This is a genomic window from Streptomyces uncialis, from assembly GCF_001905345.1.
GTDB classification, from domain to species: domain Bacteria; phylum Actinomycetota; class Actinomycetes; order Streptomycetales; family Streptomycetaceae; genus Streptomyces; species Streptomyces uncialis.
On the sequence record NZ_LFBV01000001.1, the window covers coordinates 1 to 57,671 of the forward strand.

Below are 57,671 nucleotides of genomic sequence, written 5' to 3' on the forward strand. Positions count from 1 at the left end.
CTGGCACAACCACAAAACCCGCCAGCCGGTCACACGATCACTGATCGCCTACGACCACTGATCGTTCGGAATGACTCGTCTAGCACTTGTCGCCAGAGTCCGACCATGGTGTGCGCCCCTCGTGCCCGGACCAGGCGCCGCGAACTCTGACTGTCAGGGGCGACGGTTAGCGTGCGGCCATGAGTGAAATCCAGCAGAACCCGATGACGGCTCAGTCTTCCCGGTCCGAGGCCACGCAGAACGCAGCCCGTCCTGTGCGGCCGGAAGTCGATGCGAAGCCGAAGGGCATCGCGCTGTACCACGACATGCGAGTCGAAGAGGACTTCGCCAAGTGTGCCACCCGCCTCTTCTCGATCCTCAAGAAGGCCGCAGCGACAAGCCCTGGCGCTCCACGTTACGTTTACCTCGACATCCAGGGGCACCGCAACGCCGCCGGCGGCTATGACGCCGATGCCTTGGAGATCATCCGCGAGTTCTTGCTGGGGTTCCTCTGTCCGTATCTCACAGAGATCAGCACACCGCTCTATCATGTGAGGAACCCTGAGTCGCAACGCGAAGACATCCCTGATGTCCTCAACGTACGAGACCCCTACGGTGAACACTCTTACGACCACCGTGAGTTGCGTGTACGTAACCGGGACAGCAGTCCTGACCAGCGGCGGTCCAGACCGCCGGTCCGTGCTATCGCCGACTATCTTGGCCTCGATGAGCCGATCTGCCTGATCTGCTGGCAGGCGCCGGTGGAGAGGGCCCACGTAGTCCCCGAGTCGCTCGGCGGCTCCAACGATGTGCGGAACTTTGCCCTCCTCTGCCCGCGCCATCACCGTGAGGCTCCCGATGTCGCGGACGCCGAGGCGTTCTGGTCCTGGGTCGACTACGCCTGTGAACGCGACGGCCATATGAAGTGGGAAGGCGTGGACCCGGAGATACTGGCGAAGGCGGAACGCGTTGGCCTTCAGATTGAAACACGCGGATCGGTACGGAAGAGCCTGCGTCATTTCGACCGGGTCCGTGACGAACTCATGCGTCACTACGGCTGGTGCCCGGAGGACTTCGCCGGCGGCTACCACTGGGGAGCGCTGATGGAAGAGTTCCACACGGTGATGGACTCGGCAACCAGCACTCACTTCAACGTTCCTAAGAAGGCATCCACCGAAGCGTGGGCCTTCGAAGTGGCCCGCAGACGCCTGAGAGACGGAGTAGCGGAGCGCGAGGCTGACAATCACGAGTCGGCGGCGTCAGGCCGTCTGTCGATTGAGTTGGCGGAGTGGACGATGCGCAAGTCGCCCGAGAGCCACGGTGCACAGAACCTGGTCGATGCCGCCCGGCGGGCCGACATCGCGATCGAGGCGGCGGCACTCGTGCGCGACATCATCTCTTCAGCGGGGGTTTCCAGCGCCGAGGAGGTGCTGCGGGGCATCATGGAGGAGGTGACCGACCGCACCGCACAATTTGATCGGCTGAATGATGAGTTGATGGGACAAGCGTCCTGCCGATACTGCGGTCACGCTATCGCCCGGATTGGGGACACTCCCTGGCGCCACAGCGCTGCGGCACCCATGTCTCGTGGCTGCCGGGCCGCGAGTTTTGATCGGGACGGCAATTGGGATGATTCTCTCGATCGAGCGTGGGTGGCAAGTCCGCCGAAGAGCTATCGGTGAGCTGTTCACAGTTGCCGGCCGAGTCACGGTGCGGTGCGTCATCGGAATCGCTGGGAGTTGCCGCCACTAGATGAGCGTTCCCCCGGTCAGAGCGACTTGGAGCTGGTGCGCGGGCGAAGAGATCCAGCCCCCTCGGGCATAAGGTGAAACCCCAGGTCACCTGGGGTTCTTTTGCTGTGTCCGGCGGCCTCGGACCCGGACCGCGCCGCTGGGCGCGGATCGCTCCCTGGCCTGACTCGGGTCCGCTACCCCGGGTAGCGCTGGACGATGCGGCCCCACCGTACGCACGCCACCGTCGGCAGGCACGTCGCCAGGATCAGCCACCGGTGCGGCAGGGCCCGGTGGCGCAAGGCGGCGTAGTTGAGCGACTCGGTGAGTGCGGCGGTCAGGAGCAGTAGGGAACAGGCCGTCTCGATGCCCGTCAGGGTGTTCTCGTCCCAGGCTCCGCCGGGCGTGGTGGTGACCACGGCGTAGGCGAGGTAGAGGTTCACGGCTTTGGCCGGGACGAGCAGGGCCGGCCATGGCGTGGCGGAGGGACGGCGGGGCATGGGAGGCAGGTCTCGGGAGGTCCGGATCGCCAGCCGTGGCCGGATCGCGGGTCGGGTGCCCGAATCCGTTTCCGGCCCGGTGCCGCGCAGCCAACCGTACCTGGACTCGGGGGAGTTCACGGCACGATGACCTCAGCCCACCGTCGCCGACTCCCGGGGTGTGGGGTCCCGGAGGGGGCGGGTTCGGTGCAAGGTGTGGATGTCGCGGCCGAAGGACCAGGTCAGGGTGGTCAGGGCGAGGAGGATCACGGGCAGGGTCAGCGGCCGGGGGAGGTAGGTGGCGGCCGCGAGGAGGGCCACGCCCTGGAGCGCGGCGACCGACTTGCGGGCCGTGCTCGGCGTCAACGGGGCGTTCAGCCAGGGCAGTACCCGCGCGGCGGCCACGAACCCGTACCGCATCAGTCCGATCAGCAGGACCCACACCCCCAGCCGGGCGGAGACGTACACACTGAGCACCAGGATCAGGAACGCGTCCACCTCCATGTCGAACCGGGCGCCCAACTCCGACACCGTCCCCGTGCGACGGGCCACCAGGCCGTCCACGGCGTCCAGGATCAGGGCCACCCCCGCCAGCGCCGCCAGCGCCGCCACCCGGGGCGGGCCGTCGAGCGAGTCCGCCACCAGGGCCGTCACCCCGCCGACCAGGGTCGCCCGCGCCAGCGTCACCCGGTTCGCCGGACCGAACGGGCCGGGCCGCGCCCGGCGCAGGGCGCGGATCAGGAGCACCCAGGTCCCCACCGCGAAGACGAGCCCCGTCAGCCGTCCCGCCGGGCCCAGCCCGACGGTCCCGGCCAGCAGCGCGAGCAGTAGCACCTGCGCCACCGCGCCCGCCGCGATGTCATGCCGCGCCAGCCGCGTTCCGTCCTCGCCAGATGCCTGGTTCAGGGCCATCGCGCACCTTCCGCCCTGGTGACAGGGCTGATTCCCGCCGCGTACCGTACTCGCGGTCTCTGCTCTCAGTACGTGGGGCCGACCGGGACCGTTCACCACCAGTGCTGTCCCGGCCCGCCCGCCCCATCCGCGCCACGCCCGCGACAGGAGCTGTTCCTTGGTCCTCAGCGCACCTCACCCCGCAGGTACCGGACAGGGTTCCGGTACCGGTCCGGCGGGCGCTCGTACCGCCCGTGCCTACTGGCTGCGCGCACCCGGGCAGGGGGAGATCCGCGAAGTGCCCCTGCCCGAACCGGGGGACGGTGATGTCGTCGTGCGGAGCCTGTACTCCGGGGTCAGCCGGGGCACCGAGACCCTGGTGCTGCGCGGAGGGGTACCCCGCAGCCAGCACACTGCCATGCGCGCGCCCTTCCAGGAGGGAGACTTCCCGGCGCCCGTGAAGTACGGATATCTCAACGTCGGTGTGGTGGAGGGCGGCTGCGCCGCGCTCCTCGGCCGGACCGTGTTCTGTCTGTACCCCCACCAGACCCGCTACGTCGTCCCCGCCACCGCCGTCACCCCGGTCCCCGGCACCGTTCCCGCCGCCCGCGCGATCCTCGCCGGGACGATGGAGACCGCCGTCAACGCCCTCTGGGACGCGGCGCCCCTGGTCGGTGACCGGATCGCGGTCGTCGGGGCCGGAATGGTCGGCGCCTGTGTGGCGGCCCTCCTCGTCCGCTTCCCCGGCGTACGGGTGCAACTCGTGGACGCCGACCCCGCCAAGGCCGCCGTCGCCGACGCGCTCGGGGTGCGGTTCGCGGCGCCCGACGACGCGCTCGGCGGCTGCGACCTCGTCGTCCACGCCAGCGCCACCGAGGCCGGGCTGGCGCGGTCCCTGGAACTGCTCGCGCCGGAGGGCACCGTGCTGGAACTGAGCTGGTACGGCGACCGCAAGGTGTCGCTGCCGCTGGGGGAGGCGTTCCACTCGGGGCGGCTGGTGGTGCGCGCCAGTCAGGTCGGGGCAGTGTCACCGGCCCGCCGTTCCCGGCGGGACTTCCGCGACCGGCTCGCCCTCGCGCTCGACCTGCTCGCCGACCCCGCCCTCGACGCGCTGATCACCGGCGAGTCCGCCTTCGACGACCTGCCTCGCGACATGGCGCGTATCGCGGCGGGGGAACTGCCCGGACTCTGCCACCGTGTCGTCTACGGGAGCGAGGGGCGGTGGGCCCCGTGACCGGAGCGGCGCCCGGAGAGGCTGTCCGGGCCGCGATCCTGGCCGTGCCCCTGGCTGTGACCGCGCCGGGGCCAGGTCGGTGACCCGGGCCCACTCCGGCCGCCGCGGCCGGGCCGTGACCCGGGCCGTGACCCCCAGCCCTGCTGACCGGCGCACCCGCGTAGCCCACCCGTACGACATCCGTACGACATCCGTACGACATCCGTACGACATCCGTACGACATCCGTGGTTCCGGGAGGTGACTTCGCTGAACGAGACACCGGCGGCAGCCGTATAGGACAGGAGCCCCGGCAGCGCACCGACATGCCGTACTGGAGGGTCAACCGTTGTTCAGCATCACCGTCCGTGACCATCTGATGGTCGCCCACAGCTTCCGCGGCGAGGTCTTCGGGCCCGCGCAACGTCTGCACGGGGCCACGTTCCTCGTGGACGCCACCTTCCGTCGCGCCGAACTCGACGCGGACAACATCGTGGTGGACATCGGGCTGGCCACCCGCGAACTCGGTACGGTCGTCGCCGCGCTGACGTACCGCAACCTGGACGACGAGCCCGACTTCACCGGCGTCAACACCTCCACCGAGTTCCTCGCCAAGGTGATCGCCGACCGGCTCGCGGACCGGGCCGCCTCCGGCGCGCTCGGGGAGGGCGCTCGCGGACTCGCCGGGATCACCGTCACCCTCCACGAGTCGCACATCGCCTGGGCGAGTTACGAGCGTGCCCTGTGACCCGCACGGACACACCCGCCGCCGTCACATCCCAGGCAGCCACGTCCCAGGCCGTCCCGCCCGTGGGTCCCGCCCGCCCCGGCGCCGGTGCGACTGCCGGTACCTCGGCCGGTACGCCCGCGCACACGGGTACGGGTACGGGTAGGTCCGCCAGTGCGTCCGCCGGTACGGGTACCAGTACGGCCGCCGGTACCTCCGTCTCCTCGTCCTCCCGCATCGTCCCGACCGACGCCCGGCCGATGCACTTCGTGATGCCCGGCGGTGTCGACGACCCGGCCGCGCCCAGTGGCGGCAACACCTATGACCGGCGGGTGAGTCTGGACCTGTCCGGCTTCGGCTGGGACGTCCGGGCGCACACCGTGGACGGCGACTGGCCCCGCCCCGACGCCGTCGCCACGGCCCGCCTCGCCCACACCCTCGCCGCACTGCCGGACGGCGCGGTCGTGCTCCTCGACGGCATCGTGGCCTGTCCGGCGCCCGAGACCGTCGTCGCCGAGGCCGAACGCCTGCGACTGGCGGTCCTGGTGCACCTCCCGCTCGCCGACGAGAGCGGGCTCGACGAGGCGACCGCCGCGGAGCTCGACGCCCTGGAACGCACCACGCTGCGCGCCGCGGCCGCGGTCGTCGCGACCAGCGACTGGGCCGCTCAACGGCTCGTCAGCCACCACGGGCTGGCCAGCCGCCGGGTCCATGTCGCCGCCCCCGGCACCGACATCGCGCCCCTGGCGACCGGCACCGACGGGATCTCCCGGCTGCTGTGCGTGGGCTCGCTCACCCCGCGCAAGGGACAGCACCGGCTGGTCCGCGCGCTGGCCACGGTCGCGGACCTGCCCTGGAGCTGCGTCCTGGTCGGCGGTCTCGACCAGGACCCCGGCTATGTGTCCCGGCTGCGCGCCCTCGTCGACGAACTGGGGCTCACCGGCCGGGTACGGATCGCCGGGCCCCAGGTGGGCGCCGAGCTGAACGCCAGCTATGCCCGCGCCGATCTGATGGTCCTGGCCTCCGACAGCGAGACCTACGGCATGGCCGTGACGGAGGCCCTCGCCCGGGGCATCCCCGTCCTGGTCACCGAGATCGGCGGGCTGCCCGAAGCGGTGGGGCGCGCACCCGACGGCAGCGTTCCCGGCGTCCTGCTGCCGGACACCGACCCGGCCGCCCTCGGCACGGCCGTCCGCCGCTGGTTCGACGAGCACGACGAACGCCAGCGGCTCAAGGCGGCCGCCCGGTCACGCCGCACCTCCCTCGACGGCTGGGCCACCACCGCCCGCAGTCTGTCCGGGGTCCTCGAACAGCTCCGCCGCGACACCTGGAGCGCGGTGTGACGGCGACCGCCGACCCCACGAGGTTCACCCCCGACTGGCTGGCCCTGCGCGAACCCGCCGACGCGGCGGCCCGCTCCGCCGCGCTCCTCGGACCGCTGCGGCCCGGACTGGTCGCCCACGCGCGGTCCGGAACTCCATTGGTCGTCCACGACCTGGGGTGCGGCGCCGGGTCCATGGCCCGCTGGCTGGTGCCCCGGCTCCCCATGGCACAGCACTGGGTGCTGCACGACCACGACCCGGACCTGGCCCGGCTTGCCGCCGAGCGGACACCCCGCTCCGCCGCCGACGGTTCACCGGTGACCGTGGCCACCCGCGGCGGGGACGTGTCCCGGCTGACGGCGTCCGCCCTCGCCGGTGCCTCACTGATGACGATGTCTGCTTTTCTTGACATCGTCACTTCGGACACCGTCGACAGGCTGGCGGCGGCCTGCGCGGGTGCCGGCTGCCCGGCGCTGCTCACCCTCTCCGTCGTCGGCCGGGTGGAACTCACCCCCGCGGACCCGTTCGACGCGGATGTCGCCCGTGCCTTCAACGCCCACCAGCGCCGCTCCGGGCTGCTCGGACCCGGCGCCGTCGAGGCGGCGACCACCGCCTTCACCCGGCACGGGATGACGGTCCGGGTGCACGAGAGCCCCTGGCGCCTGGGGCCCGCCCATGCGGCCCTCACCGCCGAATGGCTGCGCGGCTGGACCGGCGCCGCCCGGGATCAACGCCCCGACCTCGCCGCCCGGCTGGACGCCTACCGCGCCCGCCGGCTGGCCGCCTGCGCGACGGGCGACCTGCGGGTGACCGTCCACCACGCCGACGTCCTCGCCCTCCCCCGAGGAAGCCGCACCCCCCATGCCCCCACCCCCTGACCCCCGCACCACCCCGGCATCACCCCCACCCGCACCCGCACTTTCCGCCCGTCCGGCGAGCACCTGTACGGGTACGGACACGGGTACGGGTACGGGTACGGACGACGCCGGTACGGATACGGCACGGTCCCCGCACGGCGGCAGCACCCCGCCCGTGGACACCCCGCCCGGTCATGGCTCCGACGGCGACGCCAAGTCCGGACAAGGCTCCGACGGCAACGCCCCACCCGGTCACGCCCCGCCCAACCCCGCCCTGCACGGCCACACCCCGAAACGCGATCCGCCGGGCAGGCTCCGGACCTGGCTGCCGCCGCTCGCCGGGGCGGCGATCCTGGCCCTGCTGCTGTCCCGGCTCGGCACCTCCGCCGTCACCGAAGGGCTGACCCGCGTCACCCCGGACGCGGTGTTCGCCGCCCTGGCTCTCGGCGCCTTCACCACGGTGCTCAGCGCCTGGCGCTGGCACCTGGTGGCCCGCGCGCTGGGCCTCGGCCTCCCGCTGGGCAGGGCCGTCGCCGACTACTACGGGGCCCTCTTCCTGAACTCGGTCCTCCCCGGCGGGATCGTCGGGGACGTGGACCGCGCGGTACGGCACGGCCGGGGCAGCGGGGAACTGGGGCGGGGCGTGCGGGCCGTGGTCCTGGAACGCACGGCCGGACAGCTCGTCCTCCTGGCGGTGGCCGCCGTGGTCCTGACCACGTTCCCGTCCCCGGCCGCCGACCACGCCCGGCGGGCGCTCACCGGCCCGTGGACCGCGGCCGTCCTGGCGGTCGGCTGCGGGGCGACGGCACTCGTCGTCGCGCTACGCGCCCGTGCCGCCGCAGGGGCCGATGCCCGCCCCGCCGCTCCCGCCGCTCCCGCCGCTCCCGCCGGTACCCACGGTGCCGTCCGAGCCACCTCGGCCGCCCCCGCTACCCCCGCCACCCGCGCCCGGGCGGACCGCCGTGCCCTGTACGGACGCCGTACCGCCCCCGCCGTCCTCGGCGTCTCCGCCGCCGTGCTCGCCGGGCACCTCGTCCTGTTCTGGCTCGCCGCCCGGGTCTCCGGGGTCACCGCCCCGTTCGCCGTGCTGCTGCCGCTGATGGTCCTCGCGCTGCTCGCGATGTCCGTGCCGCTGAACATCGGCGGCTGGGGTCCCCGGGAGGGCGTCACCGCCTGGGCGTTCGGCGCCGCCGGGCTCGGCGCCGCCCAGGGCCTCACGGTCTCGGTGCTGTACGGGGTGCTCGCCGTCGTCGCGGCCCTGCCCGGTGCCCTGGTCCTACCGGCACGCTGGTGCGCACGGCCGGGCCGCTCCCCGCGCCGCCCGCTACGCGTCCGTGAGGTCCAGCTCGAAGAGGGTGTCCTCCCCGAGGCGGGCGCGCCGCAGCGGGGGACGCCGTGCCTCGCGCATCACGTCCGGCCCGTCGAACCGCAGCCCGGGCACCCCGTCCCCGAGCAGCACCGGCGCGACCGTGACGTACAGCCGCCGCAGGGCGCCGCCGTGCAGGAAGCGGGAGACGGTGACCCCGCCTCCCTCGACGAGAACCCGGCCGAGCCCCCGGTGCGCCAGCGTGGCGACCAGCCGGCGGGGCGTGAACGCGTCGTCGTCCGGCAGCCGCAGCACGGTCACCCCGTCGGCGACGGGCCGCCCGGGGCCGCTGCCGGGGCCCACCAGCCACAGGGTGGGCGCTGATCCGTCGGTGAACACCCGGCGGTCTGCCGGGACGCGCCCCCGGGGGTCCAGGACCACCCGGACGGGATGGGCGCCCGCGCAGGCCCGGACGGTGAGCTGCGGATCGTCCGCGACGGCCGTACCCGCGCCGACCAGGACCGCGTCGGCGAGCGCCCGCAGCCGGTGCAGATGACGGCGGTCCTCCTCACCGGTGACGTAGTCGGCGTCCCCGGTGCGGGTCGCGATGAATCCGTCGAGGCTCTGCCCCAGCTGGGCGAACGTGACACGGGGCCCCGCGAGGCACAGCGGGAGGTAGCGGTCGGCGAGGTCGGCCGCCTCGGTGCTCGCGGGCCCGGCCCAGCGCCAGCCGCCGTCCGGTCCGGCGACGAGCCCGGCGGCACGGGCGTCCGCCGGGGCGCGCACGTCGAGCAGCCGCCGCCATGCCTCGTCCCCGGACAACTCCGCTGCGGGTGGAAGGGATTCCGGGGTATGTGACCGTGTGTCGGGTGCCTCGGCGGAGGGGGAATGCGCACGGCCGTCGGCGAGGGGCCCTGCGTCGTTTCCGGGAGTGTCCGCGGGGTCGTTCCCCGGGGTGGGGGAGAGAGGGTGGTTCATGAGTCGTCCCCGTCCTGGGCGCCGGGTCCGCGGAGCAGTGCGTGGTACGCGCCGAAGGATTCCGTGAGTGAGTCCAGCAGGGCCGCGCCCTTCTCCGCGGTTGCCCGGGAGGGTCTGCCCAGCACACCGGTCGTGGTGTATTCCCGCATTCCGAGGGTCAGCAGATGTCTGCGGTCCCCGGCGGACCGGTCGGTGGATTCATGGCCGGGGCGCAGGAGTTCGGGGTGGGTGTGCAGCAGGATCGAGGTCTCGATCTCCCCGGCGTGCATGTCGTCGTGCGCGGAGGTCGATATCCCGGCGGTCTCCCGCGCCGCCTTCCAGTCGGCGGATTCCGGGAAAAGCGCCATGCGGATTCCCCATCCGGCGGATTCCTGGACGACATTGCGCAGGACGTAGTTCCCGCCGTGTCCGTTGACCAGTACCAGGGAACGTATTCCGGACCTCCGCAGGGAATCCGCGATGTCCCGGACCATGTGGTACAGGGTAGCGGCGGAAATGCTCACCGTACCGGCCCAGTCGGCGTGTTCATGGGAACACGAGACGGTGATCGGGGGAAGTGACAGCACACGATGCGCCGCCGCTATCCGGCGGGACAGCGCACAGGCGACGACGGTGTCCGTCACCAGGGGAAGACAGGGTCCGTGCTGCTCGAAACTGCCGATGGGGAGAACGGCGACATCCGCGTCCCGTGCGGACACCTCGGTGGTCGTCTCCGTCGGCAGGAGCAGGGCGGCGGTGCGGTCGGGCGCCGGTTCTTTCATCTCTCTCCTGTCCCTCGGGTCCCGTCCGTCGCACAGCACGGCCGTGTGGCGGACGGACGGTCGCGGTGCGCGGTGACATGGCGTACGGCGTTTGCCGGCGACTCGGCGGGCGCCACGGCAGGGGCAGCGTACGCGCCGCGCCCAACTCCCGGGGCAGGAGCCGGAAATGGGTGGTTGATGATGTTTTTTACGACGTTTTCCGCCCCCAGGAGGGGGGTGCTGACGGCTATGGTCTGCCCATGACAGCAGCCATCACGGAAAACGGCGGCGTCGGCGGTGCCGTCGCCGGAGAACTCACGGGGGACGTGGCGGACGCGGGGAGCGGCCGGTCCGTCGTGCCGGTCAACGGTGTCGAGCGTGTCGTGCGGGTCCGTCTGTCCACCGGTCACGGCGAGTTCCTGGCCGTCGGCTACCGGGACCACGCCCTCGGCCAGGAACAGATGCTCCTCGTCCACGGGGACATCGAAGGGGAACGTGTCCTCACCCGGCTGCATTCGGAATGCCTGACCGGTGACGCCTTCGGCTCCCGGCACTGCGAATGCGGCGGACAACTCGACGCGGCTCTCTGCGCGATCACCTCCGAGGGCTCCGGTGTCCTCGTCTATCTCCGTGGCCATGAGGGGCGCGGGATCGGTCTGCTCGCCAAACTCCAGGCGATGCGGCTCCAGGCCGACGGAATGGACACCGTCGAGGCGAACATCGCCCTCGGACTTCCCGTCGACGCCCGTGACTACACCGTCGCGGCGGACATGCTGCACGATCTCGGAGTGCGCTCCGTGCGTCTGCTGTCCAACAATCCCCGCAAGGGCGAAGCCCTGCTGCGGCACGGCATCAAGGTCGCCGAACGTGTTCCGCTGCTGATCCCGCCGAGCGAGGAGAACCTGGCCTATCAACGCGCCAAGCGTGAACGCCTCGACCACGATCTGCCGCATCTGGATGCGATCACCGAACATCTCTGACGGATCACCCGCGCACCGTCCGGGACACCCCGTTCCTGGCCCCGACGCGTCGTCCGGCCACCGCGTCCGCGCTCGCGTTCCGTGTTCACCCTTATGCCCCGCGTGTGTTCCCGTGCCGTCCGACGCGCGCCCGCGAGGAAATCCGGGCGAATTCCCGGTGCACTCCGCACGACTTCCCGGCAGACGATTCCTCACCCGCTTTCCGTATTCCCCCCCGCCGCGCCCCGCGCCGCCTTCCGGAACACGGAAATCACGCGTGGTGAACGACACCCCTGTACGGACGCCTTGCACAGAGAGGGATCATTCGCCCCGGACTAGTATGGGCCTGGTTGTTTGGTGCTGGACCGGAACAACCCCAGGCAGAGCTGAGGGCCCGCCAGCGCCCGGGACATCCCGGGAACGAGACGCGAGGACCCGATGGCCACGACGACACCCGCCACCGCACCGGAGGGCGACGATCTCGCCCCGCCCCCGCCCGGCACCGCCCCCGGTCCCCCCGCCCCCGCGGTCCTCACCGCGGGTCCCGCCGCCCCGCCCCGCACCCTGGTCGACATCCTCGACGCCTCCGTACGCCGCTACCCCGGCGAGCCCGCCCTCGACGACGGCACCACCCGGCTGACCTACCGGGCGCTCGCCACCGAGGTCGACACGCTCCGGCGCCGCCTCGCGCACTCCGGCGTACGCCCCGGCGCCCGGGTCGGGGTCCGCGTCCCCTCCGGCACCAACGACCTGTACGTCGCGATCCTCGCGGTCCTCGCCGCCGGAGCCGCCTACGTCCCCGTGGACGCGGAGGACCCCGACGAGCGGGCCGAGCTGGTCTTCGGGGAGGCGGGCGTCCACGCGGTGATCGGCGCCGGACACCGGATCGACCCCCCGCCCGCCGCGCGCACGGCCAAGTCCTCCAAGCCCTCCCCGACGCGCACGGCCACCGCTCCGGCCGCCACGGCTGTCACGTCCACTGCCACCACCACCGTCACCACCGCCGCCCGGACCGGCTCGGCCGCGCGAACCCCCACCGCCGCCTCCGCCACGGCCACCGGCCCCGGCAGCCCGGTCGGCACCTCCGGTGACCGGGCCGCCACCCCTCGCGGCCCGTCCGTCACCCACGGCAACCCCGCCACCTCCGAGGGTCACGCCGACGCGCCCACCCCCGGCACCCGTCCCGTACCCAACCCCGGCGGCACCCGCCCCACCCCCGCCGACGACGCCTGGATCATCTTCACCTCCGGCTCCACCGGCACCCCCAAGGGCGTCGCCGTCACCCACCGTGGTGCCGCCGCCTTCGTGGACGCCGAGGCCACGCTGTTCCTCACCGACGACCCCATCGGCCCCGGCGACCGCGTCATGGCCGGGCTCTCCGTCGCGTTCGACGCCTCCTGCGAGGAGATGTGGCTCGCCTGGCGGCACGGCGCCTGTCTGGTGCCCGTGCCGCGCGCCCAGGTCCGCAGCGGCGCCGACCTCGGGCCCTGGCTCGTCGAGCAGGAGATCAGCGTCGTGTCGACCGTGCCGACGCTCGCCGCGCTCTGGGAGCCCGACGCCCTCGCCGACGTCCGGCTGCTGATCTTCGGCGGTGAGGCGTGCCCGCCCGAGCTGGCCCAGCGGCTGGTCACCGAGGGACGCGAGGTCTGGAACACCTACGGCCCCACCGAGGCCACCGTCGTCGCCTGCGCGTCCCTGCTCACCGGCGCCGAACCCATCAGGATCGGCCTGCCGCTGAACGGCTGGGACCTCGCCGTCGTCGACGACGCCGGACTCCCCGTCCCGATGGGCGCCACCGGGCAGCTCGTCATCGGCGGCGCCGGACTCGCCCGCTACCTCGACCCCGTCAAGGACGCCGAGAAGTACGCGCCGCTCGACGCCCTCGGCTGGCCGCGCGCCTACCGCAGCGGCGACCTCGTCCGGGCCGAACCCGAAGGGCTGGTCTTCCTCGGCCGCGCCGACGAACAGATCAAGCTCGGCGGACGCCGGATCGAACTCGGCGAGGTCGACGCCGCCCTCCAGGCGCTGCCCGGGGTCGCCGGGGCCGCCGCCGCGGTCCGCACCGCACGCGGCGGCAACCAGCTCCTCGTCGGCTACCTCGTCACCCAGGACGGCTGGGACCACCCGGCGGCCGTCGCCCGGCTGCGCGCCGAGCTGCCCGCCGCCCTGGTGCCGCTGCTCGCCCCCGTCGCCGAACTGCCCACCCGCACCTCCGGCAAGGTCGACCGCGACGCCCTGCCCTGGCCGCTGCCCGGACTCACCACCGGCGGCCCCGCCGAACAGCTCTACGGCACCGAGGCATGGCTCGCCGAACAATGGAGCGAGATCCTCGGCGTGCCCGTCACCGGCGCCGACGACGACTTCTTCGCCATCGGCGGCAACAGCCTCGCCGCAGCCCAGCTCACCACCCGGCTGCGCGCCCGCCACCCCGGCGCCGCCGTCCTCGACATCTACCAGCAGCCCGTGCTGCGCAAGCTCGCCCGACGGCTGGAGAAGTCCACCCAGGACGACACCACCACCCGGACCGTCACCCCCGTCCCCCGGCGCGCCCAGGCCCTCCAGACCCTGCTGCTGCTCCCGCTGTTCACCCTGGCCGGACTGCGCTGGACCGTCGGGGTGCTCGCCCTCGGCAACGTCCTGCACCTCTTCGGCGCCTACCCGTGGGCGCCCACCGCGTCCTGGTGGCTGGTCGCCGCCGGGGCCGCCGTGTTCTTCAGCCCGCCCGGCCGGCTCGCCCTCGCCGCGGGCGGCGCCCGGCTGCTGCTGCGCGGCGTCGGCCCCGGCCGCTACCCGCGCGGCGGAGCCGTCCATCTGCGGCTGTGGACCGCCGAACGGCTCGCCGAGCTCGTCGGCGCGACCGCCCTCACCGGCGCCTGGCTGGAACGTTACGCCCGGGCGCTGGGCGCCCGGATCGGCCCCGACGTCGACCTCCACTCGCTGCCGCCCGTCACCGGACTGCTCAGACTCGGCCGGGGCTGCGCCGTCGAGTCCGAGGTCGATCTGTCCGGCCACTGGCTCGACGGCGACCGGCTGCACATCGGCGCCGTCAGGGTCGGCGCCGGAGCCGTCGTCGGCACCCGCAGCCTCCTGTTCCCCGGTGCCCGCGTCGGCAAGCGCGCCGAGGTCGCCCCCGGCTCCGCCGTCACCGGACAGATCCCCACCGGACAGCGCTGGGCGGGCGCCCCCGCCGTCAAACTCGGCAAGGCCAAACGCGACTGGCCCGGCGAACGCCCGCCCCGCTCCGCCGGCTGGCGCGCCATGTACGGGGCCACCGGCCTCGGCCTGCTCGCCCTCCCGCTGCTCGCCGCCGTCCCCGCGCTCCTCGTCGCCGCCGTGTTCGTCGCCCCCGGCGCCGGACCGGCCGACGCGCTGCGCGGCGCCCTCGTCGCCGTCCTCCCGGCGGCCCTCGCCTTCGGGTTCGGCTACGCGCTGCTGCTGCTGACCGCCGTACGCCTGCTCAGCCTCGGACTGCGCACCGGCACCCACCCCGCCCACAGCCGCACCGGCTGGCAGGCCTGGACCGTCACCCAGCTGATGGACCTGTCCCGGGAAACCCTCTTCCCGCTGTACGCCGGACTCATCACCCCCGTCTGGCTGCGGCTGCTCGGGATGCGCGTCGGCCGCGGCGCCGAGGTGTCGACCGTCCTCGCGCTGCCCAGCCTCACCACCGTCGGCGACGGCGCGTTCCTCGCCGACGACACCCTCACCGCGCCGTTCGAGCTCGGCGGCGGCTGGCTGCGGATCGGCCGCGCCGAGATCGGCCGCCGCGCCTTCCTCGGCAACTCCGGGATGACCGCGCCCGGCCGCAGCGTCCCCGACGGCGGTCTCGTCGGAGTGCTGTCCGCCACCCCGAAGAAGGCCAAGAAGGGCAGCTCCTACCTCGGACTGCCCCCCGTACGGCTGCCGCGCGCCGCCGCCGACGCGGACCACAGCCGCACCTACGAACCGCCCGCCCGGCTGCTGTGGGCGCGCGGTCTGGTGGAACTGTGCCGTCTGGTGCCCGTCTTCTGCTCCACCGCCCTCGCCGTGCTCACCGTCCTCGCCCTCAGCGCCCTGGCCCGCACCCTCGGACCCGGGGCCGCCGCCCTGCTCTCCGGCGCGGTGCTGCTGACCGCCGGACTCACCGCCGCGCTCGTCGCCGTCCTCGCCAAATGGCTGCTGGTGGGCCGCCACCGCACCGGCGAGCACCCGCTGTGGAGCGGCTTCGTCTGGCGCAACGAACTCGCCGACACCTTCGTCGAGGTCCTGGCCGTACCGTGGTTCGCCGGGGCCGTGCCCGGCACCCCGCTCCTCACGCTCTGGCTGCGCGCCCTCGGCGCCCGGATCGGCCGCGGCGTGTGGTGCGAGAGCCACTGGCTGCCCGAGACCGACCTGGTGACCCTGGGCACCGGCGCCACCGTCAACCGCGGCTCCGTCCTCCAGACCCACCTCTTCCACGACAGGATCTTGCGGACGGATACTGTGGACCTCCGCGAAGGCGCCACCCTGGGCCCGAACGGGATCGTGCTGCCCGGCAGCACGGTCGGGGCCCGCTCCACACTGGGCCCCGCGTCCCTGGTCATGGCCGGGGAATCGGTGCCCGCCGAGACCCGCTGGCTGGGCAACCCGATCGAGGCGTGGCGGTCCTGACCGGCGGCCCGCCACCAGCACACCGGGCGCCGTGCGAGCCAGCGGCACACCGCCCGAGCACAGCGCAGGGAGCGGACACACGAGTGAACGGCCCAAGGCCCCCGGCCCCCGACCCGTACTTCCCGGCGAACGGCGACGCCCGCTACCGGGTCCACCGCTACGAGCTCTCGCTCGACTACCGCCCGGGGCCCAACCGCCTCGCGGGCACCGCCCGGCTCGGCGCCATAGCGGGCCGCGCCCCGCTCACCGAGTTCCAGCTCAACCTGGCCGACTTCCGGATCGGCCGGGTCCGGGTCGAGGGCCGCCAGCCGCGCTGGACCCACCGGGGCGGCAAACTGCGGCTGTGGCCCACGAAACCCCTGCGGGCCGGGGCGGCGTTCACCGTGGAGATCCACTGGTCCGGCAACCCCAAGCCGGTGAGCAGCCCCTGGGGCGGTCTCGGCTGGGAGGAACTCACCGACGGCGCCCTCGTCGCGAGCCAGCCCGTCGGCGCGCCCTCCTGGTACCCCTGCAACGACCGGCCCGCCGACAAGGCCTCGTACCAGCTCGCCGTCACCACCCCGTCCGCGTACGGCGTGGTGGCCGGCGGACGGCTGCTGACCCGCACCACCCGGGCCAGCACCACCACCTGGCTGTACGAGCAGGCCGCGCCCACCTCCAGCTATCTCGTCGGCCTCGCCATCGGCAAATTCCAGACGGTGCTGCTCGGTGACCCGGGGCTCGGCGGGGTGCCGCAGTCCGCCCATCTGCCGTCGCATCTGCTGCCGGAGTTCTCCCGGGACTTCGCGCGCCAGCCCCGCATGATGGAGCTGTTCGGGGAGCTGTTCGGCCCGTACCCGTTCGGTGAGTACACCGTGGTCGTCGCCGACGAGGAACTCGACGTCCCCGTCGAGGCCCAGGGGATGTCCCTGTTCGGCACCAACCATGTGGACGGCGCCCGGGGTTCGGAACGGCTCATCGCCCATGAGCTGGCCCACCAGTGGTTCGGCAACAGCGTCGGCATCGCGGACTGGCGCCACATCTGGCTCAACGAAGGGCTCGCCAAGTACGCCGAGTGGATCTGGTCGGAACGCTCCGGCGGGCGCACCGCGGACGAACTGGCCTCCGTCGCGCACCGGATGCTCGCCGGACTGCCGCTGGACCTGCGGCTCGCGGACCCGGGCCGCCGCCATATGTTCGACGACCGGGTCTACGAACGCGGCGGCCTCGCCGTGCACGCCCTGCGCCACGCCCTCGGTGACGACGCGTTCTTCCGGATGCTGCGCGGCTGGACCGCCCAGCACCGGGGCGGCTCGGTCACCACCGCCACGTTCGAGGCGCACGCCGCGCGGTACGCGGACGGGCCGCTGGACGAGGTCTTCGCGGACTGGGTGCACGGAGCCGCCCTGCCCCCGCTGCCCGTCGGCTGATCCGGCACCGTGCAGCGGCGGCAGACGGGCGGACGGGCGGGCGGACAGGTGGGTGGGCGGCGCCGGGGGCGCCGCCCGGGTGGCCGTTCCGTCAGCAGGTCTGCTTGCCGAAGGTGTAGCCCTTGGACTTGAGCGTCTTGAGGATCTTCGGCAGGGCCGCCACCGTCTGGCTGCGGTCACCGCCGCCGTCGTGGAGCAGGACCACCGAGCCGTTGCGGACGTTGTTCAGCACCCGGGACTCGATGGCCGCCCGGCCGGGCCGCGCCCAGTCACGGGTGTCCACCGACCACAGCCGCACCCCCTTGCGCAGTGCCGCGGCCCGGTCCCGGACCGTCTGGTTCACCGCGCCGTACGGCGGCCGGAGACAGGTCGGGGTCTTGCCCGTGTGGGTACGTATCGCGGTGTCCGTACGGGTCACCTCCGACTTGAACTTCGACCAGGAGACCGTCCGCAGATCCACGTGCGACCAGGTGTGGTTCTGGACGCTGTGGCCCTCGCGGTGCGCCCGCTTGGCCGTCGCCGGGTTCGCCGTCACATTCGCGCCGGTCTGGTAGAACGTCGCCTTGGCGCCGTGCTGCTTGAGCAGGTCGAGCACCTTGGGGGTGTGGACGCCCGGCCCGTCGTCGAAGGTCAGATAGACGACCTTGGGCGCGGGCGCCGCGACGGCGGCGGGCGCCGCGATCATCACCGAGCCCGTCAGGGCTCCGGCCAGGACGACCCCCGCCAGGGCCGTGCGGCTCCGTCGGTGGCCGGTGGGGTGCGAGATGGTGCGCATGAAATGCCCTCCCCGTGAGAACAGTTGTCGCGATGATCGCCGGAACGGCACGTGGCAAGAGGTGTGTTGTGCCGCCCCCCGGCGTGCCCGCTCACGATGATGCCTGTTCAGACACCGTTGGTCGCACGGGGGTTGTGCTTGATTCAGGACCGGTACACAGACCCGTACCGGTCGTAGGGATTTGCCCCGCCTTCGGCCGGTGCGACCCTCCCCCCGAACGGCCCGGACCCGCCCCGGGCGATCGGCGGGGGCACCGGCGCGACCGAGGACGGACCGCGGGAGCCGGGGGACCGGGGGACCGGGGGACCGGGGGACCGGGGGACCGGACGGGGGCCGGGCTACCGGACCACCCGGACCGGACGGGCCTCACCCGTCCCCCCACTGCTCCCGTACCAGCTCCCGCAGCGGCCCGCCGGTGTCGGCGAGGAGTACCGACGGCGGGCCCTCGGCCACGATCCGGCCCCCGTCCATCACCAGCACCCGGTCCGCGTCCAGCACCGTGGACAGCCGGTGCGCGATGACCAGCCGGGTGGCGTTCAGGGCCCGGGTGCTGTCGATCACGACACGCTGGGTGGCGTTGTCGAGGGCGCTGGTCGCCTCGTCCAGGAACAGCATCCTGGGGCGGCGGATCAGCGCGCGGGCGATCATCAGCCGTTGCCGCTGGCCGCCCGAGACGGTGCCCGGGCCCGCGACCATCGTGTGCATACCCATCGGCATCCGCCGGATGTCGTCCGCGAGTCCCGCCATCGTGGCCGCCTCCCACGCCTCCTCCACGCTGAACGCCTCGGTGCCCCGGACACAGTCCAGGACCGACCCGGTGAACGGCTGCGCGTCCTGGAGCACCACCCCGCACTGCCGCCGCACCGCCGCCGTGTCCAGCGCGGCGAGGTCCTGCCCGTCGTACAGCACCGAGCCGGACAGCGGCCGGTCGAAGCCGATGAGCAGCCGCAGCAGCGTCGACTTGCCGCAGCCGCTCGGGCCGACCACCGCCACGAACTCGCCCGGCCGGACCGCGAACGACACCCCGTCCAGGACCGGCGGACCCTCGTCGGTGTACCGGAACGACAGGTCCCGGGCCTCGACCGCCCCCGCCAGCACCCCCGGCCGGACCCGGCCCGCGCCCACCTCCGGCCGGGCGTCCAGCACCGGCCGGATCTCCTCGAACACCGGCCACGCGGCGGCCACCGACACCAGCGCCCCGGTGAGCTGGGTCGCCGACATCAGCGTCAGGGTCAGCGCGGTGCTGAACGTCAGGAAGTCACCCGCCGGCATCGACCCCCTGGCCGGACCCGCGAGCAGCGCGAACATCACCAGCGTGCACACCGGCAGATACAGCGCCCCGAGCACCGCCGACACATTCCTGATCCGTCCCACCCGCCGCTGGAGCTCCCGGCTGTGGGCGAACTCCCGCGCCCACGCCGCGTACGCGTAGTCCTCCGCCGCCGCGACCCGCAGCTTGGGCAGCCCCCGGAGGGTCTGGTACGCCCGGTCGCCCAGCTTGTTCCCGAGCGTCACCAGCCTGCGCTGCCAGCGCAGTTGCCACAGCCCCAGCCCGAGGAACGAGCACGCGATCACCACCAGCGCACCCAGTGCGACGGGCGCCAGCGGGCCCCCGTACACCCACAGCAGTACGACGTTCGCCGCGCCGAGGGTGCCCGCCTGGACGAGTACCGGGCCCACCCCCGACAGCAGCCGCCGGATGGTGCCGACGCCGAGCGCCGCGCCCGCCAGTTCGCCGGTGGCCCGCCGGGTGAAGAACCCGGTGGGCAGTCTCAGCAGCCGGTCCCACACGGCGGGCTGGAGCACGCTCTCGATCCTGCCCTCCAGCCGCAGCACGGTGAGGTTCTGCGTCAGCAGGAACGCCGCAGTCACCACCCCGCCCGTGATCACCGCGAGACACAGCCGTCCGATCGCGGCCCGGTCCCCGGCCGGTACCAGTACCCCGAGGACATGGCCCGTCGCGATCGGCACCAGCGCGCCCAGCACCACGGTCACCACCGCGCACAGCGCCAGCCGCCGCAGATCCGCCCCGCTGCCCCGCAGACAGAACCGCAGCAGCCCGAGCGGACCCAGCGGCCGGTCGGGCAGCGGCCGGTACAGCATCACCGCCCGGTCCTCGAACTCCCCGGCGTCCCGCGCACCGACCCGTACCCCCCGGCCCGGTCCCGCGCCGACCGCCTCGTAGCCGCCGCGCCGCCACAGCAGCGCCACCGGCGTCCCGCCCGCCGACCGGAACCCCACCAGCGGACCCATGTCACGGCGCCACCACCGGCCGTCGAGGCGCACCCGGCGGGTCCGCACCCCCGAATCGCGCGCGATCCGTTCCACCGGGTCGGTCCGCTCGTCGGGGCCGGTGCCCGGCCGGGGCCGCGCGACGGCGATCCCGGCCGCCGCGCCCACCGCCCGTACGGCCGCGTACGCGGCGTCCGTGCCGCCGGGACCCCGGGGTCGGCGCCGCTCCCGGGTCGGCGCGGCTCCGTCGGCGAGCGCGTCCACCAGCGTCCGGTCCGCCTCCGCGCGGACCGCCTCACCCGCCCGTACCCCGGCCGCCGCCCGGTCCTCGTGGCCGCGCTCCAGCTCCTCGATCCAGCGGTCCAGCGCGGTCAGCAACCGCCGCTGCTGCTCCACCATCCGCCGCCACAGCCCCGCGTCGACGAGCAGTTCGCCCGCGGCGCCACCGGCCGGGTCCGGCCCGTACGCGACCGCGCCCGGCGGGACCTCCGGCCACAGCACGGCGTCCCCGGCGCCGCCGTCCGCCACGCCGCCGTCCGCCACGGGGCCGTCACCGAGCGGACCGGCGAAGAGGGTGCCGAGCGCACGGCCGACCCCCAGCGCGAACGCGTACTCCAGCGCCCCGGGGTACTCCGTGCCCGTCCCCGCCGCCGGCCATCCTCCGCCCACCGGCCACGGCAGTTCCCGCAGGCCGACGCGGCGCAGCGCGCACCCCCGCAGCGGACGGGCCACCAGCGTGTGCCGGGGACCGCCCGCCGGACCCAGCAGCAGCGTGCCCGGCCCCAGCCGCCCCAGGAAGTGCCAGTGCCCCGGACCTGCGGTGTCCACCGCGAAGAGGTCCACCGCCCCGTCCTCCACCAGCCACAGCGTCTGCGGTCCCGCCGCCGCCAGATCCGGCGGCTCCGCGTCCGGTACCCGCACTCCCAGCGCGCCGAACGCGCCCAGCACCACGGCCGCGTCCCCGGCCCCCGCGCCCGTCACGGGCGGCGCCGTCATCTCAGCGCTCCGCGGCGAGTTCGGCGTACGGACCACCGGCGGCCAGCAGCGCGTCGTGCCGGCCGCGCTCCACCACCTCGCCGTGCCGCAGCACCAGGATCTCGTCGCTGTCGCGGACCGTGCTCAGCCGGTGCGCGATCACCACCCGGGCGCAGCCGCGCCGCCGCAGATTGTCCACCACGAGGCGTTCGGTCCCGCTGTCCAGCGCGCTGGTCACCTCGTCCATCACGAGTACGCTCGGCCGGCGCACCAGCGCCCGCGCCAGTTCCAGCCGCTGGCGCTGCCCGCCGGAGAAGTTCCGGCCGTCCTGCTCGACCCGGGCGTCCAGCCCGCCCGGCCGCCGCGTCACCACGTCGTACAGCTCCGCGTCCCGCAGGGCCTCCACCACCGCCTCGTCCGGCACCGACGGGTCCCACAGCGCGATGTTGTCGCGGACCGTGCCCTCGAAGAGGAACACGTCCTGGTCCACGAACGCCACCGAGGCGGCGAGCGTCCCGCGCGACAGCTCCCCGACCGGCTCACCGTCGATCCGGACCGTGCCCTCCCATGGTGTGTACAGCCCCGAGATCAGCCGTGACACCGTCGACTTGCCGCTGCCCGAACCTCCCACCAGCGCCACCTGCCGCCCCGGCCCCACCTCCAGCGAGAACCCCTTCAGCAACGGCGCGTCCAGCGGGCTGTACCCGAACGTCACGTCCTTCAGCTCCACATGGCCCGCCAGCCGCCGGGGCCCCGCCGCGTCCCGGTCCGCACCCGTACGCCGCGCCTCGGCGGGGAAGCCCTCCACGTCCCGCAGCCGTGCCACGTCCGCCGCGAAGTCCTGGATACGGCCCGCCACCGAACCCAGCCGGGCCAGCGGCGCGGTGAAGCGGGTCACCAGCGCCTGGAACGCCACCAGCAGCCCCACCGTCAGCAGCCCGTCGACCGCCCGCAGCCCTCCGATCCACAGGATCAGCGCGCTGTTCAGCGTGGCCAGGGTCGGCGCCACCACCCCCAGCCACGCCGTGGGCACCCCGAGCCGCTGCTGTTCCTCCAGCGTCACCGCGTGCTGCCCCGCCCACCGCTGGAACCAGCCGTCCTCCCCGCCGGTCGCCTTCATCGTCTCGATCATCTGGAGCCCCGAGTACGAGGTGTTGATCAACCGGGCCGCGTCCGCCCGGAGTTTGCGCGTCCCGTCCGCCCGCGCGGCCACCGCCCAGCGCAGCGCGCCCACGTTCAGCAGGGCCACCGCCACCCCGAGCAGGGTGAGCTGCGGATCGTACGACCACATCAGCGCCGCGTACAGCAGCACCACCACCGCGTCGACCCCGGCCGCCGACAGATCCCGGGCCAGGGTCTCCGCGACCGCGTCGTTCGACTGGAGCCGCTGCACCAGATCGGCCGGTCCGCGCTGCGCGAAGAACGTCACCGGCAGCCGCAGCAGATGCCGCAGGAACCGGGCGCTGGTCAGCGTCGACGACACCAGCCGGCCCCGCAGCAGATTCCCCTGCTGCGTCCACGTCAGCACCCCTGTCAGCAGCACCGCGAGCGCCAGCCCGGTCAGCAGCGCCCCCAGCGACTCCGTCCGCCCGCCGATCAGGAACAGATCGAGGTACGTCCGGCTCAGCGCGGGCACCGCCGCGCCGACCGCGACCAGCAGCAGACTCGCCAGCACCACCGCGGTCGTCGTCGCCGACGTACCCGCGAGCCGCGCCGGGAGCGCGCCCGCCCACCCGGCCCGCCGCCCGCCCCGCCGGAACCCCGGACCGGGCTCCATCACCAGCACGACCCCGGTGAACGCGGCGTCGAACTCCTCCATCGGTACGAAACGCCGCCCCCGCGCCGGATCGTTGACGTACACGCCCGCCCGGCCGGGACCGCGCCGCGTCCCGTCGTACACCACATAGTGGTTGAACTCCCAGAACAGCACCGCCGGGGCCGCGACCCCGGCCAGCGCGGCCGTGTCCATCTGCATGCCCTTGGCCGTCAGCCCGTGCCCACGGGCCGCCTTGAGCAGATTGCTCGCCCGCGACCCGTCCCGTGACACCCCGCACGCGATCCGCAGCTCCTCCAGCGGCACATGCCGCCCGAAGTGCCCCAGCACCATCGCCAGACACGCCGCGCCGCACTCCACCGCCTCCATCTGGAGCACGGTCGGGGTGCGCACCGCGCGCGGCGCCCGCCGCCGGGGCGCCCGCTCGGCGGCCCGGTGCCGCGCGGACGCTTCCCCGGACCCGCTCCGTGTCCGGTGCCTACTCATGGCAGCAGCCAATCGATCGGGCGCTGGGCGGGGAGCCGTACGGCGCCGCTCGCGCGGGTCATCGACCCCGGCGGGTACGGGGGTCCCGGCGGCGCCGACCAGCGGTACCCCGACCTCGTCGCGGGGTCCCGGTCCAGCCGCACCTCCACCGTGACGGGCAGCCCCCGCCGGGTGAACTCGGCGCCGAGCCGCGCGTCCCCGAGGAACGCCCCGATCCGGCGGGCGCTCTGCGGGGTCCGGCCCACCTCGCGCACCACCCCGCCCAGCTTCCCGTACCTGCGCGCGGGCACCGACTCCACCGTCACCTCCACCCGCGCCCCGACCGTCACGGCCGCGGCCCGGTCCGCCGGTACGTACAGCAGCGCGATCAGCGGTTCGCCGTCCCGCCCGACCCGTTCGACCAGGGCGACCTCGGCCCCGGCGGTGACCACCGCGCCGATGGACACGGCCAGCGAGGTGATCCGGCCCGCCGCGACCGCGCGGACGGCCCGGTCGCCGTCCGCCGTCCGCACCCGCAGCACCGGGGCCCCGGCGGCGAGGCGTTCGCCCTCCTCCGCGACGACCGCCGTGACCTGCCCGGCCACCGGGCTCTGGAGGACATGACCGCCGTGCCCATGGGTGAGCACCCCGGGCGCGCTCAATTCGGACGGCACACCGCCGGTCACCGCCCAGCCGCCCGAGGCGGCCAGCACGAGAGCGCAGACCGCGAGCGCGAGACGGCCCTGCGGGCGGGCCAGCCGCACCGGCAGGTCGAGCTCCTCGGGCGACCGGGCCTTGGCCAGGGCCCGTTGACGGAACTGCACGGCACCTTCCCCTCTCCACGGCCCGTCGGCCGGACACAGCCGTGCGCCCCGGGCCGGGGGGCCACGGGGCGCACGGGCGGTTCAGCTCCTCAGAGCCCGGCGACCAGACCGGCGACCGGGGCGGTGCTCAGCCCCGAGGTGTCCTCGACGCCGCCGGTGACCGTGCCGAGCGTCGCCGAAACGGGGGCGACCGAGTCGGCGGTGGAGGCCACCGTGCCGAGGACGTCGCCGACGAGTCCGCCGGACACGTTGTCCAGGTCGCTGTCGGAGATCTCGGCGGTCTCGACCTGGGGGGTGATGTCCATGATGTGCGTGCCCTTCCGATGGATGTACGTGAGCGGGATCGGCCGGCTCGGGGGAATCCCGCCGGACCGGCCCGGCGGCCGTCAACTCCCGTGCGTTCCAGGAGCCCTTCCGGGTGACCGCCGTCTGGCGCAGATACAAGCACGGGGGCCGCGCGGGCGGCCAACCCGTCGTCCCGGGGCCACCCACGATGTCCAAGGGTGGTGCAGACGCGCTCACCGTTCGGTGCCGCCGCCTTCACCGGATGCCCGGAAACCCCCGCCCCCCGAACCGGACACTCCCGCACACACCTCGCCCCGTCCCGCGCGCCCCGCACCCCGGCTCGCACGCACGTGCCCACCCCCGGCCTCCCATGTGCAGATCCCGTACCCACCCTCCCAGGGGGCGCGGGCGAAGGCGTTCCGCGAGGTCGCGCCCCCTTCAGACCAGCGAAGCGGACCCGCCCGACGGCCGGGGCGCCGCGTACATCGCCTCGATCTCCGCCGCGAACGCCTCGACGACCGCACCCCGCCGCACCTTGAACGACGGCGTCAGCAACCCCCCGCCCACCGTGAACTCCGCGGGCAGGATGTGGAACGCCCGGATGGACTCCGCCGGGGACACCCCGGAGTTGGCCCGCACCACGGCGCGCTGGACCATCGCCCGCAACGCCGTGTCCTCCCCGTCCCCGCCGCCCTGGCCGGTCAGCTTGCGCCAGTGCGCCACCGCCGCCGGATCGAGGGTGATCAGCGCGGCGAGACAGGGCTGGTCGTCCCCGACGACCACGCACTGCGACACCAGCGGATCGTCCCGCACCCGCTCCTCCAGGGCGAGCGGCGCCACCGTCCGGCCGGTACTGGTCACGATGAGATCGTTCTTGCGCCCGGTGATGACGAGATACCCGTCGTCGTCCAGGAACCCGAGGTCCCCCGTACCGAACCAGCCCCCGCGCAGGGCGGTACGGGACGCCCGGACGTCGTTCAGATAGCCGAGGAAGACATTGTCGCCCCGCACCCAGATCTCGCCGTCAGCGGCGATGTGCAGCGAATCACCCGGCAACGGTTTGCCCACCGTGCCGAACTTGACCGCGCCCGGCGGCTGCGCGGCGCAGCCGCCGGAGGTCTCCGTCAGCCCGTACCCGTCGTACACGGTGATCCCGGCGCCCGCGAAGAACAGCCCCAGCCGGCGGCGCAGCGTGGACCCGCCGGACACCGCGCAGCGCGCCCGGCCGCCGAAGACCGCCCTGATCCGCGCGTACACCGTGTGGTCGTACAGCGCGTGCTGCATCCGCAGCCCGGCCCCCGGGCCGGTCCCCTCCCCGTGCCGTTCCCGCTCCACCGCCTCCGCGTACCGCACCGCGACGGACACCGCCCGGTCGAACACGGCCGCCTTGCCGCCGAGTTCGGCGCGGCGGCGGGCCTGCCGGAAGATCCGCTCGAAGACATGGGGCACGGCGATCACACAGCTCGGCCGGAAGCTCGCCAGCGACGGCAGCAGCGCCCCGGGCCTCATGTCCGGCTGATGGGCGAGCCGGACACCCCGGCGGACGGCGGCGACGGCGATCATCAGCCCGCACACATGGGCCATCGGCAGGAACGTCAGCAGCGAACGGTCCCCGTCCTCGGCGGTCAGCACCTCGCCCCAGCCCCCGACGAGGGTGTCCGTCCCGTACGCGAGGTTGCGGTGGGTGAGCAGACAGCCGCGCGGCTGCGGGGACGTCGTACCGGAGGTGTGCACGATCGCGGCGATCTGCTCGGGGCGGACCGCCGCCCGGCAGCGGTGGACCTCCTCGTCGGGCACCTGAGCGCCCTCCGCCACCAGCTGCTCCACACAGCCGGCGTCCAGCTGCCAGATCCGGGAGAACAGCGGCAGCCCGTCGCACACCGCGGCCACGGTCATCGCATGGCCCTCGTCCTCCACGACGACCGCCGAGACCTGCGTGTCACGCAGGATCCAGCGCACCTGGTCCGTGGACGACGTGGGGTACACGGGCACGACCCGCGCCCCCACGGTCCACAGGGCGAACGCGAACAGCGTCCACTCGTAGCGGGTGCGGGACATCAGGGCGACCCGGTCACCGAACCGGATGCCGCCCGCGAGCAGGCCCTTGGCGACGCCCATGACCTCGTCGCGGAACCCGGCGGCCGTCAGCGGGACCCACACACCGCCCGGCCGGTCACCGCCCAGGGACATCGCCACGGTGTCCGGTTCCCGCCGGGCCCGGTCGAAGACCTCGTCCGCGAGTCCGCCCGCGGCCAGTGGCTCCACCAGACGCGGCACGCTGATCTCGCGCATCGCGGCCCCCTTCCTCCCGTCCCGCCGTGCGGACGGCAGCACGGGCACGGGCACGGGACAGCGGCATTCGACGCGAACCGCTCGTCACGGACGGGACTGCCTAGAGGGTGACATGGAAGGCACGCGCCGCGCGCGTGATCACCTGATTTGGCTCCGGCGCGCCCGCTCACCGTTCGTCCGTCCGCCCCGCCGCCGTCCCGGCCGCGCTCAGTGGTGTCCGGAGCCGAGGGCCGTGGCCAGTTCCCGGTCGGTCAGCGGCGGCCCCGCCAGCGGCGGCAGCCGGGGTCCGCGCAGCACCGCGAACACCACCTCGGGCCGCACCAGCGCGGTCATCGGCGCCGACAGCGTCATCACGTCCAGCAGCGCCTTGGCGACCAGGGGCCGGGCGCTCGCCGTCCGCATCAGCCGGTCGACATAGCGGCGCGCCGCCTTCGCGGACGGCCCGGGGCGGCGCCCGATCGAGCCCGGGTACAGGATGTCCTGGGCGGTCGCCAGATCCCAGGCCACCGAGACCGGCCGGGCCACGGCCCGTTGGGCGCGCCGCGCCTGGCCCGGCGTCCCGAGCCCCTCGGCGTCCACGAGCTGCCGCAGCGCCAGCGCCCCCTCGGCGGCCACCGACATCCCGTGCCCGTACACGGGGTTGTACGTGGCGACCGCGTCCCCCAGCACCAGGAACCCGTCCGGCCACGGGGCGACCCGTTCGAAGAAGCGGCGGCGGTTGACGGTGCTGCGGGTCACCCGTACCCCGGTGAGCGGCTCGGCGCGGGCTATCAGTTCTCCCACCACCGGATGGCGCACCGTGCGCGCGAACGGCTCGAAGCCCTCCGGGGACGGGCCCGGTTCACCGCCCCGGGTACCGGACAGTGTCACGAGCCACCGCTCACCCTCTATGGGCACGATCGTCGTCGTCCGGCCCGGCCGCGCCTCGCGGGCGTCGGCCTGGACGTTCACCACCGGGAAGTCCTCGGTCCCCGGCGGCGCCCGGAAGATCCGGGAGGCGTACACCAGCCCCGAGTCGACCTCCTCCTCCGCCGCCCGGGGCACCCCGAGCGCGGCCAGCTGGGCCACCGCCCGTGAGCCCCGGCCCGAGGCGTCCACCACCAGATCCGCGGCGAGGAATCGTTCCTCCGCCCCCTGACCCGGGCCGACCCGCAGCCGTACCCCGGTGACGCGGCGCGCGTCGCCCTCCAGGGCGAGCAGTTCGGAGTGCTCCAGGACGGTCACCGCCGGGTCCTCGGCGACGCTCTGCCGGATGCCCCAGTCCAGCAGATCGCGACTTGCCGCGATCATGAACTGGAGCTCGGGGAACCGGCGTATCCAGCCGCTCGGCTGCATCGACACCAGCCCGGTCGGCAGCGCTATCCGGCGGGCCCCGGCCGCCAGCCACCGTGCGGTGACCCCGGGCAGCAGCTCCTCCAGCGCGCGCGCCCCGCCCGACCACAGCAGATGGGCGTGCCGGGCCTGCGGAAGCCCCTTGCGTGATTCGGGACCCTCCGGCAGGGTGTCCCGCTCCACCAGGGTGACCCGGGCGTGGCCCCGCAGCGCGGCGGCCGCCGCCAGGCCCGCGACTCCCGCGCCGATCACCACGGCATGGCGGTGCGGGGTGTCCCGGGCGGCTCCGGCGGATCTATCGGATGGGCTCATGGGTACCGCTTTCTGACCGGGCGACGGCCGTACGGGCCGCCGCGACGACGGGGGAGTGGCGCAGCGCCAGGGACATCCGGACCAGGTCACGGGGGCCCTCACCGGAGACGGCGGTGTCCGGCGGCCCGTCCGGCCGCGCCAGCGCCGTCCCCTCCGGATCGGCCGCGCGCGCCCGTACCGCGGCGGTCACCATCGCCGCGTCGGCGACGGCCCGCGCCTGCGCCGGACCGTTCCCGGACGCGACGGCGGCGGCGTGCGCGCGGGCGTGGACCCGGCTGTCGAAGTACGGGTACAGGCTGAGCATCCCGTCATGGATGTCGGACTCGCGCTGGGTCACCAGGAGATCCGCCGACGGCCACCAGGAGATCCGCGACGGTGCGACGCCGTGCGGCCCGAGTCCGCGCAGCTCGCGCCAGAGCGGGCCGAGCCTGCGGTAGGTCGACCAGACGGTGACCTGCTCCCCGAGCCGCTGGAACGCCAGCGGCAGACAGAACCCGATGGCGCTGAACAGGGCCGCCGCCGAGGCCAGCAGGGGCGCCGTCTCGGAGCTGAGCCAGTCGAGGTCATGGCCCGCCCAGCGCGCGAACACCGCCGTGAACTTGGTCGCCGCGTACGACAGGTTGAACAGATACCCGACGGCGATGGCGGACAGCCCCGCGCGCAGCAGCCCCCGTACCTGGAGCGACCAGCGCAGGCACAGATAGGCCATGGCGACGCCCGCGACCGTGAGCCCGGTCAGGTACAGCACGATCATCTCGCGGATGTACGGGGTGTTGGCGTAGTAGGTGTCCAGGTCGCGCAGCCGTTCCACCGGCGCGTCACCGAGCGCGAACAGCACCACGAGGGCCACGCTCACCGCGGTGTACCCGGCGATCCAGCGGCGCGAGACCCGCCGGGTCACCTCGGGCGGTCCGCCGCGCCAGTTGACCATCAGCACCAGACAGGAGGCGCTGAACGCGGACAGCAGGGCGTACACGAGCGGCCCGGAGATGTTGGGCACCCCCGTGATCCGGTTGACCTGCGCGATCGTCGGCGGCGCGGAGAAGAAGAACACCGAGGTGCCGAGCGCGAGCAGCGCGCACACCGAGCGCAGCAGCGGATCGCGCCACTCCCGCAGCAGGGAGGGGAACTTGAAGGCGAGCGCGATGCCCGTCGCCGCGGCGGGCAGATAGTAGTCGGGGCCGTTCACGCCTCAGCCTTGCGGCCTGCGATAGCCCAGGGACGCCTCGATACGGGCGGTCAGCTCGTCACGCGGGGCCTGCCCGCGGCCCGCCGGGCCGGCTGTCCGGGAGCGGCACTTGCTGGCGAGCAGCAGCCCGAAGCTCTCGGCCTCCTCCTCCTCGACGGCGTGCGAACGGCTGCGGGCGGCGACCCTGCGGACCGTGTCCTGGAGATCGACGCCACCGGCGAGCAGCCGGGCGGCCACGCCCGTGCCCGCCGCGTCCACGTGCCGGGTGCTGTGTCCGGCCGTCATGTGCCACAGCTCATGCCCGAGGATGACCAACTGGTGGTCGGGCGCGGTGCGTTCCTCGATCACGATGAGGTCCTGGTCGGCCATGTCCAGCCAGAGGCCGCTCGCCGTGCCCGGCGGGAACGCGGCCATCCGGTGGTTGACCGGCCGACCGCGCCGCCGGCTCATCGTCGCGCACAGCGCGCCGATCAGGGCGCCGGGGGTGTCGGGTATCTCGGGGGGCAGTCCGGCGATGAGTTCGCCGCACAACTTGCGCATGTCCTTGGTGACCCGCGCGCGCATCAGGGCTCCGTGGGGCCGTGGGGCGGCTTGACGCTCTCCAGCAGCATGTCCAGCCACTCCGTGACCTTGTCGCGGTGCTTGTCGGTGGGGAGTTGGGCGGCGCGCCAGGCGATACCGCGCACCCCGTGATTCTGCAACAGCTGTTCCAGAGCGTCGTCCATCGCGTCCCGCGACGGGTTCCCGGGATCCGCGCCCGGCGCGGTGCCCGGCGGCGCGGGCGGCGCGGGCGGCACGGCGCGGTCCTGGGCGGCGGCCCACTGGAGCAGTTCCTGCTCGGTGAGCTGGAGCGCGGAGACCAGCGCGTCGGCGTCCTCGGCGGTCAGGAACCCCGCGTGGACGCCGAAGAAGCGCTGGATGGCCGCGCAGTGCTCCATCGTGGGCCGCCGGTCGCCGTTGATGAGGGCGCCGGCCTGCTGCCGTGACATCCCGGCGCCGTCGGCGATCTCCTGCTGGGTCCAGCGGCGGCCGTTCGGTTTCAGCCGTGTTCTGCGCAGCAGGTCGAACCGCTGGAGGAACCGGGCCTGGAGATCGGGCTCACCGCCCGTGCGCCCGGTCAGCAGATCCCTGACCACTTCCTCCGGTACCCCCGAGGCCACCGTGAGCCGGGGTATGTCGAAGACCTCGGCGTGGGGCACGCCGAGGCGGTCGGCGAGATCGCGGACCCGGGCGACAACACCCGGCAACGAGCCCGAGGGAGTGACGCCACCCGGCAGCGAGAAGCCATCCGTCACCGAAGGTCTCCTAGAACCGACACGTCGAACAGGACCGAAACACGGCTACCGGCGAACCCGCCGGACGAACGGTCCACCGGACCGGCCGCGCAGAGCCGTCCCCGGCCACCGGGGGGCTCGCCGGGTCGCCGGGACGCACGGCGCGACCGTGGCGGAAACCGGACGGAACGCGCCCCGAGGGGCCCGCACCACGGTCTCCGGCATCGCGCCATGGACAGCATCGGAGACTAGTCCCTCACCAGCGCACGGGCCAGGCCGCGCCACATCTGTGGCGTGTTTTATTCGTCAACCGTCTGTAAATGCCACGATAGTTGACATGCTTCCGGTCGGGGTAGCACGATCGCCACGCGGTGGCACGACCGGGGGCGCCGTTCCCGTTGCCGGACCGCCGCGCCGCACGACCAGCGCTCGCCGTCAGAGCCGTAAGAGGGGTGACCACCCGATGGCATACGAGGCACAAGGGCGCCGACGACCGGCCTGGGGGAGCGCGCGGACCGGGCCAGGATGCCGGGCCTATCTCCAGGACTACGCGGCCCTGCTGGACGCGGTCTCCTTTCCTTCCGTCGTCCTCGACCACCGCTGGGACGTCGTGCTCGCCAACGACGCGTACGACGTGCTCTTCGGAGGTGTCGGGCCGCATCCGACAGCCATGCCCCGCGACAACTTCCTGCGCTTCGTCCTCTTCCACCCGGACGCCGCCACGGTCCTCGGGGACCATGAGTCGAGCTGGTGCCTGCCCATGCTCGCGCACTTCGCCGAGGCACTGGAACGGCACGCCGGCGACGAGGAACTCCAGGCCATCCGCGCCGCCATCGCCGACGACCCGATCATGGACGCCGCCTATCGGCACGGGCTGCCCCGCTGGATCAGCTCGGTCGGCGCGGAGGCGATCGCCAACGACGGGGCGCTGCGCCCGCTGACCCATCCGGACCCCCGGTGGGGACGCACCCACTGCCGGGTGGTGGGCGAGGCGCCCCAGACACTTCAGGACATGGGATTCTCCCGGCTGACCCTGGTCCTGCGGGAACCCCGGAGGGCGGGCGGCGGGCGGCGGCCCGTACGACGCGGCGCCCGAAGGGCCGTCGGATATCTGCGGGCGGTGCCCGCGGCCGACGGCTGAGGTTCCTTCCCCGAGGGGAAGGGGGTGGACGGCGCGACCGGTCAGGGGGCCGCGCCGTCCACCCCTTCGCGCCCGGGCCCGTCCCGCCTCAGGAGGCCGGGCCGAAGGCGCCGAGGAACCGGTCCCGGAAGGTGTCCATCCGCCACACCGGCGCCGACGGGGACGGCGCCAGCCCCTCGTCCCAGCCCCAGTCGCCGATCCGGTCGAACACCGCCGGGTCCTTCGCCACCATCGCCACCGGCACGTCCCGGGACGCGCCCTCCCCGGCGACCGCCGGGATCGGCTGATGGTCGCCCAGGAACACCAGCACCGTGTCCTCGTCCCCGTACTCCTCCAGATACGAGACGAGGCTCGTCAGCGAGTACTCGACCGACCGCCGGTACTCGTCGCGCACCCGCTCCGGGTCCCGCCACACCCGCTTCGGGTCCGCGCCCCGGGCCCGCACCCCCTCGTACACCGAGCCGTCGCCCAGCCCGTCCCAGCCGAGCATCTCCGGGATCGGGGCCCACGGATTGTGGCTGGACACCAGGACGATCCCGGCCATCAGCGGACCGCGCCCCGCCCGGCCCCCCTCCAGCCGCTCGAACGCCGCCAGGCTGAACTGGTCCGGGACCGGCGCCCAGCTGAACTTCGGCCCCCGGTAACCGAGTTCCCGCGAGTCGTACACCCGGTCCAGCCCGTAGAACCGCCCCTCCGGCCACTCCCGGGTGACCCCCGGCATGATCCCCACCGTCCGCCACGCCCCCGTCCGCCGGAACGCCTCCGTCAGCGTCAGCCGGTCGCTGGCCGTGACACTGCGGTACCGCTGCTGATGGGCGACCCACAGCCCCGACAGGAACGTGGAGTGCGCGAGCCAGCTCCCCGCACCGGCCGTCGGCGAGGTCAGGAAGCCGCTGCGCGACGCGTACCCCGCCGCCCGCAGCCGCTCGGTGCCGTCCGCGAGCAGCGCCCCGAGGTGCGGGGCCATCGCCGGGTCCTCCAGCGCGGTGCGCCCGTAGCTCTCGACGAACACGAACAGCACGTCCTTGCCGCGCAGCCCCGTCAGCAGCCGGTCGCCCGGGGTGTCGCGGAACGGGTCGTCGGCCGCGGCCCTCTCGAACACCTCCTCGTCCGCGAACGTCGCACGGGTCTGCCGCACCCGGTCACCCAGCGCGTCGGCCGTGCTCCGCGCCGCCAGCGGCGCCCCCGCGAACTGCGCGCCGAGCGCCGCGCACACCACCCACACCGTGCCGCCCGCCAGCGTCACGGGCGCCGCCACCGCGCCGCCGCGCCGCAGCGACCGGCCCAGCCGCACCACCGACACCGTCCCCGCCGCGAGGACGGCCAGTGCCAGCGCCAGCGCGGCGGCCGTGGCGAGCAGCGCGCCCGTACGCCCCACCGAGTCCCGCAGGAACGCCTGTCCGTCGTCCAGCAGAATCCAGTCCAGGACCGGGTCGAACGGCCGCCCGAGCGCCTCATGGAAGCCCAGGTCCAGCGCCCCCAGCAGTACGGTCACCCCCAGCAGCAGCCCCAGCGCCCCGGCCACCACGTCCCGCGCCCGGCCCGTCAGCGCCAGGAGCAGCGCCGCACCGAGGACCGCCTCGCCCGGCAGCCGTACGAAGGCCCCCGGGGTCAGCTCCGCGAGCCGGTCCGGCAGCAGCAGCCCGAACAGCACGAAGGCCACGGCCGAGGCCGTGCCCACCGCCCCCGCCACCCGCCGCCCGGGCGGGCGCCGGGGAACGCCACCCCCCTGCCCGTCCTCGGCACCCCGCACCAGGTCCCCGGGCACGGCTTCCGCCGAGGGCCCGGGTACGGGTACGGGGTCCCGGTCCGGTCGTGGACGGGGGCGGGTGAAGAGCGGCACGGTCCGAACGTCCTTCCCTGCGGGGCCCGATGGGACGACGGCGGACGGGGCCCGGCCCCCGAAGGTACGGCTCCCGCGCGCCGCCGTCTCACCCATCGGTCGCCCGCCCGCGAATACGCCCACTTGGCACCGGTACGCGGCCATTGCGACCTTGACCGTCCCGACCCCGCCTGATTTGATCGGCCGTATGAAGCGACGACAGGAACTCACGCGGCGACGCCATGTCGACCTCGCGCGTGTCTCCAGCGCCTTCTGTCGTCCCACCCGCTGACCCGGAGCCCCCGGCACCCGCGAGCGCGCCCCGCGCGCCACGGCTGAACCACCCCCCGGCCGCCCCGGTCCGCCTCCCCGGCACCCGTACCCGGCATCCACGCGGGTACGTCCCGTCCGCCGCCCGCGCACTCCCGGGCGCCGTCGTCCCCCGCCCCGGGAATTCCCAGCGCCGAGGGTTCCCGGACCGTCCGTGACACGTGTCCGCCGATGTCCGCGACCGTCCGGCGCGTGCCGTACCGCGCGCGCCCGAGCCACCCGCATCCCCAGCCCGAAGGACTCCCCATGGCCACCGTCCTGTCCGTCTCCGGAAGCCCCTCCGCCACCTCCCGCACCGCACGGCTGCTGCGTCATCTCGACACCCGGCTACGGGAACAGGGCCATGACGTCATACCGCTGGACGTACGCACACTGCCGCCCGAGGCCCTGCTCGGGGCGGACTTCGGGCACCCCGCGATCCGGCACGCCACCTCGCTGTTCGCCCGCGCCGACGGGGTCGTCATCGGCACACCCGTGTACAAGGCCGCCTACTCGGGACTCCTCAAGACACTGCTGGACCTGCTGCCGCAGTACGCCCTCACCGGGAAGACGGTGCTGCCGCTGGCCACCGGGGGCACCACCGCACACGTCCTCGCCATCGACTACGCGCTGCGGCCCGTGCTCAACTCGATGGGCGCGGACCATGTCGTCCAGGGCTGGTTCACCCTCGACCGGCAGATCACCGTCACGGCCGACGGCGCCCTCACCCTCGACCCCGAGGCGGCGGTGGCCGTCACCCAGGTCGTCGACCGCTTCTCCGCGGTACTGGGCGGCTCCCTGACCCCGCCCCCCGCCCTGGACACCCTGACCGCCGGCCTCGCCCACGCCCCGGCGGGAGTCGACCGGTAGGCCGCCACCGGTCCCGCCCCTACCGCACCGACCCCGTCGTCCGAACGGCCGGTGACGCCCGCCGCGTCGCGCACCGACCCGCGCCGCGCACCGAACCCCACCGCGCCGCGCTCGCCCGGAAGCGGATGGCGCACGGCCTTCTCGACCCTGGACACCGGCACACCGTGCGCGCGACCCATCAGGAGGGCTCCGCCTCGGGCCTCCGCGGATTCCCCGACCCCCTGCCGAGGAGCCCCGGGCCGCCGGACGCGGCGGGGGCCGGAACCGCCTGCGCCCCGGCCCGCTCCGCGCCCCGCCCGAAGGCGGACTCGAAGGACGCCGTGTCCAGGGAGCGGCGCACGGCCGTGGTGATCCGGTCCACGTCACCGCGCTCACCGGCCGGCAGCGGCATACCGACCGCCTCGCGCAGCGCGGTCGCCGTCCCCAGCAGCCCGGCGGCCTCCTCGTGGTCGCCCGCGAGCGCGTGCGCACCGGCCAGGCCCTCGAAGGCGCGGGCGAGGGCCCGCCGGTCGCCGGTGCGGCGGGCATGCTCCAGCCCCTCCCGGTGCGCCTCCAGCGCGGTCCCGGCATCGCCCCGCTGCTCGGCGATGAAACCCAGCTCGGCCAGGATCAGCGCCACCCCGTGGTCGCCCTCCCACCGGCGGCACCAGTCCAGCCACGCCCGCAGATGCGCCTCGGCGTCGTCCAGCCTGCCCTGGTGCCGCGCCACCAGCCCCAGACCCACCTCGGCGAACTCCTCGCCGCGCTCATGGGAATGCGCCACCGCGAGCCGCCTGGCCCGCCGGTGGAGATCCTCCGCCCGGTCCAGATCGCCGGTCAGCAGCGCCGTACGGCCGAGCCGGGCCAGCATCCCGGACGCCACGTTCCACAGCTTCAGGCGCTCCGCCAGCCGCAGACCGTCCTGGCGCAGCCGTGCGGACGTCCCGTAGTCGCCGGTGAACTCGGCCAGGTCACCGAGCGTCCGGGCGGCATGCAACTCGCCCCATCCGTCGCCGAGTTCCCGGAACAGCGCGTACGCCCGCTCCGCGTCGTCCCGCGCGGGCCCCAGGTTCCCCTGGTACAGGTCGATCTCGGCACGGACCGTCAGCGCGGCGGCCGTCCCCCAGCGGTCGCCCAGCGAGCGGAACCCGGCATACGCCCGGTCCACGAGGCCGAACGTCTCCCCGGAATCACCGAACCCGGTCCTCCCCAGCGCCAGGAACCACCGCGCCCGCGCCCCGCCCGCCGGATCGTCCCCCGCGTCGTACCACGCGAGCACGGACCGGTCCCCGGCGTCCGCCGTGTCGTGCAGCAGCAGCGACATCCCCGCCCGCCAGGCCCGCGCCGCGGCCCGCGGCCCGGGGCCGCCCCCGCCCGACAGGGCGAGATCCAGGGCGCGCCCCGCCTCCGCGAACCGGCCGCGCAGGAACCAGTACCAGCAGGCCGCGTCCACCAGTCGCAGCGCCTTGTCCGCGCCGCCCCGGCGGACGGCGTACGCGAGGGCCGCGCGGAGGTTCGCGGCCTCGGCGTCCATCTCCTCCAGCCTGCCGCGCTGTTCGTGGCCCCGCAGCAGAGGAGCGAGACGCTCGACGAGACCGACGTAGTGGTCGAGATGCCGGTCGCGCACCCGCGGTTCCTCCCCGGACCCCGCGAGCCGTTCCAGACCGTAGGCCGCGACGGACTCCAGCAGCCGGTACCGGCCGTCCCGGTGGACGACCAGGGAACGGTCGACCAGCCGTCCGAGCAGACCGAGCACGTCCCCGGCCCGTACCCCGTCCCCGGCGCAGACGGCCTCGGCGGCCGGGAGCGTGCAGCCGTCCACGGACACGGCCAGCCTGCGCAGCACCACCTGTTCGTCGCCGCCGAGCAGCCCCCAGCTCCAGTCGATCGTGGCGCGCAGGGTGCGCTGGCGCTCCGGTACGCCGCGCAGGGCCGCCGTGAGGACCCGGAACCGGTCGTCGAGCCGGTCCGCGAGGTCGCCCACCGGCATGACCCGCACCCGCGCGGCGGCCATCTCCAGCGCGAGCGGGATACCGTCCAGCCGGCGGCAGACCGTGGTGACGGCCTCCGCGTTGCCGGGCCCCAGGGCGAAACCGGGGGCGGCGGCCGTGACCCGGTCCACGAACAGCCGTACGGCGCTCGACTCCGACGGCCGCCCGGCGCCCGGCCCGGGCAGGTCCAGCGGGAGAACGGGCCAGTGGTGCTCGCCGCCGACCGCCAGCGGTTCCTGACTGGTGGCCAGCACCCGCAACCCGGGCGCCGCGCGCAGCAGCCGCGCGGTCAGCTCCGCGACGGGCTCCACCAGGTGCTCGCAGTTGTCCAGCACCAGCAGCAGCCGCCGCCTCGCGACGGCGTCGGCGAGCCGGTCGACCGGTGCGCGCGCCGGGGTACCGCCGTCGTCCCGCAGTTCGAGCGCCGCCGCGACCGCCTCCCGCACCTCGGCGCCGGAGCGCGCGGCGGCCAGCTCCACCAGCCAGGCACCGTCCGGGAAGTCCCCCGCCCGGCGCGCGGCCACCTCAAGGGCCAGCCGGGTCTTGCCCACCCCGCCCGTCCCCGTCAGGGTCACCAGCCGCTCGGACGCCAGCAGCGCGCCGATCCGGCGGACGTCCTCGTCCCGGCCGATCAGCGCGGTGAGCGGGGCGGGGAGATTGCCGCGCGGGACCGTCCGCACGGGTACGGCGGCGAGGGCGGTGTCCTGCCGGAGGATCGACTGACGCAGCCCGGTGAGCTCGGGCCCGGGGTCGATGCCGAGTTCGGTCCGGAGCTGGTCACGCAGGTCCCCGAGGCTCGCCAGCGCCTCGCTCTGACGGCCCGACCGGTACAGGGCACGGACCTGCGCGGCACGCAGCCCCTCGTGCAGCGGATGCGCCGCGACCAGTTCCCCCAGCTCGCCCGCCAGCACATCGTGCTCGCCCAGCTCCAGCCGTACTCCGGCGAGTTCGCCCAGGGCGGCCAGCCGCCGCTCTTCGAGCCGTGTGGCCTCGGCCTGTACGAACGGCGCGTCCGCGTGGTCGGCGAAGGCGGACGGCCCCCGCCACAGGCCCACCGCCTCGGTGAGCAGCGCCGCCTTCGCACGTGGGTCACCGGTGAGTGTCCGGGCCTTCGCCAGCAGCGACTCGAAGCGTCCGGCGTCGACCGCGTCGCCGTCCACCCGGAGCATGTACCCCGGCGGCCGGGACACCAGCAGATCGCGTCCGCCCGGCTCGGCGTCCTCCAGCGTCCGCCGCAGCAGCGACACCTTGGACCGCAGGGTGCGCACGTCGTTCACGGGAGGCGCGTCGCCCCACAGATCGTCGATCAGCCGGTCCACCGGCACGACCTGCCCGCGCCGTACCAGCAACGCGGTCAGCAGCGTACGGAGCCTGGTCTCGCGCACCCGTACGGGCCGACCGTCCCCTGTCCGCACCTCCAGCGGACCCAGCACCCCGAAACGCACCTGGCCACGTTACCCGGCTCCGTGCCGGAACCTTTCCGGAGACGGAGCGGAACCCCCCTGACGCACAGTCGTCCCATGTCCAACGAACCCGTTACTGTCATCGGGCTGGGGCTGATGGGCAAGGCCCTCGCCACCGCCTTTCTCCACGCCGGCCACCCCACCACCGTCTGGAACCGCACACCGGGGAAGGCGGACGCGCTCGCCGCGCGGGGCGCCGTCGTCGCACCCACCGTCGGCGACGCCGTCCGGGCGAGTTCCCTGGTCGTCGTCTGTCTGACCGACTACACCGTCGTACGGGACACACTCGCCCCGCACCGGGCCGACCTGGCCGGGCGCACCCTCGTCAATCTGACCTCGGGAACCTCCGCCGAGGCACGTGAGACCGCCGGGTGGGCGAGCGACCACCTCGACGGCGCGATCATGGCCGTTCCCGGGGTGATCGCGACTCCGGAGGCGTTCCTGCTGTTCAGTGGATCGGCCTCCGCGTTCGAGCGGCACGAGGAGACACTGAAGTGCCTCGGCAACGGGGTCTACTTCGGGGAGGACCCGGGGCTGGCCTCCCTCTACGACGTCGCGCTGCTGGGTGTCATGTGGGGCACCCTGAACGCGTTCCTGCACGGGGCCGCGCTGCTGGGTGCCGCGAAGGTCGACGCGTCCGTGTTCGCGCCGTTCGCGAACCAGTGGGTGGCGAGTGTCACCGGCTTCGTCAGCGAGTACGCCGGGCAGATCGACAAGGGGGCGTATCCGGCGGAGGACGCCTCCCTCGACACCCATCTCGCCACGATGAGGTATCTGGTGCGGGAGAGCGAGGCGGCGGGCGTCGACACCGAATGGCCGGCCCTCGTCCAGACCCTGGCCGAACGCGCCCGGGGCGCCGGGCACGCCGGTGCCAGCTACGCGAGCCTCATCGAGGTCTTCCGTGGGACCCCGCGCTCCGACAGCTGAGCGCGTCCGCCCATGTAACGGGTCCCTGGCGGCGGGAGGTTCCCCGTCGCCGGACGTCCGCGGCGCACCCGGGGCGGCGGCCCGGCTAGGTCAGATAGCCGAGCCCCGGGTGCGCGGCCACGTATCCGTCGACCAGACGCCGTGCCACGGACACGGAGTCGACCAGCGGGTGCAGGGCGAACGCCTTGACGGCCGTCGCGCGGGAACCGGAGTCCGCCGCGGCCATCACCTCGCGCTCGACCGCCTTCACGCTCGTCACCAGCCCCGCCGCGTGCGCGGGCAGCGGGCCGCCGGGCAGCGGGTGGGCGCCGTGCGCGTCCACCCGGCAGGGCGTCTCGACGACCGCGTCGGCGTCGAGCCCGGGCAGCGCGCCACGATTGCGGACGTTGAGGACCAGGGTGGCGCGTTCGTCCCGGGCGATGGCCCGCATCAGGGCGAGGGCGACCTTCTCGTAGCCGCCGGACTCGGTGAGGGACGCCTCGTCGCGCTCCCCGGCGCCCGCCGCCTCCCGGCTCTCCGACATATAGGTGGCCTCGCGTTCGGCCCGGACCTCGTCCCAGGCACGCAGTGCGGGGACGCCCGGGTCCGCGACCCGGGCATAGAACCGGGACTGCTGCTCGTCGAGGAACGCCCCCCGGGTCAGCGGCGCCGCCTGGTACGCGCGGACCGCCTCACGGTTGAAGTAGTAGTAGTGCAGATACTCGTTCGGTACGGCGCCGAGCGCGCGGAGCCAGTCCGCGCCGAACAGCCGTCCCTCCTCGAAGCTCTCCAGCAGCTCGGTGGAGGCGAACAGCCGCGGCAGCTCGTCCTCGCCGTCGATCCGCAGTCCGCGCAGCCAGCCCAGATGGTTGAGCCCGACGTAGTCGACCTCGACGTCCGAGCGCCCGGTCGCGCCCAGCGCACGGGCGACCCGGCGGCCGAGGCCCACCGGGGAGTCGCAGATGCCGATGACCCGGTCGCCCAGATGACGGGACATCGCCTCGGTGACGAGCCCCGCCGGGTTGGTGAAGTTGATGAACCAGGCGTCCGGGGCGATCTCGGCGACGCGGCGGGCGATCCGGTCCGTCACGGGCAGCGTGCGCAGCCCGTACGCGATGCCTCCGGCGCCCACGGTCTCCTGCCCGAGGACGCCTTCGGCCAGTGCGACGCGTTCGTCGGCGGCGCGGCCCGCGAGGCCGCCGACGCGGATGGCCGAGAACACGAAGTGCGCGCCGCGCAGGGCCGTGTCCAGGTCACCGGTCACGGTGAGCCGGGGGGCCGGGGGAGCGGTGGGGTCGGCCTCGGCGGCCCGCTGGGCCTGTTCCGCGAGGACCCGGGCGATCGCCGCGGCGCGGTGGGGGTCGGTGTCGTGGAGGGCGACCTCCGTGACCCTGCCCTCGGCGCGGTCCGCGAGGAGTGCGGAGTGGACCAGGGGGACGCGGAAGCCACCGCCACCGAGAATCGCGAGCCTCATACCTACGCACTCTATGCGGTACGCCCACGCCGTTGGGGTTCCCCACCTGGGCGTACTTGTTCCGGTGCGGGTCCGGACGTGGGTGCGCAGTTCCCCGCGCCCCTGAGGTCGCGCCTCTTGCGGTTCCCGTTCGGCTGCGGGCGGCCCTTGGCTGCTCGCGCAGTTCCTCGCGCCCCTGAGGTTCCCCACCTGGGCGTACTTGTTCCGGTGCGGGTCGTTCGTGGGTGCGCAGTTCCCCGCGCCCCTGAGGTCGCGCCTCTTGCGGTTCCCGTTCGGCTGCGGACGGCCCTTGGTTCCTCGCGCCCCTTCGGGGGCGCCCGAGGCCCGCGTCCGCCCGGCAGCACCGCCCCAAAGGGGCGCGAGGAACCGCGCGAACCCACCGAGCGACGGCACAGCAACAAGTGCGTCCAGCCGGGCGTACCCAGGGGCGCGGGGAACTGCGCATCCCCGTCCGACCCGCACCGGAACAAGTACGGGCACAGGTCGAAACCCAGGGGCGCGGGGAACTGCGCACCCGCGTCCGGCCCGCACCGGAAAAAGTACGGACACAGGTCGAAACCTAGGGGCGCGGGGAACTGCGCACCCCACGAGCGACGGCGCAGGAACAAGCCCGCCCAGCCGGGCGTACCCAGGGGCGCGAGGAACTGCGCACCCCCGTCCGGCCCGCACCGGAACAAGTCCGCCCAGCCGGGGAACCCCAGGGACGCCGGGGCCCCGTAAGGACCCCGCTCAGGGGGTGGGGCTCAACGGCGCCGGGCCGTCCACGTCGGCGCCCTCCGCACCGGCCCCCCGCCCGGGACCGGCCCCCCGCACGGGAGCAGGCACACGCCCAACCGAGCCCGCCCCGGACGCGACGGTCCGCGACCCCCCGCCGACACCCGACGCCCGGCCCCCGGCCGCCCTGCTGAGGACCAGGACCCCCCACCCCGCGGCCACCGCGCCCGCGACGGCCAGCGCGACCCCCGCCGCGCCACCCCGTACCCCCTCCCCGAGGAGCACGAGACCGATCGCCGCCGCGGCCACGGGATTGGCGAGGGTGAGCATCGCGAGCGGAGCGCCGAGCCCCCCGCGGTACGCGGTCTGCGCGAGCAGCAGCCCCGCCGCGGCGAACCCGGCGACCAGCAGCGCGACCACGGCGGTCCGCACACTCAGCACCGGTTCCGACCCGTCGGTCGCCGCGACGGTCACCGTCTGGGTGAGCGCCGAGGCCACCCCGGAGGTGACCCCGGACGCGGTGGCGTGCCGCAGCCCCGGGCGGGTGCCGGGCCGCGCCAGCAGCCCGATGAGCAGCGTGGTCACCCCGGCGACGGCCAGCGCCTCCGGCAGCGACAGGGTCTGGTCCGGGGCGGGCCCCGACGCGGCGAGCGTCAGTGCGGCGAGCCCCGTGAGGGCCAGCGCGATGCCCCGCCACTCCGCCCCGCTCACCCGGCGCCCCGCGAGCCGCGCGCCCAGCGGCACCGCGGCGACCAGTGTCAGCGCGCCCAGCGGCTGCACCAGCGTCAGCGGTCCGAACCGCAGGGCCGCGACATGCAGCAGCGCCCCGAAGGCGTTCAGCCCGACGGACCCCCACCACGCCCAGGCGCCGAGCAGACGCCGCATCCCGCGGTCCCGGACGGTCCTCGACGCGAGCCGTTCCTGGGTGACGGCGGCACCGGCGTACGCGACGGCCGAGACGAGCGACAGCGCGACGGCGACGACGGTGGCGTTCACCGGGTCCTCCCACGGCCGGGGAGGGACCGGCGCACGGGCAGCGTGCCGTTCCGCCCGCCCCACGCGCCCCGCGCCGGGGAGCGCGGAACGCCGAGCCCCGGGAGAGGGAGTGCTCGGTGCGGCTCCGGTGCGGAAGACCCGGTGCGGGAATCCATTCCGGCCCCTTTGCGTGAGGTGTGTGCGGCGGTGCGTGCCCGGCCGTCCGCCCAGGTGGGACAGGGCCGACGGCATTCATCGATACGCCAGTGTACCGATACGGGCCCGTATCGGTACACTGGCGTATCGATGAGGCGGCCGGATCGTGACCGACCGGGGCCTCCGGACCGGGAGGAGGGCGGAAGAGCATGCGGGAAGCGTCCGCCGCGGCACGCCGCTCCAAGATCACTCCGGAGCGCGAGCGGGAGTTCTACACCGTCGCGCTGGACCTGCTGCGCGCGAGCGGCTACGAGACGCTGAGCATGGAAGGCGTCGCCGCCCGCGCCCGGTGCGGCAAGTCGACCCTGTACCGGCAGTGGGGGACCAAGGCCCGGTTCGTCGCCGCCGCGCTCCGCTCGGAGCGCTGTCCCCGGTTCGCCGGGATCGACACCGGGAGCCTCGCCGGGGACCTGAGGGCGGCGGCCCGCGCGGCCGGCGCGGAGTCCTGCGACGACACCAGGCTGCTGCACGCCCTCGGCCACACCACCCTCCAGGACGACGAACTCCAGCGGGCGCTGTGCGAGGCGCTGGTCGAGCCGGAACTGGTCGAACTCGACGCGATGGTCGCGCGCGCCGTCGCGCGCGGGGAGATCCCGGCCGGACACCCGGCGGCGGACTTCGTCGCGGCCCAGCTCTTCGGGGTCACCCGGGTCCGGCCCCAGCTGGAGGGCCGGTTCGCCGACCCCGAGTACCTGGTCCGGCTGGTGGACGCCGTGATCCTGCCCGCGTTCGGCCTCGGGACGGCCGTCCCGGCGGCGGCGCACCCGCTCGCCGAGAAGCCGGACACCGGAGCCGAACGCTCCCCCTGAACGGCGGCCCGCCGCCCCTGGGATGACCGGTGGGCGGACCGCCGCGCGCCGCACCGTGGGGACGGGGGCGGCGCGCACCCGGCCGGGCGGGCCGTCCTCGTGAGCCATGCGGCCGCGCGCGGACGACCCGCCCGGTCCGCTCCGCCCCCACCTGGCCGACCCGCTCCACGCGAGCCCCGGCGGCGAACGGGGAGTACCGAGGGGCCGATCCGGCAGAGGACCCTAAGCGGCCTGGCCGTTGCCCGAGCCCCTGGCGGACTTCTTGATGCCCTCGGTGATCTCGTCCATCACCGACAGCGCGGGCGCCTTGTCGCTGACGTCGAAGCCGAACCGTACGACCACGAACTGCCGTGCGTCGTGCGGCGAGGGGAAGGCCAGCGACTGGACGTACCCGTCGTCGCCCTTCTCGGTGACGACCTTCCAGCGGACCAGATGGCCCTTCCCGCCCGCGACGGTCACCGGCTTGTCCGCGATCTCGTCGTGCGAGGTGAGGTCGCCGTACGAATCGGAGCCGTACGCCTCCTCGGCGGCGTCCGCGATGTCCGCCTCCGCCATCGCCCGCGCGGTGCGCTCCGTCCGCTTGAGCGCCGCCGCCGGGGCGGAGTGCGCCCCCGCCCGCGCACAGCTCTTCGTGGCGTCCCCCGGGCACGGGTACGGCCCCGTCGACACCTGCGCCCCCACGATGCCCGAATCGCCCGACCAGCCCTCGGGCACCGGCAGACTGATCCCGCTCGCCGGGTCGGCCGCGAAGCCCTTCTCGCCCTGCGGGGCGCCCGGCCGCGAGGGTGCGCCCGGGGCGCCGGGGCCGCCCTCGGGGGTGGCGCTCTCCGGGCCGCCGGGCGATTTCGGGCTGGGAGCGGTCGCCGTGCGGTCGCCGTCCTTGTCGTCGTCCAGGGTCAGCGCGTACACCCCGCCGGCCAGACCCCCGAGGACGGCAAGGGCGACGACCGCGCCTATCGCCGCGCGGACCGCCTTGCGCCGCTTCGCCGGGGGCGGGGCGACGGCCCACTGCGGATAGGCGGGCGGAGCCCAGGCGCCGGACGCGCCGAGCGCACGGGTCTGCTCCGTCCACGCGTTGCCGTCCCACCAGCGTTCCGTGGGCGGTCCGTCACTTCTCTGTCCGGGGTCGGGGTACCAGCCGGGCGGCGTCATGTGGGTCATGCGCCCACACTAGGAGCCGTGCCTGAAAGCGGGATGAGAGGGGGACCCTCCACCACGGGGCCCCCACCAGCGGCGAAGCGTTCCGGCCAACTCCCCGCGCACCCCTCGCGCACACGCTCCGCGATCGGACCGTCACGTAAAGCATATCCACCGCGGTTCGCGCAAGCTCGTCACCCGACCTGGGACAACCTGCCCTGACAGCACGCGCGTCAGCGATCCGGCCAGCTAACCTCAGGGGTCTGCAAGCCGGTTGAGCGAATCTGGGGAGGTTGCGGGATGACGCAGGGACCGTCGGACCCGTCCGGTGCCGACGCGCTGTGGGAACGCGAGAGCGAGATCGCCGCGGCGGAACAGGCCATCGAACGACTGTGTGCGGAGACACCGGCGGCCTCGGCGGGGCGTCCCGCCAGGCCCGGCAGCCTCCTGGTCTTCACTGGGGTCCCCGGGATCGGCAAGACCGCGCTGCTCACCCGGGTCCGGCGGACGGCCGAGAGCCGCGGGTGCACGGTCTGGTCGGCGCGCGGCGGCGAGACCCTGACCTCCGTCCCCTTCAACGTCGTACGGCAGTTGCTCCAGCCCGCGCTCATCACCCTCACCCCGGACGAGGCGAGGGTCCATCTCGGCGAGTGGTACGGGATCGCCGGACCGGCGCTCGGCATCGCGGAGCCGAGCGGACCGCCCGCCGACCCGCAGGGCGTCTGCGACGGACTCGAACACGGCGTCGGCCGGCTCGCGGACGCCTTGTTCCCACTGGTCCTGCTCGTGGACGACGCCCACTGGGCCGACCCCGAGACCCTGCGCTGGCTGGCCGGATTCGCCGAACGGCTGGACGAGATGCGGGTCCTCGTGGTGGTCGCGCACCGCCCGGTCGACCCCGGCAGCGCCGCCGCGCCCCATCTGGACCGCATCGGGCAGGCCGCCCGGCCCAGCGCCTCGCTGAAGAGCCTCACCCCGGACGCGGCGGCCGGACTCACCCGCGCCCGGCTCGGCGCCCACGCGGACGACCCGTTCTGCCGCCAGGTCTGGGCGGTCACCGGCGGCAACCCGTTCGACACCGTGGAACTCCTCGCCAAGGTCCAGGACCAGGAACTGGAACCGACCGAGTCGTCCGCCGACGAACTGCGCGGACTCAACCGGTCGACCCGCGGCGGCGGACTGCTCGCCCGGCTCGACGAACTCGGTCTGAGCACCCGCAAGGTCGCGAGGGCCGCCGCGATACTCGGCACCGACATCCCGCTCGACGTCGTCGCGAAACTCGCGATGCTCCCCGAGGAAGCGGCCGGCAGATGCGTCGAGGAACTGCGGGTCGCCCGTGTCCTCGCCCGCCCCGGTGCCCAGCCCGGCTCCCTGCCCGACCGGCTGGAGTTCCTGCACCCGCTGATCGCCAGCGCCATCTACCAGGCCATCCCCAGCGGCACCCGCACCGTCATGCACGGGCTGGCGGCCGAGGCGGTGCGGCTGGCCGGGCAGGGCGCCGCCGCCGCGGCCCGCCATCTGCTGGAGGTCCATCCGGACGACGACCCCGAACTGGTCGAGCAGATGCGGGCCGCCGCCCGCGAACACCTCGCCGTGGGCGCGCCCGAGGCCGCCGTCCGCTGTCTGGAACGCGCGCTGCGGGAGCCGCCGTCGGACGACTACCGGGCGGAGGTCCTGTTCGAACTCGGCTGCGCGACCCTGCTGACCTCGCCCGCCCGGACCATCGGCCATCTGCGGGAAGCCCTCGCCGCCTCCGGACTGGAGGGCAAGACCCGGGTCGACGCCGTCTGCCAGCTCGCCCAGGCACTCGTCCACAACGATCAGCTGGCGGAGGCCATCCAGGTGATCGACGAGGAGGCCGAGCGGCTGGCACCCGGCCCGCAGCGGCTGCGGCTCCAGGCCCTGCACTACATGTGGGAGGGCATTCACGCCGATGAGGAGGACTCCACCGGCCGGTCCCGCAGCCTCGCCGCGCTCGCCGAGCCCCTCACCGGCCGCGACAACTCCGAACGCGCGCTGCTGATCATCCGCGGCTTCGACGCGATGACCCGCGGCGAGAACGCCGAACTGGTCGTCGAGCTGTGCGACCGGTCCCTGATGAACGGCGTACTGCCGCCCGGACTCGGCTGGACCGACTCCGAGTGGGGCTTCGAACTGCTGATGATGCTGGGCAGTTCGTATCTGTTCAGCGACCGGCTCGACCGCGCCGAGAGCCTGTTCGGTGACGCGCTGCGCGTCTACCAGGCCAAGGGCTGGAGCGGTGGCCATCTAGCCCTGGCACACGCCTTCGTCGGATTCGTGCTGCGCAGACGCGGCAAACTCGCCGACGCCGAGGGCTTCCTGAGGGAAGCGCTGCGGCTGGCCGACCGGGTCGGCAGCGGACTGCCCATGCACTGGGACGCGGCCTGCATGCTCATCGACACCCTGACCGCCCGCGGCCATGTCGCCCAGGCCCTGGAGATCGTCGAGCGTTACGGTGTCACCCCGCCGTACCCGTCCACGATCATCATGCCGGACGCCGACTCCGTGCGCGGCAGGCTGCTGATCGAGGCCGGGCGGGTCAAGGAGGGCATCCGGGCGCTGGAGTCGGCGGAGAAGGCCGCGGCCACCGGCGGACGGCACAACACGATCATGTCCACCTGGGCCGCCGATCTGGCCCGCGCGCTCGCCAAGGACGATCCGGACCGGGCCGCCGGACTCGCCGCCGAGGCCCGCACCCAGGCCGAGCGCTTCGGGACCGACACCGCCATAGGGGAGGCCCTGCGGTGCGCGGCGGCGCTGGAGACCGGGCAGCGGGCCGTCACGCTGTACGCGCAGGCGGCGGCCTATCTGGAGGCGTCGCCCTGCGCCTATGAGCACGCGGTCGCCCGGATCGACTACGGGATCGCCGCCCGCTCGGTCACCGAACTGACCCGCGGTCTGGCCCTCGCCCGCGCCTGCGGGGCCGACGGACTCGTGGCCCGCGCCGAGCACGTCCTGGAATCGGGCCGCGGACTGGGCTGAGCCGGTGGACGGCCCCCCGCCGGAGCCCGGGGCGGCCCGCCGCTCAGCGCGCCACCAGCATCACCCACACCGGCCCGGACGCGACATCCAGCGGATCGCCGTCCGGGGTGGTGAACGTCGTCGTGTCGCGCTCCGACCGGCGCTGCCACTCACCCGCGTGGGCCCGGCCGTCGCGCAGCACCTCCGCGTCGCCCGACCCCACGGTCACGGTCAGCGGGGAGTTGTTGCCCATGAAGTCCTGGAACTGCGACTCCTTGATCTCCACCCGCTGGACGACGACGGTCGCCGCGGTCACCGGCGTACCGTCGGGCTCGGTCGCCGGTCTGCCGTCCATCGCGATCAGCCAGCGGCCCTGGTCGGCCGACCAGGTGAAGGTGAACCGCGAGGAAGGGAAACGCACGGTGCGTTCGGCCACCCGCTCCCCGCCGTCCGGCGCCGGACCGCCGCGCAGCCCGGCCCGCTCCAGAGCCTTCGCCCCGGCCGTGCGGTCCTGCACCCGCGGCGGGCGGACGTACAGATTGTGGGGCGCCGTCCGCTCGGGGTCCCGGACGAAGGCGCCCGACGGGGCGTCCCCGGGGGTCACCGGCCGCAGCGGCGCCGCGTCGATCAGCGGCAGCAGCTTGGACTGGGCGCCGGAGAACACCAGCGTGGGGTCCTGGAACTGCGCCAGCAGCTCCAGATCGGACTCCCGGGCGCTGCGCACCGGCCCCACGGAGTCCGGGAGCTTCGTCGCGTACAGCGCCATCAGCCTGCTCAGCCCCGCCTCGACCTGCTCCGCGTAGACCACGTCCGCCGCGTTCAGACCGGTCTGCGGACGGGCCTGCGGGGCATTGTCGATCTTCACGGCGAGCAGCGGCCCGGACGACTCCGCGGGCGATTCCGACGGGCCCGGTGACGAGCCGCCGGAGCACGCGCCCGCCAGGACGGCGAGCATCACCGCGATCACGACGCCGAGCGCGCCGTGCCTTGCACGAGCCGACCGTTCCATCTGTCTGCACCCCCGGAGGCGAGCGTGGGTTCTCACGGTACGACGGCGAGGACGGTCCGACCCCTCGGGCGGTTCCCATGGGCCGGGCGGCGCACGAGGCGGGCGCCGCCCACCCGGGTGCCCGCGCGCCCGTTCACGCGCCCAGGATCTCCCCCAGGTCGTAGCGCACGGGCTCGTCCAGCTGCTCGAACGTGCAGCTCTCCGGGGTCCGGTCCGGGCGCCAGCGGCGGAACCGGGCGGTGTGCCGGAACCGCGCCCCGTTCTCCATATGGTCGTATGCCACCTCGCACACCCGCTCCGGGCGCACCGGCACCCATGACAGGTCCTTCTTGCCCGACCAGCGGCTCGGCGCCCCCGGCAGCCGCGCCGACGCGTGCGCCGCCTCGTCCGCCCACGCCGCCCAGGGATGCTCAGCCGCCGACTCCATCCGCAGCGGCTCCAGCTCCGTGACCAGTTCCGCCCGGCGCTTCATCGGGAAGGCCGCGCAGACCCCCACATGCTGGAGCGCGCCCGTGTCGTCGTACAGCCCCAGCAGCAGCGAGCCGACCACCGGGCCCGACTTGTGGAAGCGGTAGCCCGCCACGACCACATCGGCGGTCCGTTCGTGCTTGACCTTGAACATCAGCCGCTCGTTCTGCCGGTACGGCAGATCCAGCGGTTTGGCGACGACCCCGTCGAGGCCCGCGCCCTCATAGGTCTCGAACCAGGAGCGCGCCACCTCCGCGTCGGTGGTCGCGGGCGCCAGATGGACCGGGGGAGCGGCCGCCGCCAGCGCCCCGGCGAGCAGCGCGCGGCGGTCGGTCAGCGGGGTGTCCAGGAGGGCGTCGTCACCGAGGGCCAGCAGATCGAAGGCGACGAACGACGCGGGGGTGCGCTCGGCGAGCGTGCGGACCCGGGAGTCGGCCGGGTGGATACGTTCGGTGAGCGCGTCGAAGTCCAGCCGTCCGTCCCGGGCGATGACGATCTCGCCGTCGACCACGCACCGCGCGGGCAGCCGGTCCGCCAGCGCGGCCACCAGCTCGGGGAAGTACCGGGTCAGCGGCTTGCCGGTACGGCTGCCCAGCTCCAGCTCGGGACCGTCCCGGAAGACGATCGCGCGGAAGCCGTCCCACTTCGCCTCGTACTGCATCCCCGGCGGGATGTCCGGCACGGACTTGGCGAGCATCGGCTTCACAGGGGGCATCACCGGCAGGTCCATACCGCGATTCTGCCCGGCGCGGCGTCATTCGTCCCGATATGCGGCCCGAGTGGCAGGCGTCTACGGTGACCGCATGGGTGCGACCAGCCACGGCAAGCCGATCGAGCTGGACGCCGGCGGGCGGACCGTGCGGCTGTCCAGCCCGGACAAGGTCTACTTCCCGGAGCGCGGCTTCACCAAGCTGGACGTCGCCCGCTACTACCTCACCGTCGGCGACGGCATCCTGCGCGCCCTGCGCGACCGCCCCACCACCCTGGAGCGCTACCCCGAGGGCGTCGACGGGGAGCACTTCTTCCAGAAACGCGCGCCGAAGAACACCCCCGACTGGATTCCCCGCGCGCACATCACCTTCCCCAGCGGCCGGTACGCCGACGAGATGTGCCCCACCGAGGTCGCCGCCGTCATCTGGGCCGCCCAGTTCGGCACCTTCACCTTCCACCCCTGGCCCGTACGGCGCGCCGACACCGACCGGCCCGACGAACTGCGCATCGACCTCGACCCGCAGCCCGGCACCGACTTCAAGGACGCCGTCGCCGCCGCCCACGAACTGCGCGCCCTCCTGGACGAACACGGCATGCGCGGCTGGCCCAAGACCTCCGGCGGACGCGGTCTGCACGTCTTCGTCCCCGTCGAACCCCGCTGGACGTTCACCCAGGTCCGCCGCTGCGCCATCGCCTGCGGACGCGAACTCGAACGCCGGATGCCCGGCCGGGTCACCACCGCCTGGTGGAAGGAGGAACGCGGCACCCGGATCTTCGTGGACTACAACCAGACCGCCCGGGACCGCACGATCGCCTCCGCCTACTCGGTGCGCCCCCGCCCGCACGCCCCCGTCTCCGCGCCGCTGCGCTGGGACGAGGTCGACGACGTCACCCCGAGGGACTTCGACCTGGCGACCATGCCGGTCCGCTACGCCGAACTCGGTGATGTCCACGCCGCGATGGACGACGAGCGGCACTCCCTCGAACCCCTGCTGGAACTGGCCCGCCGCGACGAGCACGACCACGGGCTCGGGGACCTGCCCTACCCGCCGGAGTACCCGAAGATGCCCGGCGAACCCAAACGCGTCCAGCCCAGCCGCGCCCGCCACGACGAGCCCGACGACGACACCGCCGCGGGCGGGACCGGGACCGGGACCGGGGACGCGGCCGGGGACGGCTGAGCCCCCGCGCGGAACATTCCCACGCGAGGGCCCGGACGCCGTGTGCGCACCGGCTGCGGCTACAGCTCCTGGATCCTGATGTCGCGGTACGAGACCACATCGCTCGTCCCGTGCACCTGGAGCCCGATGAAGCCGGACGCGAACCTGCGTCCGTCGGTCCCGGGGTCGTCCGCCCGGGGCGGCTCGAAGAGCCGGCCGCCCGTGTTGTCGAACTCGTTGATCAGCACCCCGTTGCGCAGCACCGAGTACCGCTGGTCCACCACCCGGATCTCGTAGTCGTTCCAGGTGCCCTTCGGGGTGACACCCGCCCCGGCGAGCGGCACCCGGTCGAAGCCGTACACCGAACCGGTCTTGTACATGTCCCCGGCCGGCCGGTCGAGGACCTGCACCTCATGGCCGTACTTGATGGCGACCCACTCCGGACGGGACTCCTCCGGATGCCCCTCGGGCCGCGGGAAGCGCGTGAACACCCCGGAGTTGGCGTTCCCGTCGCCCGGGGCGTCGTCCCGCCACTGGAGCTTCAGCGAGAAGTCCCCGTACGTACGCTCCGCGAACCACAGCATGCCGAGGCCGCCCCGGTCGGTGCCCGAGGTCATCGTGCCGTCACCGTTCAGGGCGAACGAACCGCCGCCCGCGTGACGCCACTTGGCGAACGAGGACGCCGTACCGTCGAAGATCGCGCGATAGCCGGTCTGCTGCCCCGGCTTGCCGATCCCCGACTGCTTCGCCGCCCGGTTGATCTTGTTGTACTCCCGCTGGTCGATCGCCCCGGCCGCGCGCAGCCGGTCCGTCACCGCCTTCACATGCTTCAGGAACAAGGCGTGCGACGACCACTGCCGCTCGTCCTCGATCATCTCGTTGATCCGGCACCGGTTGTCGGTGACCCGGTTGGGGACACCCGTGTCCACCGTGCCGACCGCGACGGTCAGCCGCTCGTCGTGCTCCGCGCACGCCGGGCCCGGGACCCCGCCGCCCGGGACGACCGTGAACGCGACCCGCTGGGCGGCCGAGGTGTTCCCGGCCTTGTCGGAGGCCCGGTACAGCACGGTGTGCGCACCCGCCCGGTCCACCACCAGCGGCGCCCCGTAGGCGAGGTACGGCCCGCCGTCCAGCGAGTACTCGGTCCGCTCCACGCCCGACCCGGAGTCCGTGGCCGTCACGGTCACCGTGGCACGCGCCAGATACGCCCCGCTGGAGTCGCGTTCCCCGGTGACCGCCGCCGCGACGGTCGGCGGGGTGGTGTCCGGCGTGGGTGGCGTGACGACCACGAACTCGGTGCTCTTCCCGGTCGCCTGGTTGCCCGCCTTGTCGGTGGCCCGGTAGCGCACCAGATGGGTGCCCGCCTCGTGGACCATCACGGGAGCCGTGTACGGCTGCCACGCGCCGCTCTCCCCGAGCGCGTACTCGATGGTGTTGACGCCGGTACCGGTGTCGGACGCCGTGACCGTCACGGTCGCCATCCCCAGATAGCGGCCCTGCTCGTCGCGTTCCCCGGTGACGGTCGCCGAGGTCTCCGGCGGTGTCGTGTCGTCCGAGGAGGGCGCGGCGACCGTGAACCGCTCGGTCCGCTCGTCCGCCGTGTTGCCCGCCTTGTCGGTCGCCCGGTAGCGGATCGCGTGCTCCCCGACCTGGTTCACCACCAGCGGGGCGGTGTACGGCTGCCAGGCCCCGGCCGCGCCGACCGCGTACTCGATCCGGTCGACCCCCGACCCCGCGTCCGTCGCGCTCAGCGTCACGGACGCCGAACCGACGTACGCGCCGTCGGTGTTCCGGCTGCCCTCGACCTTCGCCGCGGTCTGCGGCGCCGTCACGTCCTCGCCGCCCGGATCGGTGACCGTGAGGATGCCCTGCATGGTCCCGTGACCGGGGATCGTGCAGTAGTAGCGGTAGCGGCCCGGGGTGAGGACCACCTCGGCGGTGTGCTTGCCCGCCTGGTCGTCGTTCGGATTGGCGAGGATGTTCAGCGGTACGTCGTTGTTGTACTCGGGGTCCGCCACGTCGAAGGTCAGGGTGTGCGGCATCCCCGTGGTGTTCCCGGTGGCCGCGCTGTTCTCGAAGACGATCGTCGTCGCCCCCGCCACGGCCGTGGCCGGCGCGGAGACATACCGGGAGATGTCGTCGTCGGCCGTCCAGGTCAGCGTCTGCGCGGCCCGGGACCCGTCCGCGGCGGACGTACCGCCCGCGCCGTCGGAACCGCCGTACGCGATCGTCGAGTTCAGCCCCAGCAACATCACCAGTGACGCGAGCAGCGCCGTCCAGATCCGTGCGGACCGTCCGCCTCTCCCGCGCATCACTGCCCCTTCCCGACCAGGTCGGCGGCGGCCGGGGTCGGCCCACCGCCCCGGTACGTGACCCGCCACAGCGCGGAACGCGGGTCCGAGGTGAAGAAGCCCCGCCCGTAGTCGAGCACGTACAGCGCGCCGTCCGGACCGAACTTCCAGTCCATGAGGTTGCGGATGCCGTCGGCACCCACCGGCACGATCTTCTTCAACGACTCCGCGTGCACCGGCAGCCCTCCCTCGCCCTGGGTCGCCTCGTCCATCAGCACCGCGTTACGCGGCTGGTCACCGTCGTAGAAGTCCCCGACGAACCACTTGCCGTCCCAGTAGGCGGGCCACTTCACCGCACTGTCCCCGGCAGCGTCGTAGCGGTACACCGGCCCGGTCATGGTGGCCTGCGCACCGCCCTTCAGCCACGGCAGCAGCAGCTCGGTGTCCGCCTGCCGGTACGACGGCACCCCGTTCGCGTCCCGGGGGTAGTCGGGGGCGCCGCCCTGCGGCGAGTACCAGATGTTGTTCGCCGTCACCGGCGGCAGATTGACGAGACCGTCGTTGTGCGGGGACTCGTTCTTCGGCTTCGCGCAGTCGTACCAGCCCAGCGGCTGCGCCGGATCGGGCAGGTTGCGGTCACGGTAGGGCTGGTTGTTGCCCATGCAGAACGGCCAGCCCCGGTTGGACGCCTTGGTGATCGCGGCGAACGTGTCGTACTTCGCCGGACCCCAGGTCGTGGACGGCGCGCCCGCGTCGGGACCGACCCAGCCCGCGTACAGGACATCCGTCTCGCGGTCCACGAAGATCCGCGACGGGTTGCGCACCCCCATCACATAGATCTCGCCCCGGGTCTTCCCGCCGCCCTCGGCGTTCTCCCGGCCCGTGAAGAGGTTCCCCGCGGGCAGGGTGTACGAGCCGTCCGGCTCCGGGTGGATACGCAGGATCTTGCCGTTGAGGTTGTTGGTGTTGCCCGAGGTGCGGCGCGCGTCGGCGAATCCGACGCCCTTGTACTCGGGCACCGGGTTGTTGCCCGAGTAACCGTCGCTGAAGCCGCTGGAGTTGTTGTCACCCGTCGCGATGTAGAGATTGCCCTTCGAGTCCCAGGCCATCCCGCCGCCCGCGTGACAGCAGCTGTGGACCTGCACCGGCCAGCTGAGCAGCACCTTCTCACTGGACGCGGCGAGCCTGTTCGTCGCCCGGTCGAGAGTGAAGCGCGACACGTACCGCTGGGCGATCCGCTTGTCCCGGTCCACCTTCGCGTGCGGCGTGTAGTGCAGGTACACCCAGCCGTTGTCCGCGAAGTCCGGGTCCAGCTCGATACCGAGCAGTCCCTCCTCGTTCTTGGTCAGCTCACCGCCGCCGCCCTTGTTGCCGAAGACGGTCACCGACCCCGCGAGGCTCACCCGCCCGGTCGCCGGGTCGTAGACATGGATCTCGCCCTCGCCCTTGCCGATGTCCGGGTCCGCCCAGTCGGTGACCACCGGACGGGAGGAGTCCGCACCGCCCCGCCCGATGTAGAACACCCGCCCGTCGGGCGCGGTCACCAGCCCGTGCGGCTCCCCGATCTGGTCGTGCTGCCCCGGCTGATTGGGCTTGGTCAGCCGCTCCGCCCGGTAGCTGGCGGTGATCGACGCCTTGCAGTCGGCCCGCGCCTGCCGGTTGGTCCACCGCAGCGCGCCCCGCACATGGGTACGGAAGTCGGTCTCGTCCCACGCGTCGGCGGTGCCGCCCATCGCGGTGTAGAAGGAGCGCCCGCCGTCGTAGTCCCGGCACCAGGACACCGGATGGTCCCAGCCGTTGCCGCCCGCGCCCGGCTTGTACGTCGACTCCCGGACCCGGGCCAGGGTGTGCACCTGACCGGACGGGTTCTTCTCCCAGTTCAGCCAGGTGTCCGGCCGCTTCCACCGCACCGGGAGATCCTTGGTCGCCGGATGGACCCGGTCCCCGACCTCCACGGTCGCCCGCTGCGCGGACACCGGTCCGCCGTCCGCCGGACGGGCCCCGATCAGCCCGGTGAACCAGTCGGAGTACGGCTCGGCGCGCGCAGCGTCATGCACCCCGAGGAAGCCGCCACCGGCCTCCATGTACGCCTCCAGGCCCGCCTCCTGCTCCGGGTCGAGGACATCGCCGCCCCCGGTCAGGAACACCACGGAGTGGAACCGGCCGAGCCGGCGGGCATCGGTGAAGACGGCTGGGTCGCCGGTCGCCGTCACCGCGAACCGCTGCCCGGCCGGACCGGTCAGCCCGATCCGTTCGATCGCCGCGATCCCCGCGTTCACGACCGGTGACTCCTCACCGCCGGACGCCGAGCCGTGATAGATCAGCACCCGTACCTTGGCCCCGCCCGGCGGCGAGGGCAGGGACATCGTTGTCGGCGACGGTGCCGGGTCCGGCCGCGCCGAGGCGGTGGGGCCCGAAAGCCCCCCGGAGACGACGGCGCCCGTGACCAGGACAGCCGCCCAGCGTCTGCGGGACCTCCTCGCGGCCCCGGCGCGGACCGGTCCGGTCGGCGCGCCCTTCGATCCGCTCAACCCAGTTACGGCTGAGTGCCTGTGATGCGGTGTCAGCCGCATGTGCTTACCACCCCTCTGCCATCCCAGCGACAGCGCCGACGAAGCTAGACCTCTTTCGCGGCTTCGCCAATAGGTAACGCCGGAAAAACCCGAACTTTGTCCTGGGAGTGGAGAAACGATCGTTCCGCGGTTACGGTGTGGCCGTTCCCGGGGTGCGCCGCGCCCCGGCCGATCGCCTTACGAGAGCGGGAGGTTCGACGATGCGCGACGCGACGGGCGGCAGGCCGGACGGGGTGCCGGAGCGGGCGGACACACCGGGTCCGGACCTCGTGGGTGCTCCGGAGCGGCCTGTGCCGGACGGGGGCGGGCGCTCCGTCCCCGGCTTCGGCAGACGGCTGTTCGGCAGACGGTTCCTCGCCGGGGGCGCGGTGGTCGCGACCGGGCTGACATCGATGTCGGCGGCGATACCGGTGAGTTCCGCCGCTGCCGCCCCGCCGCGTACCGCACCCGCCGGGGGAGCGGTACGGCGGATCAAGATGTACGCGGAGAAGCTGTCCGACGGACGGATGGGCTACGGCTTCGAGAAGGGCAAGGCGTCCGTGCCCGGTCCGCTCGTCGAGGTCAACGAGGGCGACACCGTGCACATCGAGTTCGAGAACACGATGGACGTGGCCGTCAGCCTGCATGTGCACGGTCTCGACTACGAGATCACCAGCGACGGCACCGCCATGAACAAGAGCGATGTCCCGCCGGGCGGCAAGCGGACGTACACCTGGCGCACCCACACGCCCGGCCGCCGCAAGGACGGCACCTGGCGGGCGGGCAGCGCGGGTTACTGGCACTACCACGACCATGTGGTGGGCACCGAGCACGGCACCGGCGGCATCCGCAAGGGCCTGTACGGGCCGGTGATCGTCCGCAGGAAGGGCGACATCCTCCCCGACGCGACCCACACCGTCGTCTTCAACGACATGAACATCAACAATCGCCCCGCGCACAGCGGCCCCGACTTCGAGGCGACCGTCGGTGACCGGGTCGAGTTCATCGTCATCACCCACGGCGAGTACTACCACACGTTCCATATGCACGGACATCGCTGGGCCGACAACCGCACGGGCATGCTCACCGGGCCCGACGACCCGAGCCAGGTCATCGACAACAAGATCTGCGGGCCCGCCGACTCGTTCGGCTTCCAGATCGTCGCGGGGGAGGGCGTGGGCGCCGGCGCCTGGATGTACCACTGCCATGTGCAGAGCCATTCGGACATGGGCATGGTGGGCCTGTTCCTGGTGAAGAAGCCGGACGGGACGATCCCGGGGTACGAGCCGCATCATCCCCACTGAGGCGGCGGGGCGCGGGGGTTGGGGGGTTCTCTCGGCTCCCCTTCCTGTGCGGGATGTCTTCGGTTGCCGTGCCCGGGCCCTTGGGGGTGGGCGCGCTTGTTCCTGTGCGGGTTGTCCGTGGGTGCGCAGTTCCCCGCGCCCCTTCGGGCACGGTGGTGGGGCTGTGGTTGTTTGCCGGGTGCGGGTCAGCTCGTGGTGCGTGGTTCCTCGCGCCCCTTCGGGGTCGGTGGTGGGGGCTGTGGTTGTTTGCCGGGTGCGGGTTGTTCGTGGGGGTGCGTGGTCCTCGGCGATTCGGGTGTTCGGTCCTTTGGGATGAACCGTGGGTTCGGTTGCTGTGGAGAATCGTTTGGGCACGCTGGGTGACACGTAAGGTGATCTTCGTTCCAGTGCAGCTCCGGGGAAAGGATCACCCTCACCGTGCGTCTCCGTACCTCCGCCGCG

At 73.8% G+C, this 57,671-nt stretch carries 40 protein-coding genes and 1 pseudogene (1 of these 41 running past the window's edge); 18 read left to right on the forward strand and 23 right to left on the reverse strand.

Features of this window, described 5'->3' with window-relative positions; all coding sequences use genetic code 11:
• Window positions 1-179: 179 nt before the first annotated feature.
• Window positions 180-1,661 carry an HNH endonuclease gene (locus AB852_RS39445; RefSeq protein WP_073782292.1) on the forward strand — a complete coding sequence of 494 codons (1,482 nt, stop codon included), beginning with the start codon at window positions 180-182 and terminating at the stop codon, window positions 1,659-1,661.
• 245 nt (window positions 1,662-1,906) lie between these two features.
• On the opposite strand, the gene AB852_RS00010 is transcribed toward AB852_RS39445, so the two are convergent.
• On the reverse strand, window positions 1,907-2,209 hold the full coding sequence (locus AB852_RS00010; RefSeq protein ID WP_073782294.1) for a hypothetical protein: 303 nt from the start codon (window positions 2,207-2,209) through the stop codon (window positions 1,907-1,909).
• A 132-nt stretch (window positions 2,210-2,341) separates the two neighbouring features.
• On the reverse strand, window positions 2,342-3,100 hold the full coding sequence (locus AB852_RS00015; RefSeq protein WP_073782296.1) for a CDP-alcohol phosphatidyltransferase family protein: 759 nt from the start codon (window positions 3,098-3,100) through the stop codon (window positions 2,342-2,344).
• A 277-nt stretch (window positions 3,101-3,377) separates the two neighbouring features.
• Between AB852_RS00015 and AB852_RS00020 the strand changes: the two genes are divergently transcribed.
• The 5 genes and pseudogenes from AB852_RS00020 to AB852_RS00040 all read left to right on the forward strand — a co-directional run.
• Window positions 3,378-4,313, forward strand: a complete 936-nt coding sequence (locus tag AB852_RS00020) for a zinc-dependent alcohol dehydrogenase (protein WP_245876541.1) — start codon at window positions 3,378-3,380, stop codon at window positions 4,311-4,313.
• A 327-nt stretch (window positions 4,314-4,640) separates the two neighbouring features.
• A complete protein-coding gene (locus tag AB852_RS00025; RefSeq protein WP_073782298.1) occupies window positions 4,641-5,039 on the forward strand; it encodes a 6-pyruvoyl trahydropterin synthase family protein in 399 nt (132 codons plus the stop codon).
• 239 nt (window positions 5,040-5,278) lie between these two features.
• On the forward strand, window positions 5,279-6,361 hold the full coding sequence (locus AB852_RS00030) for a glycosyltransferase family 4 protein (RefSeq protein ID WP_073785097.1): 1,083 nt from the start codon (window positions 5,279-5,281) through the stop codon (window positions 6,359-6,361).
• Window positions 6,358-7,218, forward strand: coding sequence for a class I SAM-dependent methyltransferase (locus tag AB852_RS00035; RefSeq protein WP_073782300.1), 861 nt, complete (start codon window positions 6,358-6,360; stop codon window positions 7,216-7,218). Before AB852_RS00030 ends, AB852_RS00035 begins: the two co-directional genes overlap by 4 nt.
• Window positions 7,202-8,395: pseudogene (locus AB852_RS00040) on the forward strand (lysylphosphatidylglycerol synthase transmembrane domain-containing protein); the annotation flags it as partial. The gene AB852_RS00035 and the pseudogene AB852_RS00040, both read left to right, overlap by 17 nt.
• Before the next feature lie 126 nt (window positions 8,396-8,521).
• Here AB852_RS00040 and AB852_RS40325 read toward each other — a convergent pair.
• Together AB852_RS40325 and AB852_RS00050 are read right to left on the reverse strand one after the other, a co-directional pair.
• Window positions 8,522-9,481, reverse strand: coding sequence for a RibD family protein (locus tag AB852_RS40325; RefSeq protein ID WP_079184184.1), 960 nt, complete (start codon window positions 9,479-9,481; stop codon window positions 8,522-8,524).
• Window positions 9,478-10,242 carry a creatininase family protein gene (locus AB852_RS00050; RefSeq protein ID WP_073782306.1) on the reverse strand — a complete coding sequence of 255 codons (765 nt, stop codon included), beginning with the start codon at window positions 10,240-10,242 and terminating at the stop codon, window positions 9,478-9,480. The genes AB852_RS40325 and AB852_RS00050 overlap by 4 nt, the downstream gene beginning before the upstream one ends.
• Before the next feature lie 239 nt (window positions 10,243-10,481).
• Here AB852_RS00050 and ribA point away from each other — a divergent pair, with 239 nt between their 5' ends.
• From ribA to AB852_RS00065, 3 genes are all read left to right on the forward strand, one after another.
• Window positions 10,482-11,201, forward strand: coding sequence for a GTP cyclohydrolase II (gene ribA, locus AB852_RS00055; protein ID WP_099279933.1), 720 nt, complete (start codon window positions 10,482-10,484; stop codon window positions 11,199-11,201).
• A 417-nt stretch (window positions 11,202-11,618) separates the two neighbouring features.
• Window positions 11,619-15,809: a Pls/PosA family non-ribosomal peptide synthetase gene (locus tag AB852_RS00060; RefSeq protein ID WP_079184185.1), complete on the forward strand. Its 4,191-nt coding sequence runs from the start codon at window positions 11,619-11,621 to the stop codon at window positions 15,807-15,809.
• Between the two features lie 83 nt (window positions 15,810-15,892).
• The gene (locus tag AB852_RS00065) at window positions 15,893-17,218 is read left to right on the forward strand and encodes a M1 family metallopeptidase (RefSeq protein WP_073782308.1); all 1,326 of its coding nucleotides are present in this window, start codon (window positions 15,893-15,895) and stop codon (window positions 17,216-17,218) included.
• Between the two features lie 91 nt (window positions 17,219-17,309).
• Here AB852_RS00065 and AB852_RS00070 read toward each other — a convergent pair whose 3' ends face one another.
• The 10 genes from AB852_RS00070 to AB852_RS00115 form a co-directional block, all read right to left on the reverse strand.
• Window positions 17,310-17,993, reverse strand: a complete 684-nt coding sequence (locus tag AB852_RS00070) for a polysaccharide deacetylase family protein (protein WP_079184186.1) — start codon at window positions 17,991-17,993, stop codon at window positions 17,310-17,312.
• A 366-nt stretch (window positions 17,994-18,359) separates the two neighbouring features.
• Complete coding sequence (locus AB852_RS00075; RefSeq protein WP_073782310.1) at window positions 18,360-21,221, reverse strand: NHLP bacteriocin export ABC transporter permease/ATPase subunit; 2,862 nt, start codon at window positions 21,219-21,221, stop codon at window positions 18,360-18,362.
• A gap of 1 nt (window position 21,222) precedes the next feature.
• Window positions 21,223-23,460, reverse strand: coding sequence for an NHLP family bacteriocin export ABC transporter peptidase/permease/ATPase subunit (locus tag AB852_RS00080; RefSeq protein WP_079184187.1), 2,238 nt, complete (start codon window positions 23,458-23,460; stop codon window positions 21,223-21,225).
• Window positions 23,457-24,263 (reverse strand): HlyD family efflux transporter periplasmic adaptor subunit, encoded by an 807-nt coding sequence (locus AB852_RS00085; protein WP_073782314.1) that lies wholly within the window; start codon window positions 24,261-24,263, stop codon window positions 23,457-23,459. Before AB852_RS00085 ends, AB852_RS00080 begins: the two co-directional genes overlap by 4 nt.
• 89 nt (window positions 24,264-24,352) lie before the next feature.
• Window positions 24,353-24,568 (reverse strand): hypothetical protein, encoded by a 216-nt coding sequence (locus AB852_RS00090; RefSeq protein ID WP_073782316.1) that lies wholly within the window; start codon window positions 24,566-24,568, stop codon window positions 24,353-24,355.
• A gap of 418 nt (window positions 24,569-24,986) precedes the next feature.
• Complete coding sequence (locus tag AB852_RS00095; RefSeq protein WP_073782318.1) at window positions 24,987-26,840, reverse strand: AMP-dependent synthetase/ligase; 1,854 nt, start codon at window positions 26,838-26,840, stop codon at window positions 24,987-24,989.
• Between the two features lie 207 nt (window positions 26,841-27,047).
• A complete protein-coding gene (locus AB852_RS00100) occupies window positions 27,048-28,484 on the reverse strand; it encodes an FAD-dependent monooxygenase (protein WP_073782320.1) in 1,437 nt (478 codons plus the stop codon).
• Entirely contained in the window at window positions 28,468-29,673 is a 1,206-nt protein-coding gene (locus AB852_RS00105) for an MAB_1171c family putative transporter (RefSeq protein WP_073782323.1), read from the reverse strand. Before AB852_RS00105 ends, AB852_RS00100 begins: the two co-directional genes overlap by 17 nt.
• 3 nt (window positions 29,674-29,676) lie before the next feature.
• Window positions 29,677-30,213, reverse strand: coding sequence for a toxin-antitoxin system, toxin component (locus AB852_RS00110; protein ID WP_073785136.1), 537 nt, complete (start codon window positions 30,211-30,213; stop codon window positions 29,677-29,679).
• Between the two features lie 23 nt (window positions 30,214-30,236).
• Entirely contained in the window at window positions 30,237-30,968 is a 732-nt protein-coding gene (locus tag AB852_RS00115; protein WP_073782325.1) for a helix-turn-helix transcriptional regulator, read from the reverse strand.
• A 442-nt stretch (window positions 30,969-31,410) separates the two neighbouring features.
• Here AB852_RS00115 and AB852_RS00120 point away from each other — a divergent pair, with 442 nt between their 5' ends.
• Window positions 31,411-32,088 (forward strand): MmyB family transcriptional regulator, encoded by a 678-nt coding sequence (locus AB852_RS00120; RefSeq protein ID WP_073782327.1) that lies wholly within the window; start codon window positions 31,411-31,413, stop codon window positions 32,086-32,088.
• Between the two features lie 88 nt (window positions 32,089-32,176).
• Here AB852_RS00120 and AB852_RS00125 read toward each other — a convergent pair whose 3' ends face one another.
• The gene (locus AB852_RS00125; RefSeq protein ID WP_245876542.1) at window positions 32,177-33,931 is read right to left on the reverse strand and encodes an alkaline phosphatase family protein; all 1,755 of its coding nucleotides are present in this window, start codon (window positions 33,929-33,931) and stop codon (window positions 32,177-32,179) included.
• 187 nt (window positions 33,932-34,118) lie between these two features.
• On the opposite strand from AB852_RS00125, the gene AB852_RS41565 reads away from it, so the two are divergent.
• Window positions 34,119-34,202 (forward strand): putative leader peptide, encoded by an 84-nt coding sequence (locus AB852_RS41565; protein ID WP_353961787.1) that lies wholly within the window; start codon window positions 34,119-34,121, stop codon window positions 34,200-34,202.
• 284 nt (window positions 34,203-34,486) lie between these two features.
• Entirely contained in the window at window positions 34,487-35,089 is a 603-nt protein-coding gene (gene ssuE / locus AB852_RS00130) for an NADPH-dependent FMN reductase (RefSeq protein ID WP_073782329.1), read from the forward strand.
• A 178-nt stretch (window positions 35,090-35,267) separates the two neighbouring features.
• On the opposite strand, the gene AB852_RS00135 is transcribed toward ssuE, so the two are convergent.
• A complete protein-coding gene (locus tag AB852_RS00135; protein WP_073782331.1) occupies window positions 35,268-38,504 on the reverse strand; it encodes an AfsR/SARP family transcriptional regulator in 3,237 nt (1,078 codons plus the stop codon).
• Between the two features lie 75 nt (window positions 38,505-38,579).
• Between AB852_RS00135 and AB852_RS00140 the strand changes: the two genes are divergently transcribed.
• Entirely contained in the window at window positions 38,580-39,449 is an 870-nt protein-coding gene (locus AB852_RS00140; protein ID WP_073782333.1) for an NAD(P)-dependent oxidoreductase, read from the forward strand.
• An 85-nt stretch (window positions 39,450-39,534) separates the two neighbouring features.
• Here AB852_RS00140 and AB852_RS00145 read toward each other — a convergent pair whose 3' ends face one another.
• The gene (locus tag AB852_RS00145) at window positions 39,535-40,902 is read right to left on the reverse strand and encodes a 6-phospho-beta-glucosidase (protein ID WP_073782335.1); all 1,368 of its coding nucleotides are present in this window, start codon (window positions 40,900-40,902) and stop codon (window positions 39,535-39,537) included.
• Between the two features lie 729 nt (window positions 40,903-41,631).
• On the reverse strand, window positions 41,632-42,612 hold the full coding sequence (locus tag AB852_RS00150; protein WP_073782337.1) for a DMT family protein: 981 nt from the start codon (window positions 42,610-42,612) through the stop codon (window positions 41,632-41,634).
• 344 nt (window positions 42,613-42,956) lie between these two features.
• Here AB852_RS00150 and AB852_RS00155 point away from each other — a divergent pair, with 344 nt between their 5' ends.
• The gene (locus tag AB852_RS00155; protein WP_073782339.1) at window positions 42,957-43,616 is read left to right on the forward strand and encodes a TetR/AcrR family transcriptional regulator; all 660 of its coding nucleotides are present in this window, start codon (window positions 42,957-42,959) and stop codon (window positions 43,614-43,616) included.
• 222 nt (window positions 43,617-43,838) lie between these two features.
• On the opposite strand, the gene AB852_RS00160 is transcribed toward AB852_RS00155, so the two are convergent.
• Window positions 43,839-44,777, reverse strand: a complete 939-nt coding sequence (locus tag AB852_RS00160) for a DUF2510 domain-containing protein (protein WP_073782341.1) — start codon at window positions 44,775-44,777, stop codon at window positions 43,839-43,841.
• Between the two features lie 276 nt (window positions 44,778-45,053).
• Between AB852_RS00160 and AB852_RS00165 the strand changes: the two genes are divergently transcribed.
• On the forward strand, window positions 45,054-47,756 hold the full coding sequence (locus AB852_RS00165) for an ATP-binding protein (RefSeq protein ID WP_073782343.1): 2,703 nt from the start codon (window positions 45,054-45,056) through the stop codon (window positions 47,754-47,756).
• 43 nt (window positions 47,757-47,799) lie between these two features.
• On the opposite strand, the gene AB852_RS00170 is transcribed toward AB852_RS00165, so the two are convergent.
• Both AB852_RS00170 and AB852_RS00175 read right to left on the reverse strand, forming a co-directional pair.
• The gene (locus tag AB852_RS00170; protein WP_073782345.1) at window positions 47,800-48,744 is read right to left on the reverse strand and encodes a DUF3048 domain-containing protein; all 945 of its coding nucleotides are present in this window, start codon (window positions 48,742-48,744) and stop codon (window positions 47,800-47,802) included.
• A 133-nt stretch (window positions 48,745-48,877) separates the two neighbouring features.
• Window positions 48,878-49,942 (reverse strand): ATP-dependent DNA ligase, encoded by a 1,065-nt coding sequence (locus AB852_RS00175; protein ID WP_073782347.1) that lies wholly within the window; start codon window positions 49,940-49,942, stop codon window positions 48,878-48,880.
• A gap of 73 nt (window positions 49,943-50,015) precedes the next feature.
• On the opposite strand from AB852_RS00175, the gene ligD reads away from it, so the two are divergent.
• A complete protein-coding gene (gene ligD, locus AB852_RS00180) occupies window positions 50,016-51,104 on the forward strand; it encodes a non-homologous end-joining DNA ligase (RefSeq protein WP_073782349.1) in 1,089 nt (362 codons plus the stop codon).
• Window positions 51,105-51,163: 59 nt separating this feature from the next.
• Here ligD and AB852_RS00185 read toward each other — a convergent pair whose 3' ends face one another.
• Window positions 51,164-53,395, reverse strand: a complete 2,232-nt coding sequence (locus AB852_RS00185) for an OmpL47-type beta-barrel domain-containing protein (protein ID WP_178390912.1) — start codon at window positions 53,393-53,395, stop codon at window positions 51,164-51,166.
• Complete coding sequence (locus AB852_RS00190) at window positions 53,395-55,947, reverse strand: ThuA domain-containing protein (RefSeq protein WP_079184188.1); 2,553 nt, start codon at window positions 55,945-55,947, stop codon at window positions 53,395-53,397. Before AB852_RS00190 ends, AB852_RS00185 begins: the two co-directional genes overlap by 1 nt.
• Window positions 55,948-56,147: 200 nt before the next feature.
• Here AB852_RS00190 and AB852_RS00195 point away from each other — a divergent pair, with 200 nt between their 5' ends.
• Entirely contained in the window at window positions 56,148-57,230 is a 1,083-nt protein-coding gene (locus AB852_RS00195; RefSeq protein WP_079184189.1) for a multicopper oxidase domain-containing protein, read from the forward strand.
• Window positions 57,231-57,647: 417 nt separating this feature from the next.
• Window positions 57,648-57,671 carry the start of a hypothetical protein gene (locus AB852_RS00200; protein WP_073782353.1) on the forward strand. Its footprint extends 333 nt past the window's final position, so only the first 24 of its 357 coding nucleotides appear in the window; it begins with the start codon at window positions 57,648-57,650; the stop codon falls past the right edge of the window.

Coding starts and splice junctions, on each gene's coding strand:
- AB852_RS00175 (WP_073782347.1), bottom strand. CDS start 49,942: ATGGACCTGCCGGTGATGCCCCCTGTGAAGCCGATGCTCGCCAAGTCC.
- ssuE (WP_073782329.1), top strand. CDS start 34,487: ATGGCCACCGTCCTGTCCGTCTCCGGAAGCCCCTCCGCCACCTCCCGC.
- AB852_RS00070 (WP_079184186.1), bottom strand. CDS start 17,993: ATGCGCACCATCTCGCACCCCACCGGCCACCGACGGAGCCGCACGGCC.
- AB852_RS00015 (WP_073782296.1), bottom strand. CDS start 3,100: ATGGCCCTGAACCAGGCATCTGGCGAGGACGGAACGCGGCTGGCGCGG.
- AB852_RS00140 (WP_073782333.1), top strand. CDS start 38,580: ATGTCCAACGAACCCGTTACTGTCATCGGGCTGGGGCTGATGGGCAAG.
- AB852_RS39445 (WP_073782292.1), top strand. CDS start 180: ATGAGTGAAATCCAGCAGAACCCGATGACGGCTCAGTCTTCCCGGTCC.
- AB852_RS40325 (WP_079184184.1), bottom strand. CDS start 9,481: ATGAACCACCCTCTCTCCCCCACCCCGGGGAACGACCCCGCGGACACT.
- AB852_RS00120 (WP_073782327.1), top strand. CDS start 31,411: ATGGCATACGAGGCACAAGGGCGCCGACGACCGGCCTGGGGGAGCGCG.
- AB852_RS00155 (WP_073782339.1), top strand. CDS start 42,957: ATGCGGGAAGCGTCCGCCGCGGCACGCCGCTCCAAGATCACTCCGGAG.
- AB852_RS00170 (WP_073782345.1), bottom strand. CDS start 48,744: ATGGAACGGTCGGCTCGTGCAAGGCACGGCGCGCTCGGCGTCGTGATC.
- AB852_RS00030 (WP_073785097.1), top strand. CDS start 5,279: ATGCACTTCGTGATGCCCGGCGGTGTCGACGACCCGGCCGCGCCCAGT.
- AB852_RS00110 (WP_073785136.1), bottom strand. CDS start 30,213: ATGCGCAAGTTGTGCGGCGAACTCATCGCCGGACTGCCCCCCGAGATA.
- AB852_RS00050 (WP_073782306.1), bottom strand. CDS start 10,242: ATGAAAGAACCGGCGCCCGACCGCACCGCCGCCCTGCTCCTGCCGACG.
- ligD (WP_073782349.1), top strand. CDS start 50,016: ATGGGTGCGACCAGCCACGGCAAGCCGATCGAGCTGGACGCCGGCGGG.
- AB852_RS00190 (WP_079184188.1), bottom strand. CDS start 55,947: ATGCGGCTGACACCGCATCACAGGCACTCAGCCGTAACTGGGTTGAGC.
- ribA (WP_099279933.1), top strand. CDS start 10,482: ATGACAGCAGCCATCACGGAAAACGGCGGCGTCGGCGGTGCCGTCGCC.
- AB852_RS41565 (WP_353961787.1), top strand. CDS start 34,119: ATGAAGCGACGACAGGAACTCACGCGGCGACGCCATGTCGACCTCGCG.
- AB852_RS00165 (WP_073782343.1), top strand. CDS start 45,054: ATGACGCAGGGACCGTCGGACCCGTCCGGTGCCGACGCGCTGTGGGAA.
- AB852_RS00160 (WP_073782341.1), bottom strand. CDS start 44,777: ATGACCCACATGACGCCGCCCGGCTGGTACCCCGACCCCGGACAGAGA.
- AB852_RS00195 (WP_079184189.1), top strand. CDS start 56,148: ATGCGCGACGCGACGGGCGGCAGGCCGGACGGGGTGCCGGAGCGGGCG.
- AB852_RS00080 (WP_079184187.1), bottom strand. CDS start 23,460: ATGAGTAGGCACCGGACACGGAGCGGGTCCGGGGAAGCGTCCGCGCGG.
- AB852_RS00060 (WP_079184185.1), top strand. CDS start 11,619: ATGGCCACGACGACACCCGCCACCGCACCGGAGGGCGACGATCTCGCC.
- AB852_RS00100 (WP_073782320.1), bottom strand. CDS start 28,484: ATGAGCCCATCCGATAGATCCGCCGGAGCCGCCCGGGACACCCCGCAC.
- AB852_RS00145 (WP_073782335.1), bottom strand. CDS start 40,902: ATGAGGCTCGCGATTCTCGGTGGCGGTGGCTTCCGCGTCCCCCTGGTC.
- AB852_RS00010 (WP_073782294.1), bottom strand. CDS start 2,209: ATGCCCCGCCGTCCCTCCGCCACGCCATGGCCGGCCCTGCTCGTCCCG.
- AB852_RS00095 (WP_073782318.1), bottom strand. CDS start 26,840: ATGCGCGAGATCAGCGTGCCGCGTCTGGTGGAGCCACTGGCCGCGGGC.
- AB852_RS00075 (WP_073782310.1), bottom strand. CDS start 21,221: ATGACGGCGCCGCCCGTGACGGGCGCGGGGGCCGGGGACGCGGCCGTG.
- AB852_RS00185 (WP_178390912.1), bottom strand. CDS start 53,395: ATGCGCGGGAGAGGCGGACGGTCCGCACGGATCTGGACGGCGCTGCTC.
- AB852_RS00090 (WP_073782316.1), bottom strand. CDS start 24,568: ATGGACATCACCCCCCAGGTCGAGACCGCCGAGATCTCCGACAGCGAC.